Source organism: Nocardia anaemiae NBRC 100462, assembly GCF_001612725.1.
In the GTDB taxonomy this organism is placed as follows: Bacteria; Actinomycetota; Actinomycetes; order Mycobacteriales; family Mycobacteriaceae; genus Nocardia; species Nocardia anaemiae.
Genome location: NZ_BDAZ01000025.1, coordinates 114,424 through 171,755 on the forward strand (window position 1 = coordinate 114,424; position 57,332 = coordinate 171,755).

The 57,332-nt window shown below is 64.2% G+C and carries 52 protein-coding genes, 1 tRNA gene and 1 pseudogene (1 of these 54 running past the window's edge); 20 read left to right on the plus strand and 34 right to left on the minus strand.

The window, feature by feature from the left end; all coding sequences use genetic code 11:
• Positions 1-95: 95 nt before the first annotated feature.
• From NA5_RS16780 to NA5_RS16790, 3 genes are all read left to right on the plus strand, one after another.
• Entirely contained in the window at positions 96-1,439 is a 1,344-nt protein-coding gene (locus tag NA5_RS16780; RefSeq protein ID WP_062986841.1) for a sensor domain-containing diguanylate cyclase, read from the plus strand.
• 9 nt (positions 1,440-1,448) lie between these two features.
• The gene (locus NA5_RS16785; RefSeq protein WP_062986843.1) at positions 1,449-1,787 is read left to right on the plus strand and encodes an antibiotic biosynthesis monooxygenase family protein; all 339 of its coding nucleotides are present in this window, start codon (positions 1,449-1,451) and stop codon (positions 1,785-1,787) included.
• Positions 1,788-1,871: 84 nt separating this feature from the next.
• A complete protein-coding gene (locus NA5_RS16790; RefSeq protein ID WP_062987012.1) occupies positions 1,872-4,247 on the plus strand; it encodes a HelD family protein in 2,376 nt (791 codons plus the stop codon).
• A gap of 60 nt (positions 4,248-4,307) precedes the next feature.
• Here the strand turns inward: NA5_RS16790 and NA5_RS16795 are convergent, their stop codons facing one another.
• The 3 genes from NA5_RS16795 to NA5_RS16805 all read right to left on the minus strand — a co-directional run bounded on the left by NA5_RS16795 (position 4,308) and on the right by NA5_RS16805 (position 6,669).
• Positions 4,308-4,760, minus strand: a complete 453-nt coding sequence (locus NA5_RS16795; protein WP_062987014.1) for a universal stress protein — start codon at positions 4,758-4,760, stop codon at positions 4,308-4,310.
• A 539-nt stretch (positions 4,761-5,299) separates the two neighbouring features.
• Positions 5,300-5,716, minus strand: a complete 417-nt coding sequence (locus NA5_RS16800) for a DoxX family protein (RefSeq protein WP_062987016.1) — start codon at positions 5,714-5,716, stop codon at positions 5,300-5,302.
• A 71-nt stretch (positions 5,717-5,787) separates the two neighbouring features.
• Complete coding sequence (locus tag NA5_RS16805; protein ID WP_245672264.1) at positions 5,788-6,669, minus strand: helix-turn-helix domain-containing protein; 882 nt, start codon at positions 6,667-6,669, stop codon at positions 5,788-5,790.
• 53 nt (positions 6,670-6,722) lie between these two features.
• Between NA5_RS16805 and NA5_RS16810 the strand changes: the two genes are divergently transcribed.
• The gene (locus tag NA5_RS16810; RefSeq protein ID WP_062987018.1) at positions 6,723-7,202 is read left to right on the plus strand and encodes a VOC family protein; all 480 of its coding nucleotides are present in this window, start codon (positions 6,723-6,725) and stop codon (positions 7,200-7,202) included.
• Positions 7,203-7,240: 38 nt separating this feature from the next.
• Here NA5_RS16810 and uvrB read toward each other — a convergent pair whose 3' ends face one another.
• Positions 7,241-9,424, minus strand: coding sequence for an excinuclease ABC subunit UvrB (gene uvrB / locus NA5_RS16815; protein ID WP_062987020.1), 2,184 nt, complete (start codon positions 9,422-9,424; stop codon positions 7,241-7,243).
• A 262-nt stretch (positions 9,425-9,686) separates the two neighbouring features.
• Here uvrB and NA5_RS16820 point away from each other — a divergent pair, with 262 nt between their 5' ends.
• Together NA5_RS16820 and NA5_RS16825 are read left to right on the plus strand one after the other, a co-directional pair.
• Positions 9,687-10,331 (plus strand): ribonuclease FAU-1 family protein, encoded by a 645-nt coding sequence (locus NA5_RS16820; RefSeq protein ID WP_062987022.1) that lies wholly within the window; start codon positions 9,687-9,689, stop codon positions 10,329-10,331.
• A gap of 70 nt (positions 10,332-10,401) precedes the next feature.
• A complete protein-coding gene (locus NA5_RS16825; RefSeq protein ID WP_062987023.1) occupies positions 10,402-10,926 on the plus strand; it encodes a ribonuclease FAU-1 family protein in 525 nt (174 codons plus the stop codon).
• Between the two features lies 1 nt (position 10,927).
• Here the strand turns inward: NA5_RS16825 and coaE are convergent, their stop codons facing one another.
• Positions 10,928-12,139, minus strand: a complete 1,212-nt coding sequence (gene coaE / locus NA5_RS16830; RefSeq protein WP_062987025.1) for a dephospho-CoA kinase — start codon at positions 12,137-12,139, stop codon at positions 10,928-10,930.
• Between the two features lie 296 nt (positions 12,140-12,435).
• Between coaE and NA5_RS40445 the strand changes: the two genes are divergently transcribed.
• Positions 12,436-12,648 carry a hypothetical protein gene (locus tag NA5_RS40445; RefSeq protein WP_157110460.1) on the plus strand — a complete coding sequence of 71 codons (213 nt, stop codon included), beginning with the start codon at positions 12,436-12,438 and terminating at the stop codon, positions 12,646-12,648.
• Between the two features lie 85 nt (positions 12,649-12,733).
• Here the strand turns inward: NA5_RS40445 and NA5_RS16835 are convergent, their stop codons facing one another.
• The 3 genes from NA5_RS16835 to rpsA all read right to left on the minus strand — a co-directional run bounded on the left by NA5_RS16835 (position 12,734) and on the right by rpsA (position 17,536).
• Positions 12,734-14,278: a phospholipase C gene (locus NA5_RS16835; RefSeq protein WP_062987027.1), complete on the minus strand. Its 1,545-nt coding sequence runs from the start codon at positions 14,276-14,278 to the stop codon at positions 12,734-12,736.
• Between the two features lie 200 nt (positions 14,279-14,478).
• Complete coding sequence (locus NA5_RS16840; protein ID WP_062987029.1) at positions 14,479-15,912, minus strand: SPFH domain-containing protein; 1,434 nt, start codon at positions 15,910-15,912, stop codon at positions 14,479-14,481.
• 154 nt (positions 15,913-16,066) lie between these two features.
• On the minus strand, positions 16,067-17,536 hold the full coding sequence (rpsA, locus tag NA5_RS16845; RefSeq protein WP_062987216.1) for a 30S ribosomal protein S1: 1,470 nt from the start codon (positions 17,534-17,536) through the stop codon (positions 16,067-16,069).
• 291 nt (positions 17,537-17,827) lie between these two features.
• On the opposite strand from rpsA, the gene NA5_RS16850 reads away from it, so the two are divergent.
• Positions 17,828-18,682, plus strand: coding sequence for a class I SAM-dependent methyltransferase (locus tag NA5_RS16850; RefSeq protein ID WP_062987031.1), 855 nt, complete (start codon positions 17,828-17,830; stop codon positions 18,680-18,682).
• Between the two features lie 82 nt (positions 18,683-18,764).
• Here the strand turns inward: NA5_RS16850 and NA5_RS16855 are convergent, their stop codons facing one another.
• Complete coding sequence (locus tag NA5_RS16855; RefSeq protein WP_062987033.1) at positions 18,765-19,352, minus strand: TetR/AcrR family transcriptional regulator; 588 nt, start codon at positions 19,350-19,352, stop codon at positions 18,765-18,767.
• A 43-nt stretch (positions 19,353-19,395) separates the two neighbouring features.
• On the opposite strand from NA5_RS16855, the gene NA5_RS16860 reads away from it, so the two are divergent.
• Complete coding sequence (locus tag NA5_RS16860) at positions 19,396-20,292, plus strand: SDR family NAD(P)-dependent oxidoreductase (RefSeq protein WP_062987035.1); 897 nt, start codon at positions 19,396-19,398, stop codon at positions 20,290-20,292.
• 62 nt (positions 20,293-20,354) lie between these two features.
• Here the strand turns inward: NA5_RS16860 and NA5_RS40450 are convergent, their stop codons facing one another.
• The 3 genes from NA5_RS40450 to NA5_RS16870 all read right to left on the minus strand — a co-directional run bounded on the left by NA5_RS40450 (position 20,355) and on the right by NA5_RS16870 (position 22,866).
• Entirely contained in the window at positions 20,355-20,525 is a 171-nt protein-coding gene (locus tag NA5_RS40450) for a type II toxin-antitoxin system antitoxin (RefSeq protein ID WP_157110461.1), read from the minus strand.
• Between the two features lie 8 nt (positions 20,526-20,533).
• Complete coding sequence (locus NA5_RS16865) at positions 20,534-21,418, minus strand: SPFH domain-containing protein (RefSeq protein WP_062987037.1); 885 nt, start codon at positions 21,416-21,418, stop codon at positions 20,534-20,536.
• Positions 21,419-21,501: 83 nt separating this feature from the next.
• Positions 21,502-22,866 (minus strand): FAD-binding oxidoreductase, encoded by a 1,365-nt coding sequence (locus NA5_RS16870; RefSeq protein WP_062987039.1) that lies wholly within the window; start codon positions 22,864-22,866, stop codon positions 21,502-21,504.
• 71 nt (positions 22,867-22,937) lie between these two features.
• On the opposite strand from NA5_RS16870, the gene NA5_RS16875 reads away from it, so the two are divergent.
• Positions 22,938-23,831 (plus strand): LysR family transcriptional regulator, encoded by an 894-nt coding sequence (locus NA5_RS16875; protein WP_062987041.1) that lies wholly within the window; start codon positions 22,938-22,940, stop codon positions 23,829-23,831.
• A 2-nt stretch (positions 23,832-23,833) separates the two neighbouring features.
• On the opposite strand, the gene NA5_RS16880 is transcribed toward NA5_RS16875, so the two are convergent.
• The 4 genes from NA5_RS16880 to NA5_RS16895 form a co-directional block, all read right to left on the minus strand.
• Positions 23,834-24,586, minus strand: coding sequence for an amino acid ABC transporter ATP-binding protein (locus NA5_RS16880; RefSeq protein WP_157110474.1), 753 nt, complete (start codon positions 24,584-24,586; stop codon positions 23,834-23,836).
• Positions 24,587-24,627: 41 nt separating this feature from the next.
• Positions 24,628-25,590 (minus strand): amino acid ABC transporter permease, encoded by a 963-nt coding sequence (locus NA5_RS16885; RefSeq protein ID WP_157110462.1) that lies wholly within the window; start codon positions 25,588-25,590, stop codon positions 24,628-24,630.
• Between the two features lie 3 nt (positions 25,591-25,593).
• On the minus strand, positions 25,594-26,514 hold the full coding sequence (locus NA5_RS16890; protein WP_157110475.1) for an ABC transporter substrate-binding protein: 921 nt from the start codon (positions 26,512-26,514) through the stop codon (positions 25,594-25,596).
• A 201-nt stretch (positions 26,515-26,715) separates the two neighbouring features.
• Positions 26,716-27,774: an isocitrate/isopropylmalate dehydrogenase family protein gene (locus NA5_RS16895; RefSeq protein ID WP_062987220.1), complete on the minus strand. Its 1,059-nt coding sequence runs from the start codon at positions 27,772-27,774 to the stop codon at positions 26,716-26,718.
• Positions 27,775-27,878: 104 nt separating this feature from the next.
• Here NA5_RS16895 and NA5_RS16900 point away from each other — a divergent pair, with 104 nt between their 5' ends.
• Entirely contained in the window at positions 27,879-28,400 is a 522-nt protein-coding gene (locus NA5_RS16900; RefSeq protein ID WP_062987046.1) for a 2'-5' RNA ligase family protein, read from the plus strand.
• Between the two features lie 68 nt (positions 28,401-28,468).
• On the plus strand, positions 28,469-28,837 hold the full coding sequence (gene trxA, locus NA5_RS16905; protein ID WP_062987048.1) for a thioredoxin: 369 nt from the start codon (positions 28,469-28,471) through the stop codon (positions 28,835-28,837).
• 66 nt (positions 28,838-28,903) lie between these two features.
• Here the strand turns inward: trxA and NA5_RS16910 are convergent, their stop codons facing one another.
• Positions 28,904-29,338: a 2-isopropylmalate synthase gene (locus tag NA5_RS16910; protein WP_062987050.1), complete on the minus strand. Its 435-nt coding sequence runs from the start codon at positions 29,336-29,338 to the stop codon at positions 28,904-28,906.
• Positions 29,339-29,781: 443 nt separating this feature from the next.
• Here NA5_RS16910 and NA5_RS16915 point away from each other — a divergent pair, with 443 nt between their 5' ends.
• Positions 29,782-30,096 (plus strand): DUF6191 domain-containing protein, encoded by a 315-nt coding sequence (locus NA5_RS16915; RefSeq protein WP_062987052.1) that lies wholly within the window; start codon positions 29,782-29,784, stop codon positions 30,094-30,096.
• Between the two features lie 103 nt (positions 30,097-30,199).
• Here the strand turns inward: NA5_RS16915 and polA are convergent, their stop codons facing one another.
• Positions 30,200-32,944 (minus strand): DNA polymerase I, encoded by a 2,745-nt coding sequence (gene polA, locus NA5_RS16920; RefSeq protein ID WP_084484191.1) that lies wholly within the window; start codon positions 32,942-32,944, stop codon positions 30,200-30,202.
• A gap of 121 nt (positions 32,945-33,065) precedes the next feature.
• Here polA and NA5_RS16925 point away from each other — a divergent pair, with 121 nt between their 5' ends.
• Positions 33,066-33,482: a nuclear transport factor 2 family protein gene (locus NA5_RS16925; protein WP_062987056.1), complete on the plus strand. Its 417-nt coding sequence runs from the start codon at positions 33,066-33,068 to the stop codon at positions 33,480-33,482.
• Between the two features lie 13 nt (positions 33,483-33,495).
• Here NA5_RS16925 and NA5_RS16930 read toward each other — a convergent pair whose 3' ends face one another.
• The 8 genes and pseudogenes from NA5_RS16930 to NA5_RS16960 form a co-directional block, all read right to left on the minus strand.
• Complete coding sequence (locus NA5_RS16930; protein ID WP_062987058.1) at positions 33,496-34,506, minus strand: neutral zinc metallopeptidase; 1,011 nt, start codon at positions 34,504-34,506, stop codon at positions 33,496-33,498.
• Positions 34,507-34,589: 83 nt separating this feature from the next.
• On the minus strand, positions 34,590-36,266 hold the full coding sequence (locus NA5_RS16935; RefSeq protein WP_062987059.1) for a DUF885 domain-containing protein: 1,677 nt from the start codon (positions 36,264-36,266) through the stop codon (positions 34,590-34,592).
• A gap of 104 nt (positions 36,267-36,370) precedes the next feature.
• Entirely contained in the window at positions 36,371-37,066 is a 696-nt protein-coding gene (locus tag NA5_RS43485) for an ABC transporter ATP-binding protein (RefSeq protein ID WP_245672266.1), read from the minus strand.
• 141 nt (positions 37,067-37,207) lie between these two features.
• Positions 37,208-38,164, minus strand: a pseudogene (locus NA5_RS43490) (ABC transporter ATP-binding protein); the annotation flags it as partial.
• Positions 38,161-39,597 carry a branched-chain amino acid ABC transporter permease gene (locus NA5_RS16945; RefSeq protein ID WP_062987061.1) on the minus strand — a complete coding sequence of 479 codons (1,437 nt, stop codon included), beginning with the start codon at positions 39,595-39,597 and terminating at the stop codon, positions 38,161-38,163. The pseudogene NA5_RS43490 and the gene NA5_RS16945, both read right to left, overlap by 4 nt.
• A complete protein-coding gene (locus tag NA5_RS16950; protein WP_062987063.1) occupies positions 39,594-40,631 on the minus strand; it encodes a branched-chain amino acid ABC transporter permease in 1,038 nt (345 codons plus the stop codon). Before NA5_RS16950 ends, NA5_RS16945 begins: the two co-directional genes overlap by 4 nt.
• Positions 40,632-40,728: 97 nt before the next feature.
• Positions 40,729-41,940, minus strand: coding sequence for a branched-chain amino acid ABC transporter substrate-binding protein (locus NA5_RS16955; RefSeq protein ID WP_062987065.1), 1,212 nt, complete (start codon positions 41,938-41,940; stop codon positions 40,729-40,731).
• Between the two features lie 232 nt (positions 41,941-42,172).
• Positions 42,173-42,790, minus strand: coding sequence for an ANTAR domain-containing response regulator (locus tag NA5_RS16960; protein WP_040688928.1), 618 nt, complete (start codon positions 42,788-42,790; stop codon positions 42,173-42,175).
• A 224-nt stretch (positions 42,791-43,014) separates the two neighbouring features.
• Here NA5_RS16960 and NA5_RS16965 point away from each other — a divergent pair.
• From NA5_RS16965 to NA5_RS16980, 4 genes are all read left to right on the plus strand, one after another.
• Positions 43,015-43,101: transfer RNA gene (locus tag NA5_RS16965), tRNA-Leu, on the plus strand.
• A 139-nt stretch (positions 43,102-43,240) separates the two neighbouring features.
• A complete protein-coding gene (locus NA5_RS16970) occupies positions 43,241-43,753 on the plus strand; it encodes a monooxygenase family protein (RefSeq protein ID WP_062987222.1) in 513 nt (170 codons plus the stop codon).
• 245 nt (positions 43,754-43,998) lie between these two features.
• Positions 43,999-44,619 (plus strand): arsenate reductase/protein-tyrosine-phosphatase family protein, encoded by a 621-nt coding sequence (locus NA5_RS16975; RefSeq protein WP_062987067.1) that lies wholly within the window; start codon positions 43,999-44,001, stop codon positions 44,617-44,619.
• A gap of 98 nt (positions 44,620-44,717) precedes the next feature.
• Positions 44,718-45,143 carry a hypothetical protein gene (locus NA5_RS16980; RefSeq protein WP_062987069.1) on the plus strand — a complete coding sequence of 142 codons (426 nt, stop codon included), beginning with the start codon at positions 44,718-44,720 and terminating at the stop codon, positions 45,141-45,143.
• A gap of 466 nt (positions 45,144-45,609) precedes the next feature.
• Here the strand turns inward: NA5_RS16980 and NA5_RS16985 are convergent, their stop codons facing one another.
• Together NA5_RS16985 and fxsT are read right to left on the minus strand one after the other, a co-directional pair.
• Positions 45,610-46,524: a hypothetical protein gene (locus tag NA5_RS16985; RefSeq protein ID WP_062987071.1), complete on the minus strand. Its 915-nt coding sequence runs from the start codon at positions 46,522-46,524 to the stop codon at positions 45,610-45,612.
• A 688-nt stretch (positions 46,525-47,212) separates the two neighbouring features.
• Positions 47,213-49,693 (minus strand): FxSxx-COOH system tetratricopeptide repeat protein, encoded by a 2,481-nt coding sequence (gene fxsT / locus NA5_RS16990; RefSeq protein WP_084484193.1) that lies wholly within the window; start codon positions 49,691-49,693, stop codon positions 47,213-47,215.
• 167 nt (positions 49,694-49,860) lie between these two features.
• On the opposite strand from fxsT, the gene NA5_RS16995 reads away from it, so the two are divergent.
• The gene (locus NA5_RS16995) at positions 49,861-50,052 is read left to right on the plus strand and encodes a hypothetical protein (protein ID WP_062987075.1); all 192 of its coding nucleotides are present in this window, start codon (positions 49,861-49,863) and stop codon (positions 50,050-50,052) included.
• Between the two features lie 389 nt (positions 50,053-50,441).
• Complete coding sequence (locus tag NA5_RS17000) at positions 50,442-51,041, plus strand: hypothetical protein (protein WP_062987077.1); 600 nt, start codon at positions 50,442-50,444, stop codon at positions 51,039-51,041.
• A gap of 216 nt (positions 51,042-51,257) precedes the next feature.
• Here the strand turns inward: NA5_RS17000 and NA5_RS17005 are convergent, their stop codons facing one another.
• The 6 genes from NA5_RS17005 to NA5_RS17030 form a co-directional block, all read right to left on the minus strand.
• Complete coding sequence (locus NA5_RS17005) at positions 51,258-51,449, minus strand: hypothetical protein (protein WP_062987078.1); 192 nt, start codon at positions 51,447-51,449, stop codon at positions 51,258-51,260.
• A gap of 101 nt (positions 51,450-51,550) precedes the next feature.
• On the minus strand, positions 51,551-52,486 hold the full coding sequence (locus NA5_RS43570) for a DUF6615 family protein (RefSeq protein ID WP_503826375.1): 936 nt from the start codon (positions 52,484-52,486) through the stop codon (positions 51,551-51,553).
• A 21-nt stretch (positions 52,487-52,507) separates the two neighbouring features.
• A complete protein-coding gene (locus tag NA5_RS17010; RefSeq protein WP_062987080.1) occupies positions 52,508-53,722 on the minus strand; it encodes a toprim domain-containing protein in 1,215 nt (404 codons plus the stop codon).
• Between the two features lie 168 nt (positions 53,723-53,890).
• Positions 53,891-55,018 (minus strand): XRE family transcriptional regulator, encoded by a 1,128-nt coding sequence (locus NA5_RS17015; RefSeq protein WP_084484194.1) that lies wholly within the window; start codon positions 55,016-55,018, stop codon positions 53,891-53,893.
• Positions 55,015-55,665: a hypothetical protein gene (locus tag NA5_RS17020; RefSeq protein ID WP_157110464.1), complete on the minus strand. Its 651-nt coding sequence runs from the start codon at positions 55,663-55,665 to the stop codon at positions 55,015-55,017. Before NA5_RS17020 ends, NA5_RS17015 begins: the two co-directional genes overlap by 4 nt.
• Before the next feature lie 1,419 nt (positions 55,666-57,084).
• Positions 57,085-57,332: the final stretch of a site-specific integrase gene (locus tag NA5_RS17030; protein ID WP_062987088.1), read on the minus strand. It continues 1,162 nt past the right edge of the window; only the last 248 of its 1,410 coding nucleotides appear in the window; the start codon falls outside the window, past its right edge; the stop codon is at positions 57,085-57,087.

Here is a 57,332-nt window from a genome sequence, read left to right on the forward strand (position 1 = left end):
AAGCAATAGCGTCGACGATGTGATCTTGTACACGTCGAGACCAGAATAATCCCATGTTCCAATGGCCATGATCAGGTCGACGATCGGGGGTTCGAGTGGATCAGGACAAGGCAGTCGACGTCGGGGTCGACGCCGAGCAGCTGGCCCAGCGCTACCGGTCCCTGGTCGAGCACACCCCGGACGGGATCGTCGTACACGAGCGCGGCACCGTCGTCTACGCCAACCCGGCCACCGCGCGCATGCTCGCGGCCGAAAGCGCCGATCAGGTGATCGGCCAGCCGCTGACCCGATTCGTCCATCCCGACTCGGTGCCCGGCATGGTGGACCGCATCAGCCAGCTGACCACCGCGGGCGCGGCCTCCGAGCCCACCGAAATGGAGCTGATCCGGGTCGACGGCGAGATTGTCCCGGTCGAGACTGTTTCGGTGCTCACCGCATGGCACGACCATCTCGCCTACCAGGTGGTCATCCACGATCTCACCGCCCAGCGCGCCGCCGAGGCAGCGCAGCGCCGGGCCGAACAGCACTTCACCACGGTGGTCTCGCAGTTGGAGGAGGGCGTGGTGGTCATCGACCGGAACGGCCGCATCGAATCGGCCAATCCAGCGGCGGTGCGGATCTTCGGCACCGACGAACGCACCGGCGAACTCATCGGCGCCACCATCGACGAACTGCCGCTGATCTTGCTCGACGCCAATGCGCAACCGCTTCCGCCGAGTCGGCATCCGGTCGCGCGCACCCTGGCCACCGGCGAAACGATTACCGGATACATCTTCGGCGTCGACCGGCACGACGGCCAGCGGCGCTGGCTGTCCGGCAGTTCGCGGCTGCTCAATCCGGGTGATCCCGATTCACCCGCGGTGTCGTCCTTTGCTGATATCACCGAATTCCGGGCCAGTCGAAGGCAATTGGAGTTCCAGGCCACGCACGACTCGCTGACCGGACTGGCCAATCGCTCGCTGATCCTGTCCCAGCTCGCCAATGCGCTGGCCGCCAGTGAGGATCTGCCGGTCTCCACGGTGCTGTTCATCGATCTGGACGGCTTCAAGGCGATCAATGACACCCTCGGCCACGCGATCGGCGATACCGTGCTGCAGATCGTGGCCCAGCGGCTGCAACGCGCACTGCGCGGCACCGATCTGGTCGGCCGACTCGGCGGCGACGAATTCCTGGTGCTGCTGTCCGGCCGGACCCGGCGCGTCGATCTCGACTCACTGGTCCTGCGGCTGCGCTCGACCATGGCCGAACCGATCATCGCGCGCGGGCACCGGATCGAGGTGAACGCCTCGATCGGCGTGACCGAACTCGAAGAGGGCGATAACCGCACGCCCGAGGCGGTGCTGCACGATGCCGATCTGGCGATGTACCGTGCCAAGCCGACCGGCCACCGAGACGGCCCCGGCCTGGGTCGCAGACCGAATAACACGCACGCTTCCTGAGGGTTTCCGTTGATCATCGAACACGCGCTTTTGCCCGTCCGCCCCGCCGAAGCGGCGGCCTTCGAGGCGGCATTCGCCGAGGCCAGGCCGATCATCGAGAGCATGCCGGGCTTCCGGTCGCTGTCGTTGTCACGATGCGTCGAGGCGCCCGAGACCTATTTGCTGCTGGTGGGTTGGGAACACTTGAGCGACCATGTGGACGGCTTCCGCGAGTCCGCCGGATATCAGCGCTGGAAGCAACTACTGCACCACTTCTACGAACCGTTCCCCGTCGTCCAACACTTCGCGCCGGTCCTGGCCACGGACCCGCTACCTGCGGTTACAGCGAGCCCGCCGAACCGGCAGTAGACTCGAAAACTCTGTTTTCAATGGCGTTCGCGTGCACCGTGACCTGCGTGTGCACCGGCTCATCGCGGTGACAAGGAGTTCAGTTTGCCCGACCGCCTCACTCAGGACCGTGCCGCGCTCGACGGCGCCCCCGAGCGGAACCGCGAGCTCGACCAGGAGCAGGCCTACCTGTCCGTGCTCTATGAACGACTCGACGATATGCGCGAGTACGCCACGAAACGCCTGCGCACCGTGCTGCTGGAAACCGGTGGCACCCCGCAGGCCCGCACCGAACGAGAATCCTTCAGTCAGCTCTATTCCGAGGACCTGGCCAAATACGACGCCGCCGAACACGGCCTGTGTTTCGGCCGCATCGACCTCGACGGCAGTGCCATTTCGAGCGACCCGCAAGCCAGCGGCCAAGAAGGGGAATACCGCTATATCGGCAGGCTCGGCATCCTCGACGAGAAGGACGATTACGAGACGCTGCTGCTGGATTGGCGCGCGCCGCTGGCCCGTCCGTTCTATCTCGCGACTACCGCCGCACCGGACGGGGTGATCCGGCGCCGACATATCCGGTCCCGCAATCGGCGGGTCACGGCCATCAACGACGAATACCTGGACCTCGACGCGGCCCGTACCGCGGGTGTGTCCGAGGGCGAGGGCGGCGTCGGCAGCGAGAGCGCATTGCTCTCGGCGCTCAATGCGGCGCGCACCGGCCATATGAACGACATCGTCGAGACCATCCAGAGCGAGCAGGACGCGATTATTCGCTCCGAGCACAAGAGCGTGCTGGTGGTCCAGGGCGGTCCGGGCACCGGCAAGACCGCCGTCGCACTGCACCGCGCGGCGTATCTGCTCTACACCTACCGCCAGCAGTTGGCCAAGAGCGGTGTGCTGATCATCGGCCCGAACGCCACCTTCCTCGATTACATCGGCCAGGTGCTGCCATCGCTCGGTGAGACCGGTGTGCTGCTGTCCACCATCGGCGATCTGTATCCGGGGGTTAAGGCCACCCGCGAGGATTCGCTGCGCGCCGGGGAGATCAAGGGGTCCCTGGCCATGCTGGAGGTGCTCAAGCAGGCGGTGCGCGACCGTCAAGAGGTGCCCGCCGAACCGATACGCCTGGCCTTCGACGGCTACCCGGTCACACTCGATCGCAAGATCGCCACCAAGGCGCGCGGCCGGGCACGCTCCTCGCGGCGGCCGCACAACCTGGCCCGGCCGATCTTCGCCACCTCGGTCATCGACGCACTCACCGAGCAACTGGCCCAGACCATGGGCGCGGATATTTCCGGCGGCCACCGGGGGATGGCAGGAGGCGCAGCCGACGGGGCGGGTAAGGAAAGTCTGCTCAGCCGAACCGATCTCGCCGAGATCCGGGACGAAATGCGGGCCGATCCAGAGATCCAGGCCGCCATCGGCAAGCTGTGGCCGATGCTGTCGCCACAGGAGGTGCTCGCGGATCTGCTCGCCGATCCCACGCGACTCGACCGGGCCGCGAGCGGTTTGGATCCGGCCGACCGAGCCGAACTCATGCGCTCGGACAACGGCGAATTCAGCGCGCCGGACGCACCGCTGCTCGACGAACTCGCCGAACTGCTCGGCATCGACGACACCGAGGAACGCGAACGCGCCCGCCGCCGCTGGCGGGCGCAAATAGCCGAGGCCCAGGACGCACTCGACATCCTGACCGGTTCGGCGCCACAGGATCTCGAGGACGACCTCGATCCGGAGATCCTGATGGCCTACGACCTGATCGACGCCAGCCAGCTGGCTGAACGTCAGGATGTGCGCAACCGGCAGACCACCGCGGAACGCGCGGCTGGCGACCGCAATTGGACCTACGGCCACGTGATCGTCGATGAGGCGCAAGAACTTTCGGAGATGGCCTGGCGAATGGTGATGCGCCGGATACCGAACCGGTGGGTCACCGTGGTCGGCGATGTCGCGCAGACCGGCGATCCGGCGGGCGCCTCGTCCTGGCAGCGGATGCTGGAACCCTATGTGGCACAACGGTGGAAACTCACCGAGCTGACCGTGAACTACCGGACCCCAGCGGAGATCATGACGGTCGCGGCCGGTGTGCTCGCCGAGATCGATCCGGCCGCGGCGGTGCCGCGCTCGGTGCGCGAGACCGGTGTGCGGCCGCGCGCCCATGCCGTCGATGCCAGCGAATTGCGCAGTGCGGTAGCACAATTGGTAGCCGCCGAGACCGGCCCCGGTACCACGGCCGTCATCACACCGCATGAGATGGTCGCGGACTTCGCCGAGTTGGCTGGCGAATCCGTCCGGGTGCTGACGGTGCACGAGGTCAAGGGTCTGGAATTCGACGCGGTCTATCTGGTGGAGCCACAGGGCATCCTCGACGATTCACCACGTGGGATGAACGACCTGTACGTGGCACTGACTCGCGCCACTCAGCGACTCGCGGTGGTGCACACCGGCGACCTGCCACCGGTGCTCAGCGGGTTGGATTGACGAGAACGGCGACAGCCGCACATTCCGGGGAATGTGCGGCTGTCGTTTCGGCTCTGCTACTTACCTGACGGTGTGCACGATCAGCACATCGGAACGGGACTTGCGTGCCACATCCGAGGGCACCGAACCCAGCAACCGGCCCGCGAGGGTGTTCAGCCCGCGGTTACCGACGACCAGCAGATCGGCCTCGACCTCCTTGACTAGCGCGAGCAGCGATTCGACGGGCTCACCCACGATCGCACGCTCGACGATATCCTTGGCGCCCTCCGCGGTGGCACGGGCGCGGGCGGTGCGCAGGATCTCGCTGGTGGGGGCGGAGCCGCGCACCTGGTAGGCCTCGTCCTTGAGCACATCGGCGGCGGCGGCCACGTCGCGATCGTCGGTCGGGTAGTACGCGCAGGCCACGACCAGGGTCGCACCCGCGGCCGCGGCCAGCGAGGCGGCCTTGTCGACGGCGACGTACGACGAGTCCGAGCCATCGGTACCGACGACAATGGTCCGGTAGGCGGTCATGCCTCCACCTCGCTAGCGCTCGGCTCCGGCATGACCGCCTGTGGCGCTGCGCCCATGGTTCGCTCGCTTCGCTCCCTCACGGCTTTCTCCTCCAACTTGTGGTGTCGGGTGCCTGCGCGGCTACCACGTGGAGTCGTGGCACCCGCGCGGCGACTGGGGTCGACCATAGCGGCAAATCGGCCGGAAATAGCAGAAATCGCAACACATCACACTGCGGGAGTTCCGGGTTTACCGACTCGGGTTCATCCGGGGAATGCCATAGGGCCTTTGCGACCTGGGCGGACCTAATTTCCCGGTTCACTACTTGTGATCCATCACAACCGGCTCGAACCTTCTTGTCCCCGTGGGATATTCATCACATTTACCGGGGCGCAGCCGCTATACGACGGCAACGCTGCCCTGACCGCGACCGGTAAGAACGCACCCGGCCGCGTCGACGGCATCCACCCGGTTCCGCAGTTACCCCGATGGAACCCCGTCGGAACGAAAATGCGGGCCGCGGCTATACGGCTCACAATTTCGGCACAATCCGGTCGTATCTACAGACCGGTGAAAAGCGGTCCGGTGATGGTCAACCCGAGTTCGTCGACGTGCGCGAAGAAGGCGAACAACATCAGCGAGGCACCCGCTAGTGCGAGATCCTTGTTGAAATGGATCATCTCGCCCTGCTTGGCCTCCGGCTCGATCTCCTTCCAGAACTGGTGCATCAGCACTGCCGTCGGCACCAGCATGATCACCAGCAGCAGTGCCCCGAGGTCGGCCCATACGCCGAGCAATACGCTGAGGCCACCGACCGCGAGCACGACACCACCGGCCAGCACCGCGACCCTCGGCTGCGGCAGGCCGCGAATCCGCGCATACTCGGTCATCGCGTCGGTCTGCGTGAAATGTCCGACCGCGGAACTGAAGAACAACACCACGAAAAGTACCCGCCCTATCAACACCAAGACATCCATCGCCACTCCTCACTCGCCGATGCGAAGGGCCGATTCCGATTCGTGCTCGAAGCGGTCGAACGCTAGCGGTCCTACATTCTGGTCGGAACGACCTTCGAAGTCACCTCGTTACGGGAGCGTAGCGAATTCTTGGCGTATTCCAGCGGAGCCATTCCGACTTCCGCGGTGAACTCCCGGGAGAAATGCGCTTGATCGAAATAACCCAACTCGGTGGCCAGCGCCGCGAGATCTTCGATGCGCCCGCGTGCGAGTAGATCGGCGCTGTCCTGGAGTCGGTATCGGCGCAGCACCCATTTCGGTCCGGCGCCGACATAGCGCCGGAACATCCGCTGCAATGTGCGGATCGGGATATCGAACCGATCGGTGACCTGATCGACCCGGGTCAGTTCCAGATCCTGTTCCATGGCGGCGACGATGCGCAGCACCAATCGATAGTTGGGATCCGCCGCGGCCTTTCGGCCGATCAGGAAATCCTCGATTATGGTGCGGCGCTTGGTATCCGAGGATTCGGCCAATACCCGATCGGCCAGTCCGGCGGCCTCGGGCAACACATCCGTCAGCGGCACGGCGGTATCCCGGAACGCACCGACATCCAGTCCGGTGAACGCGCCGAATCCACCGGCGCGAAAACGTGCGCCGAAGGTCTCCCCCGCACCGCTGAGCTCGCGGACGAACTTCGTCGTGCAGACGCCGTTGACGAAACCACCGGTACGGGATTCGGTGCGTTCGAAGGTGACGTTCACGCACGGGAACGGCAGCACCTCGGCGTAGTACGGCGGCCGACCGGTCAGATCCCAGCGCACCGACCAATACCACTCGACGAACCGCCCGACCTCCGGTCCGGCCGACAGCCGCGCCAGCGAGCGATGTCTGGCCTGCTCGGCGGGATGCAGAATGCCCTTCACGCTGTCGGCCGCGGGGACCGGAACCGGGATGCCGGCTGATCCGGTCACGGCTGTCGCTTTCTTACAAGACCACTTCGCCGCGCTCGAGGAGGCTTATCGGTATGAGCGAAACAACCAACACCGTGCACCCCATCGCCGACGGCTACCACTCCATCACCTGCTTTCTGGCCGTGCCCGATGGCAATAAGGCAATCGAGTTCTATACCAACGTCTTCGAGGCCGAGGTGATCAGCCGCAACGATCTCCCCGACGGCCAGCCCGCGCACGCCGAACTGAAGATCGGCGACTCGACCCTGCAACTGGGCATGCCCATCCCGGACAACAATGTGCTGGCTCCCAATGGCGAATGGGTGCACACCTCGATCGTGCACTACTGCCCCGACGTCGACGCTGTCATCAAGCGGGCCATCGAGAACGGCGCTCGCAGTGCGGAAGAACCGCAGACCTTCGTCACCGGTGACCGCTTCGGCGTGGTCATCGACCCCTTCGGTCACCGCTGGGCGGTGCTGACCAAGGTCGAGAATGTTTCGCGCGAAGAGGCCGAGCGCCGCGTCAACGAATGGCTGGCCACCCAGAGCTGATCCACGCCGAGCCCGGCGGCGTCGAAAGACGCCGCCGCTCAACTCAACCCCGCGGCGTCCATCCCGCGCAGTTCCTTCTTCAGATCCGCGATTTCGTCGCGCAGGCGACCGGCCAATTCGAACTGCAACTCGCGTGCCGCATTCATCATCTGCGCGGTGAGTTCCTTGACCAGATCGGCCAATTCGGCCCGCGGCATGGACTTGACGTCGCGGCCCTCGTACACCCCCGCGCTCACCGCCCGCCCCGGCTCGCCCTGGGCGCGACGACCGCGACTCGCGTTGCGGCCGGAACCGCCGACGGCCACCTCGCTGTCGTCGGCCTCCTGATACACCTGATCCAGGATGTCGGCGATCTTCTTGCGCAGCGGCTGCGGGTCGATGCCCATCGACTCGTTGTAGGCGATCTGCTTGGCCCGGCGGCGGTCGGTCTCCTCGATCGCGTGCTGCATCGAGTCGGTGATCTTGTCCGCGTACATATGCACTTCACCGGAGACGTTGCGTGCCGCGCGACCGATGGTCTGGATGAGGCTGGTGCTGCTGCGCAGGAAGCCCTCCTTATCCGCGTCCAGGATCGCGACCAGCGACACCTCGGGCAGGTCCAGACCCTCGCGGAGCAGGTTGATGCCGACCAGCACATCGAACTCGCCGAGTCGCAGCTGTCGCAGCAGCTCGACCCGACGCAACGTATCGATCTCCGAATGCAGGTACCGCACCCGGACACCGAGTCCGAGCAGATAGTCGGTGAGATCCTCGGCCATCTTCTTGGTCAGCGTGGTGACGAGCACCCGTTCGTCGCGTTCGGTCCGCAGCCGGATCTCGTGCACCAGATCATCGATCTGGCCCTTGGTCGGCTTGACGACGACCTGCGGGTCGACCAGACCGGTCGGCCGAATCACCTGCTCGACCACCTCACCACCGGCCTGGCCGAGTTCGTACGGCCCCGGGGTGGCCGACAGATAGACCGCCTGCCCGATCCGTTCGGCGAATTCCTCCCAGGTGAGCGGTCGATTGTCGATCGCCGACGGCAGCCGGAACCCGTACTCGACCAGATTGCGCTTACGCGACATATCGCCCTCGTACATGCCGCCGATCTGCGGAACGGTGACATGCGACTCGTCGATGACGAGCAGGAAATCCTCCGGGAAGTAATCCAGCAGCGTCGCGGGCGCCGATCCCGGCGCACGCCCGTCGATATGGCGCGAGTAGTTCTCGATGCCCGAGCAGAATCCGACCTGGCGGATCATCTCCAGGTCGTACTGGGTGCGCATGCGCAGCCGCTGCGCCTCCAGCAGTTTGCCCTGGCGATCGAGCTCGGCCAGCCGCTGCTCGAGTTCGGCTTCGATATCGCGGACCGCGCGCTCCATCCGCTCCGGCCCTGCGACATAGTGCGTGGCCGGGAAGATCCGGACGGTATCGACCTGTCGCACCACATCGCCGGTGAGCGGATGCAGGTAGTACAGCGCCTCGATCTCGTCGCCGAAGAATTCGATGCGCACCGCGAGTTCCTCGTAGGACGGGATGATCTCGACGGTGTCACCGCGCACCCGGAACGAACCGCGGGTGAAGGACATGTCGTTGCGGGTGTACTGCACATCGACCAGCAGCCGCAGGAATGCGTCGCGATCTATTTCGGTGCCGACATCCAGCTGCACCGAGCGATCCAGATACGACTGCGGCGTGCCGAGACCGTAGATGCACGACACCGACGCGACCACCACGACATCGCGGCGCGAGAGCAGACTCGAGGTGGCCGAATGGCGCAGCCGCTCGACATCGTCGTTGATCGAGCTGTCCTTCTCGATATAGGTATCGGTCTGCGCGATATAGGCCTCGGGCTGGTAGTAGTCGTAGTACGAGACGAAGTACTCGACGGCGTTGTTGGGCAACATCTCTCGCAGCTCATTGGCCAGCTGCGCGGCGAGGGTCTTGTTCGGCGCCATCACCAGCGTCGGCCGCTGCAGCCGCTCGATCAGCCAGGCGGTGGTGGCCGATTTGCCGGTGCCGGTCGCGCCGAGCAGCACCACGTCACGCTCGCCCGCTTTGATGCGGCGCTCGAGTTCGGCGATGGCCGCGGGCTGATCACCGGCGGGCTGGTGTTCGCTGACGACCTGGAACTGCCCATCGGCCCGCTCGATCTCCCCGACCGGCCGGAACTCCGAATGCGCCAGCGGGGTGCCCCGGTCCTCATAGCCTTCCGCCGGGATTTCGGTTGCGAATGCCATGGTGACCAGCCTAGGCGCAGGCACCGACAGATTCCTCGGCCCGGCGGATCCGCCGCCGAGCGGACCGGCTCCGGATTACGATCGGAGTACGGCCTCGCGGTCCGAAGCACCGCCGCTGACGCACAATCCGTTACCTGTCCTATAGGGCAGGTAAACGGACGTTAATGTCTTTTGCCGCAACGTAATTCGTCTCTTTTCAGCATCGGCGAAGCGGCTACGGCAGGTGTAGCCTGATTTAGTTGTCGGACTTGAGGATGAGGCCATGAGCGCTCTGATTCCATTGCTTGCCGCCGCGCCCGCTGTGACCGGTATCGCCGGTTTCGTCGCGCGTGATTTGCGGGGGGTCACCCCCCTGATCCAGCCCACCACCACTGCCGCCGCACCGGGATCGCCGATGACCACCACCCAGCTAAGACCGAAGATCGAGCATTTCAATATCGCCGAGCTGACCATGACCGACCCCAAGGGTTTCGTGCGCCCGATCGACCGCGTGCACGTCGAGCCGTGGGGCCTGTACGTGGCGCGCACCGTCGGCGGTCCACGGATCCAATACATGGAGACCTGGTTGCTGCCCGAACTCTGGTTGCGCGTGACGATCGTGCACTACCAGCCCGGACATCACCGCGACCTGGACTACTGCCTGCATATCGGCGAGTACACCAGGATCGAGCCCAAGCGCTGGAAGTCCATGGACCAGTACCTCGAGATCGCGGTGCGCCACTCCCGCGCGGCCGAACTGCGCGGTGTGGAGGATCTGCTGGCCGCTCATTCGGCCGGTCTGATCGATACGACGCATGCGCACCACGCGCTGGACCGGGCGACCAAGGCCATGGAAGGCCTGGCCGCGCATGGGCACGAGGTCGAGCGTTGGCTTGCCGCCAAGGAGATCACACTGACCTGGATGTAGCTCAGATCCGGCCGGACCGACTGCTGCCGTACCACTCGACGGCGCGGCAGCGGCGGTAGATTCTATTTGCATGACACAGGCACCATCAGTGGACGTGCACAGGCCCAAGGTCGAGTACTTCAACCTCGCGGACCTGACCAACACGGACCCGAAGGGCTTCGTCCGGCCGGTGGAACGGTACTGGACCGAGCCGTGGGGCCTGTACATGGCGCGCACCTCCGATCACCCGCAGTTCCACTACATCGAATCCTGGCTGCTGCCCGGACTGTCCATTCGGGTGACGATCTTCCACTATCACCCCGGGCACCAGCGCGATCAGGACTACTACCTCGATCTGGGCCAATTCACCAAGGTCGGTCCGAAGAAGTGGAAGTCGGTGGACCACTACCTCGATATCGTGGTGCGCTCGGGGCGCGAGATCGAACTGCTCGACGTGGACGAGTTACTGGCCGCGCACACCGCGGGATTCATCACCCTCGCCGAGGCCCAAGCCGCCATCGAACACGCGTCCATCGCCATCGATGGCATCGCCGCCAACGGCTATTCTCTCGACGGCTGGCTCGAGACTTTCGACATCACCCTGACCTGGCTGTAGCTCAGCGTTCGACGCTGTCACCCCAGGCCACGGCCCGCGCGTAGGCGGCGGCGAACCACGGTTCCTTCACGTCCAGATACGCCAGCGTCGCCGCCTCGCCGGTCAGTCCGGCCGCCTTGGCCTCACCCTCGCGCTTTACTTCCAGATACTCCGCACGCACGGTCGCATCGGCAATCAGCCAGTCCCGGAACAGCAATGCGAACTCCTGCCCGGGCGAACCCGCCGCTCGGATATGCACGTTCGCCAACCGCCCCGGATCGGCACTCTGGTGAAACCGCTTGGCCCACAGTGCCGTATCGCTGCCCGCCGGATCCGCCGCCGTCGGCTTCGGATTATCGCCGGTGATATCGGGCCGCACCGGAAAACCCGCCGCCCCCAACGCATCTCGCAGTCCATCGGCGGCCGCCAGGTCCGCGACGGTGATCTGCACGTCGATCACATCCTTGGCGGGCAATCCCGGCACCGCGGTGGAGCCGATATGGTCGATCCGCGATGCCGCCGCACCACATGCCACCCACAGCCGGGCGATGAGCCGCTGCGCCTGCGTCGCCCACTCCGGGTTCGCTGGAACCACCCGCAGTTCCTTGCGCCGCGCCGGTGTCGCGGTGCGCAGGTTCTGCTCGAACGGCACCAGCCGTTGCGCCCACAACTGTCGGACAACCGAATCAAGAGCACCCGGCTCCCCACTATTGTCCAACAGCACATCCGCGACAGCCCGGCGCTGCTCATCGGTGGCCTGTGCCGAAATGCGCGCCCGGGCATCCGTTTCGGAAACGCCGCGGAATTCCACCAATCGCCGTATCCGAGTTTCCGCGGGAACATCGACGATCAATACGAGATTCATCAGCGGCGCGAGACCGTTTTCCACCAGAAGTGGAATATCTTGAACAAGAATGGAATCCGACGGCGCGGCGGAAATCAATTCCGTGGTTCGTTTACCGACCAACGGATGGACAATGGCATTCAACGTGGCGCGGTCTTCGTCGTTTCCGAATGCCTTGGCCGCCAGCGTCGGCCGATCGAGGCTGCCGTCGGCGGCGAGGATGTCAGGGCCGAACGCCGCGACCAACGCCGTGAGGCCCTCGGTACCCGGCTCGACGACCTCCCTGGCGATCACATCGGAATCGACGATCACCGCGCCGAGATCGGCGAGAATTCGCGCCACCGTCGACTTGCCAGCTCCCATGCCTCCGGTGAGGCCGATCCGTAACATTCGACCAGTCTCGCATCCGCGCTGTCACGCCGAACGCAACCCCCCTGCGCGCGCAATCCACCCAATCGGCCGGAATACCCACTCGCGCCGCCCATTCCACCGTCTGAAACGCCATTTGCCCGATCCGTGACTGGGCCGAGACCATTTCGCAACATTTCCGCTGGATTCCCGCCGCCGAACCACAACTTCCGACACGCCGAGGCAATTACTCGTGCAAAATACTGTGCCGAACACTTTCGTTCGACTAATCTTCGCCGTGGCGATCCAGGCCAATACCAGCAAGCAAAGGAACACCATTGGGCACCAAAATCAACCAGGCGGGTCGCCACCGCCTGGGTAAGGCGGGAGGCATGCACTGCATCAAGCACCCCGCCGTCGCGGCAGCGCTCGCCGAGCACCGCCGCTCATGGTTCACCGCTTTGATCAGCCCCGCTCGGCACAGCTTCGCGGCCATGCGAAAACGCTCCGCCGCCGCGACCGCGTACTGGGTGCCTGCGACCGCCAGCTGACTTCTGCCGCCCATCTGGTCATAAACCTCCGGTGACCCAGCCCTCTCCAGGCTGGGTCACTTCGTGCTGCACCGGCTTCCGCGGCCTAGCCCCGCACGATGCCGCTCGGACGGCGTCGCGAACCGGGTTGCTGGGTCGGCATCTGGTTGGGCGGCACGGGATACGGGGCACCCGAGTTCGTGGTGCCCTGTGCGATATTCGGGCCGCATTGGGCGATCGCGGCATCCATCTTCGGCTTCGGATCACTCAGCACCGGCCTGGCCGGATCCGGGGTCGAGCCGAAGTCGAAGGCCGAGGTCATATCGCCGGTGACGCTGCGCCGCCACCGCGTCAGATTCGGCACCTCCACACCGAAACGCGTCTCCAGCAGCCGCAGCTGCGAAGTGTGATCGAAGGTCTCCGATGCGACAAGCCCGCCGCGGCTGTACGGCGAAAGCACCAGGCCGGGAACGCGATACCCCAAACCGATCGGGCCCGCGATACCTTTGGCGGCCTTCACCCGATCCAGCGGGACGGTGACGAATTCACCCGGTGTGCCCGCTGGCGCGGTCGGCGGGGTGACGTGGTCGAAGAAGCCGCCGTTCTCGTCATAGCTGATGATCAGCGCGGTCTTCTCCCACACCTTCGGATTGGAGGTGAGGATATCGAGTAGCTGCACGATGCCGTACGCGCCGAACGCCGCGGGCAGCGCGGGATGTTCGCAGTTGATCAATGACGGAATCACCCAGGACACGGCGGGCAGCGTGTCGTTGGCGACATCGGCTTGAAAGTCGTTCGGGTACACGGGTGCGAGACCGCGCCGGGCCAATTCGGAATTCGGATCCGCGGATTGGGTGAAACAGCCGAGCATGCCGTCCAGGATCACCGAGGACAGCGGGCCCACATCCCGGTTGTTGTAGATCTTCCAGCTGACGCCCGCCTCGGAGAGGTTCTCCGGGTAGGTCCGCCAGCTGTAGACGTGCTGCGGGATCAGTGTGGGCGTCTCGAGCAGCGGTCCACCCGCCACACCGTCCGGGTCGATGGTGGCGCTGATCCAGTACAGCCGGTTCGGATCCGTCGGGCCGAGGACCGAGCAGTGGTAGTTGTCGCAGATGGTGAACGCGTCGGCGAGTTCGTGGTGGATCGGAATGTCCTCGCGCAGGTAGTAACCCATGGCCGCGGGCGCGTTGGCCGGGCCGACGCTGGCAATGGACATCGGCATCCACTGATCGTTGGCGCCGCCGTTCCAGGCCTGGTGCATGCCACCCCAGCTGTGGTCCGGATCGTTGATGCATTCGCCGTCGAGGGTCGCGCCGCGGGTGGTGTCGAGGCGGAACGGGTTCACGAAACCGTCCGGGGTCGGACCGACACCGGGCGTCCAGCCGTACTGCTGCCAGGCTTTGGATGCATCGCCGAAGCCGCGCACGCCGGGCATGGTGCCGAAATAGTGGTCGAAGGAACGGTTTTCCTGCATGAGCAGCACGAAATGCTCGATATCGCCGAGGCCGCCGGTCCCGGCCGGATCGGCGGCGTAGGCGCGTTCGATGATCGGATCGGCCCAGGACGCCAGTGCGCCCACCGCTCCGGCCGCAGCGGCCTTCGCCAGGAACTGCCTACGGTTGAGACCGCTGAACGGACTCGCTGCGCACATGCGTGGTGTTCCCTTCCCTTGTGGCCAGGTCCGAATGGGCTCGGTCGAGCCGGGTCTCGCCCATTCGCCTGCACCTTGCCATCTATGGCATCGACGCCAGAGCCTACGCGAACCGACGTAGCGCGAAGCGATTCCGGTCGACTTGGCGCACGCCGCCTGCGCCGGGACCGCGGACAGTCGAGATGATCTGCGGCGCAGTCCTACTCGTCGAGCGGGGGCCTGCTGGACTCAGCGGCGGGTCGAGCCGTCGACCAAGCGTCGAGCACGCGAATCAACTGGCCGATGAGCGTTGACAGCCCGGACAAGTCGCCGCCCAGCTGATAGGTCTTCAGCTCGGCGGGCGTTGGCAACTGCGCGACGATCTGCGGGAGCGAATCCACCAATTGCGCCTGCGTAGCCGCGGCCGAGCGGTGATTCGTATTGTCGATCCGAATTCGATCCCGTTCCAGATCGAGCAGCGCGTCATCATGCGCGGCCCGCGCGCGCCGGGCCGCGACGGCGATCTCACCGTCGAGTTCCAGCTCCCGCAATTCCAGCTTCCTGCGCAGGTTTTCGGCCTCTTCGCCGTGTTGCTCGCGCTCCAGCCGCAGCGCGTGCAGTGCGGTCTCCTTGGCGAGCTCGGCCACCGCGCGCTGATCGTCATGGGTACGGGTGGTGCGCCGCAACTGTTCCGCGGTCTCCCGGTCGAATCGCGCGGCCTCGTTGCGCGCCCGCAGTTCGGCCAATTCCCGCTCGTTCTCGATCCTGCGTTCCTCGGCGAGGCGATTCGCCTCGGTCTCGCGGGCCGAAAGTACTTCCTGCGCAGCGAGTTCGGCGAGGCGCGCGATCTGGTTCTGTTCGCTGCGGTAGGGCTTCTGCAGGTTCTCCCACAGCGTCGAGGAGCTGACCACCGCCTCTTTGATCTGCACCGTGACAATGCGCAGACCGAGCCCACGATCGCTGTCCGCCTTGGTGTTTCGATCGGCGCTGCCCTCGGCGACCGCCCGTAGCCGCGCCGTCAATTCCTCGATGATCGGCTGCTTATCGCTGAGCACATCGCGCACGCCCATCGTGGAGACCTTGTCCTTGATGGCCGCCTCGGCCTGCTCGCGCAGCTGAATATTGACCAGCCGCATGGGATCTTCGGCATCGGAGAAGTCCAGCTTGCGATAGGCGGTGGCGAAATCCTCGATGATCCACTGCACGTAGCCCTGTACCAGCACGCCCTGCAGTTCACTGCAGATGCAGTAGGCGTTGATGAGAATCGTCTGCATCGCGCCCGGCACAACGAGATACGAATCCGTCGCGGGGTTGAACCGGAACGACACCCCGAGACCGATATGCAGCGGTTCGCCACGGCCGCGGCGGGTGTGCACGACGAAGGCATTGGGCGGCACCAAAACTGTTTGCCAGCGCCAGAATCCGGTGACCCGAACCTCCACCGGTCCGGGGCCGCTGCCCTGTGGCGTCGGTCCGACTCGATCGGCTCGCTTGGCGATCGCGCCGCGCGGTGCGGGACCGCCCGGTGCCGCCGGTGCCCCGGCGAACGCTTGCGCGGGTGCGACCGGTTTGCGTGTGCGCAGATCCCCCTCCAGCGCCGCCTGCTGTGCCACCACTTGGTCGAGATAATCGTTCTTACCCGGATTGCTCCCCATATCCGGGCACACTACCGGCGAATCCGGTGCAGTACCCGGCGAATTCAGCTGACGCACAACCAACGTGCTCGCTCCCACGAACAACACAAAGGCCCCGGTCCGATCGGACCGGGGCCTTCGCTACTGCGCTGGTGAATCAGGTGTTGCCGGGAAATCAGGCGTTGCCGGAGAGCTTCTCGCGCAGGGCCGCGAGCTGGGCGTCACTGGCGAGCGAACCGCCAGCGGGCTCGGCCTGGCCGGAGGATGCCTGCGCACCGCTCTCGGAGGAGTAGTTGCCCGACGCACCGCCGCCGTTGGCGGCCTCGGCCGCGGCGTCGGCCGCCATCTTCTCCATCTGCGCGGTGTGCATCTTGTGGCGACGCTCCGCCTCGGCGTAGCGGCCTTCCCACTCTTCGCGCTGCTTGTCGAAGCCCTCGAGCCACTCGTTGGTGTCGGGATCGAAGCCCTCGGGGAAGATGTAGTTGCCCTGGTCGTCGTAGCTGTCGGCCATGCCGTACTTCGACGGGTCGAACTCGGCGTGGTAGTCCTCGTTCGCCTGCTTCAGCGACAGCGAGATCCGGCGACGCTCGAGGTCGATGTCGATGACCTTGACCATCGCATCGTCGCCGACCGCGACGACCTGGTCCGGGACCTCCACGTGGCGCTCGGCCAGCTCGGAGATGTGCACCAGGCCCTCGATGCCCTCTTCGACGCGCACGAAGGCGCCGAACGGAACCAGCTTGGTGACCTTGCCCGGCACGATCTGGCCGATCGCGTGGGTGCGGGCGAACTGACGCCACGGGTCTTCCTGGGTCGCCTTGAGCGACAGCGAAACCCGCTCGCGGTCCAGATCGACGTCGAGGACCTCGACGGTGACCTCGTTGCCGACCTCGACAACCTCGGACGGGTGGTCGATGTGCTTCCAGGACAGCTCGGAGACGTGCACCAGACCGTCGACGCCGCCGAGATCGACGAACGCGCCGAAGTTGACGATCGAGGAGACCACACCCTTGCGGACCTGGCCCTTCTGCAGCTGGTGCAGGAACTCGCTGCGGACCTCGGACTGGGTCTGCTCGAGCCAGGCGCGGCGGGACAGGACCACATTGTTGCGGTTCTTGTCCAGCTCGATGATCTTGGCCTCGATCTCCTTGCCGACGTAAGGCTGGAGGTCGCGGACCCGGCGCATCTCGACCAGGGAGGCCGGGAGGAAGCCGCGCAGACCGATGTCGAGGATCAGACCGCCCTTGACGACCTCGATGACGGTGCCCTTGACGGCCTCGTCCTTCTCCTTGAGCTCCTCGATGGTGCCCCACGCCCGCTCGTACTGCGCCCGCTTCTTCGACAGGATCAGGCGGCCTTCCTTGTCCTCCTTGGTGAGAACAAGAGCCTCGACCTCATCGCCCACGGAAACGACCTCGTTCGGGTCGACATCGTGCTTGATGGAGAGTTCGCGAGAGGGGATGACGCCTTCGGTCTTGTAACCGATGTCGAGCAGGACCTCGTCGCGATCGACCTTGACGATGGTTCCTTCGACGATGTCGCCGTCGTTGAAGTACTTGATCGTGGCGTCGATGGCGGCGAGGAAGTCCTCGGCGGAGCCGATGTCGTTGACGGCTACCTGCGGCGAGGTGACGGTGGTGGGCATGTGTCGGTTTGCTCCGGACGGATTGTGGTCGGTTGCGGACATTGGAACTTTCGGTACGCTGCGATCTCACCGCGATGACGCGACGTGACGGACATAATGAACGTACCGCACGCAAACGCTTGTGAAACTCAGCACGGGTGTCGGTGTTACTTCTGTACAGTTGCCCCCGCAGATTGTTACTGCAATGACATCGGTACGGGCAGTACCCAAGACACTCGCGCGTTCAGCGTACGCGACCTTGGTCCAGCCGGGCAAACCGGTCCCGACGCCACGCCGGGATAGTCTGACGACGTGTCGGAAGATCGTCATACGCAGGCGAACGCACTGCTCGGGACCACCGCGACCGCGCGGACCAGAATCGGTTCGGCCGCCAGTCAGCAGGCCAGTCGGCGCTGGTGGGACGCCGATGCCGACCAGTATCACGAAACCCACGCCGACTTTCTCGGCGTCGACTCCCCCGAGGGGGAGTTCATCTGGTGCCCGGAGGGCCTGCACGAGGGCGATATGCATTTCCTCGGCGAGGTCGCTGGCAAGCGGATCCTGGAGATCGGATGCGGATCCGCGCCGTGTTCGCGCTGGTTGGCCGGGCAGGGCGCGCATGCGGTAGGACTCGATCTGTCCATGGGGATGCTCGCGCGCGGACTCGCGGCGATGGCGCGCGGCGGGCCGCGGGTGCCCTTGGTGCAGGCGGGGGCGGAGGCACTGCCGTTCGCCGATGAATCCTTCGACCTGGCGTGTTCGTCCTTCGGCGCGGTCCCGTTCGTGGCGGACTCCGAACAGGTGATGCGCGAGGTTGCGCGGGTGTTGCGGCCGGGCGGTCGCTGGGTGTTCTCGGTGAACCATCCGATGCGCTGGATATTTCCGGACGACCCCGGCCCCGCCGGTTTGACCGCCTCGATCCCCTATTTCGACCGCACGCCGTATGTAGAGGTCGACAGTGCGGGCAGACCGACCTACGTCGAACATCACCGCACCATCGGCGATCGAGTGCGCGAGATCGTTGCCGCCGGGCTGCTGCTCGACGACATCGTCGAACCGGACTGGCCGGAATGGCTGGAGCGGGAGTGGGGTCAGTGGAGTCCACTGCGTGGCGAGTTGTTCCCTGGCACCGCCATCTTCGTCACCCACAAACCGCCCACCGCCTAGTTCTCAGCACGCCGGGAGTGCCGCGAAGTTCGGATCGAGCCGGGCGGCGGGGCAGGTATATGCCGCCCAGCGGGTGTCCGAATCAGCTACGGACCGAGCTGAATTCGTCGAGTAGTGCGGCTCGCGCATCGCCGATATGCGAGCCGAGGTCCCCGCCGGTGCGCAACCAGATCTCGTAGCCCGCGAAGAAACAGGCCATGCCGACCTTGGCCCAGAGCAGCGGCCGCACATCGGTGCCCGCCGCCACTCGCAATCGGCGCGCAAGGTGTTCGGCGACAAGGGATTCCACCGCATTGCGTTTGGCCAGCTCGCGGGCCTGCAGGGCCGGGTTGGCCGCGATCAGCGCATCGCGGGCGCGCGCGTCGGCGAGGCGGGCGGCGAAGCGTTCGACCAGGGGGCCGATGACGGCGGCCATGGTCTGCTCCGGGGATTCGTCGGCCGGGCGGTCGGCCAGCAGCCGGGCCAGTTCCGCGCGATGCTCGTCGTCCTCGGCGAAGAGCAATTCGTCCTTGCTCGCGTAGTAGCGGTGCAGGGTGCGCGTCCCGACCTCGGCCTCGGCGGCGATATCCGCCACAGTCACGGCGTCGTACCCGCGCTCGACGAACAACCGCAGCGCGGCATCGGCGATGGCCCGCCGGGTCCGCTCCTTCTTTCGATCCCGCAACGACATCCGAATATTGTCGCACAGCGCGCCATGTGGCACACTCTGCCATATGACAACAAGTGACAGAACTGTCGTGATCACCGGCGGCACCAGCGGACTCGGCCGTGAATGCGCCAGGTCACTTGCCGCCGATCCGCGGTGGACGGTCGTCGTGACCGGACGCGACGCCGACCGGGCCCGAGCGGAAGCCGTCGCAATCGGCGCGCAAGCAGTAACGCTCGACCTCGGCGCCCTGGCCTCCGTCGCCCATTTCGCCGACGAATTCCGCAGAAGCGGACTGCCCCCGTTGCGCGCACTGGTGTGCAATGCCGGACTGCAGTTCACCCGGCGCAGCTATACCGAGGACGGCGTGGAGGCCACCTTCGGCGTCAACCATCTGGGGCACGTCGCTCTGGTCCAAGCACTGCTCGACGACCTGATCGCGCCCGCGCGCATCGTCTTCGTCACCTCGGGCACACACGATCCGGATCAGTTCACCGGCATGCCCGATCCGCTGAATACCGATGTTCGCGAACTCGCCTATCCACCCGATCCGACCGAATCCGCGCAACGCGACGGCCGTCGCCGCTACAGCACGTCGAAGTTGGCCAATCTGCAGACCACCTACGAACTGGCGCGCCGGTTCGAGACGCGCGGCATCACGGTGAATGCCTTCGATCCGGGACTGATGCCGGGCACCGGACTCGCCAGGGACGCCGGGGCGGCGGCAAAACTGTTGTGGCGCACGGTCGCTCGGGGTCTGGTGCTATTGCCCGGTGTGAATACGCCGCGCCGATCGGGTGCGGATCTTGCCTGGCTGGTCACCGATCCGTCGCTCGACAAGGTGACCGGCCAGCATTTCGTGGGCCGTACCGCGAAACCGTCATCGAAGGCGTCCTATGATCGCGACGCCCAACACGCGCTGTACGCCGACAGTCTCGTCCTCCTCGGCGAGCTCGCACACTGAGTCGGACGACGATGCCGAACCCCCGTAGGCATTCGGCATCGTTGCGGCAGAGTCTATTCCGGCTACTCCTCGAGCGGTTTCGCCTTCGGCCCGCGCCCCGCCTGTTTCAACGCGAGGCGCAGTGCGTACTCGATCTGGGCATTGATACTGCGCAGGTCGTCGGCGGCCCATTGGGCAATGGCCTCGTGTATCGCCGGGTCCAGGCGTAGCAGGATCTTCTTGCGCTCGGCCATGAGGCGACTCAGGAGTAGAGCGAGCCGGTATTGACGACGGGTTGGGTGGCACGGTCACCGCAGAGCACGACCAGCAGGTTGGAGACCATGGCGGCCTTGCGTTCCTCGTCGAGTTCGACGACGCCCTGCTCGGCCAGCCGGTCCAGCGCGAGCCCGACCATACCGACCGCGCCCTCGACAATGCGGGTGCGCGCGGCGACTACCTGGGCCGCCTGCTGCCGCACGAGCATGGCCTGGGCGATCTCGGGCGCGTAGGCGAGGTGGGTGATCCTGGCCTCGATGACCTCGATGCCAGCCAGTTCGGTGCGGTCGCGCAGTTCGACGGTCAGCTCCTCGGCCACCTCGGCGCCGTCGCGCAGACTGGTGGCGTTCTGGTCGTGCGCGTCATATGGGTGGGTCGTGGCCAGGTGTCGCACGGCCGCCTCGGATTGGGTCGCCACGTACTCCTCGTAATCGTCGACCGAGAATGCGGCCTTGAAACTGTCGACCACTCGATAGACCACGACGGCGGCGATCTCCACCGGATTGCCGTCGGCATCGTTGACCTTGAGCTTCTGGGTCTCGAAGTTGCGCACCTTCAGCGAGATGCCGCGGCGGTCGGTGAGCGGCACGACGGAGTAGAAGCCGGGTTCACTCAGCGAGCCGATGTACCGGCCGAAGAACTGAACGACCTTGGCCTCGTTGGGATTCACCACGGTCAGCCCGGTGGCCAGCAGCAGCAGCACGACCACGAGCACGGTCGCGATGATCGCGCCGACCAGGGCGGGCACATTGTCGTTGTGCGCGGCCACCGCGTATCCGGCGATGGCGCCGCCACCGATCAGGAGCGTGAGGACGAACCACGAACCCAACACGAGAAAGCCGTTGACGTGGAAGGCCGACCGAAGCTTCATGACATCCTCCGAGTATCAAAGTGATATCACGAAGATAGCACCAGATCGCCCCGGGCAACAGGTGCCCGGGGCGGTCGCGACGGTTAGTTCGCGGGTGTGATGTTGCGGTTGAAGCGGAACATATTGCGCGGGTCGTACTTCGCCTTCAGCGCGGCCAGCCGGGCGTAGGTGTCCGGTGCATAGCCGCCTCGGGTCTGTGCCTCGTCGGCGGCCGCACCCGCGCCGTACAGGAAGTTCAGACTGTGGCCAACGGTCCACGGCGCGAGCGCCGCGCGGACCACCGCATGATCCTCGGGCGCGGCGTCACCCGCATCGGGTCCGGGCATGGTGATGACGCGAACGATGTACTCGGCCTCCCGGTTGTCCACGGAAATACCCGCTGGACCACGCCTGCCCAACGCACCGCCGAGGTGCCGAATATCGACCACGGCCTGGATCGGCGACTCGGGTTCGGTGGCCTCGAGCAAGGCCGACAACGTTTCTCCGGTGAGCTCACCGAGCAGTGCATTGGTGGCGGCGTAGGCATGCGGGTGGTCGGGATCGCTGTGGATGGTGTGCGATTCGGTGTACGGCATGACCCGCAGGTCATCCTTCAGACGGTCCCCGACCGCGCGCAACGGCGCGACCAGACGCTCCCCCTCCTCGGCGGATCCGTTGTAGGCGATTCGAATCGATGCGACATAGCGACCGCGCAGTGGTTCCGGAATCTGCGGAATGGGCGGGAAGGTCATGACGGCGACCGTCGAGGTCAGCTCGTCGGGCAGCGTTGCGGTCCAATCCTTCCAGGCTTGCAGGGCCAGCTCGACCAGTGGTGTATCGAAGACCAACTGGCCGCCGTAGACGGCGGCGACCGGAACCAACTCCAGTTCCAGCGCGGTCACCACGCCGAAGTTGCCACCGCTGCCGAGCACCGCGCCGAAGAGCTCGTCGCCCGGGGTCAGCGTGCGGACCCGACCGTCCGCCGTGACGATCTCGATGACGCGCACATGTTCGGCGGCGTAGCCGAATTGCCGTGCCAGCAGGCCCAATCCGCCGCCGAGGCTGTAGCCGACCACCCCGACCGACGGCGAGGATCCGTTCAACGGCGCCAGTCCGTACGGTGCGGCGGCCTCGACCAGCGCGCCCGCCCGCACACCGGCGCCGACGCGGGCGGTGCGCGTCTGCGGGTCGATTCGGATATCGGTCATCCGGCGGGTGCTGATCAGCACACCGCCGTCGGCCGCGACCGACAGTCCGTGCCCGGTGGCCTGGACAGCGACCGGAAGTCCCTGACGCGCCGCGTATTCCACCGCACTGCGCACATCCTCGGCGTGCACCGCGCCGACGACCAGTGCGGGGCGGTGGTGGTATGCGGCCTGAAAGCCTGCGATCTCTTCGCCGTATCCGGTATCGCCGGGGCGGAAGACCGGGCCGGTGAAGGTGTCGATGATCTCTGCGATGTTTCCCATGCCTTCGACAATGCCGCGCGCCGAGCCAGAAGGATAACAGATAGTTCTGCTCGCTACTATAATCGACAGTTATGGAACTGCGTCAGCTCCGCTACTTCGTCACCGTGGTCGAGGAAGCCAACTTCACCCGCGCCGCGGCCCGATTGCATCTGGCCCAACCCGGACTCAGCGCACAGATTCGCCAGCTCGAACACGAACTGGGACAACCACTGCTGGATCGCGGCGGCCGCTCGGTGAGCTTGACCGAGGTCGGCGCGGCGGTGCTACCGCATGCGAGGGCCGCGCTGGCGGCGACCGAGCGGATCACCGCGACGGTGGACGAATTCACCGGACTGCTGCGCGGACACGTCCGCCTCGGTTGCATATCCGGCGCGGGCGACGAGGAATTCGACATCTCCTCGGTGCTCGCGGATTTCCACGACGACCACCCACAGGTCGGCATCAGCCTGACCGAGGACACCTCCGAGCGGATGCTCGCGGCGGTGCGCAGCGGTGCGCTGGATATCGCCCTGGTCGGGTTGACCGGCGCGGAGATCGGCGCCGAGATCGGCATCGACGTCGTACTCGATACGCCGGTGGTCGCAGCGGTCGCGCCGGGCGCGAAGAAGCGTGCCTCGATCACGCTCGAGCAGTTGCGCGGGCAACCGCTGATCTGTCTACCGCGCGGCACCGGCATCCGCGGCGTCTTCGATCGCGCCTGTGCCGCAGCGGGATTCGAACCCGATATCGCATTCGAGGCCGCCGCCCCACCGCTCTTGCTCCGGCTCGCCGCCCGCGGCCTCGGCATCGCGGTGGTGCCCGCGCTGACGACCGAGGAGGCCGCGGCATTCGGTGTGCGGGTGCTGCCGATCACCGAACCGGAGCTGCGCGGACAACTCGCGCTGGCGTGGCGGCGCGACCGTCCCGGCAGTCCGGCGGCGAAAGTCCTACTGGGACAACTCCGTATCGGCTTGGGCGGGCGCTGAATTCAGAGCAGTCGCGACAGGAATGCCTTGGTGCGTTCGTGTTTCGGGTCGGCGAGCATTTCGCGCGGATTACCCGCCTCCACGACCACACCGCCGTCCATGAACACCAATTGGTCGGCAACCTCACGGGCGAAACCCATTTCGTGGGTCACGACCACCATCGTCATGCCGTCGGCGGCGAGTTCGCGCATGACCCCGAGCACCTCGCCGACCAACTCCGGATCCAGCGCCGAGGTCGGCTCGTCGAAGAGCATCAGCTTGGGATCCATGGCCAGCGCGCGAGCAATGGCGACGCGCTGCTGCTGACCGCCGGAGAGCTGGGCCGGATAGGCATTCGCCTTGTCCCCCATACCGACTCGGTCCAGCAGTTCATGCGCACGCGCCGTCGCGTCCGCCTTGCGGATGCCCTTCACCTGAATGGGCGCCTCGACAATGTTCTCCAGCGCGGTCCGATGCGGGAACAGGTTGAAATGCTGGAACACCATGCCGATATCGCGGCGCTGCTTGGCCGCATCGCGCGGGTGCAATTCGTAGAGTTTGCCGCCCTTTTCGCGATAGCCGATGAGATCGCCGTCGACGTAGAGTCGACCCGCATTCACCTGCTCGAGGTGGTTGATACAGCGCAGGAAGGTCGATTTACCCGACCCGGAAGGCCCGATCAGGCACAGCACATCGCCACGGCCCACCTCGAGCGAAATGCCCTTGAGCACTTGCAGCGCACCGAAGTTCTTGCACACCCGATCCGCGCGGATCATCGGCTGTGCGTCGGTCGGCTCCACCTTGTCTGTCGTAGCGCTCATTTCGCCTTCACAATCGTCTGAGCGTCGGCCAATTCCTGCAGCTGCTTGGCGGTCAGCTGCCGTGAGGCGCCGCGCGAGTAGTAGCGCTCCAGGTAATACTGACCGATCATCAGCACGCTGGTGACCGCGAGATACCAAGTGGCAGTGACCAATAGCAATGGAATCGGCTGGAAGTTCACGCCGTAGATATCGCGGGCCCGCCCGTACAGGTCGGTGCTCAACGGGATCGCGGTGACCAGCGCGGTGGTTTTCAGCATGCCGATGAGTTCATTGCCGGTCGGCGGGATGATCACCCGCATGGCCTGCGGCAGCACGGTCCTGCGCATGGTCTGCGACCACGACATGCCGAGCGCGGTCGAGGCCTCGCGCTGCCCCTCGCCGACGGAATTGATTCCGGCACGCACGATCTCGGCCATATACGCGGCCTCGTTCAGGGCGAGGCCGATCACCGCGAAGGCGAAGGCAGCCTGCAAACCCTGCACGTCGATCCGCACGAACTCGGGCCCGAACGGCACACCGAGCTGGATCGACTTGTACAGCGACGGGAACAGACCCCAGAAGACCAACTGCACGAAAACCGGTGTGCCACGAAAGACCCAGAGATACACCCAGGCCACCGCGCGCAATACCGGATTCGGCGATAGGCGCATCACCGCGAGTAAAGCGCCGAGCACGATGGCGATCGCCATCGCGAGCACGGTCAGCTCGAGGGTGACCACCGCGCCGGAGGCGATCCGGCTGTCGAACAAGTACTTTCGATAGGTGCCCCATCCGTACGCGGGATTGGTGGCCGCGCCGTAGATGAAGAGCCCGAGCAGGGCCAGGATGATCGCCGCGGCGATCCAGCGGCCGGGCCTGCGTAGTGGAACGGCCTTGATCGGCTCCGGTTCTGCCGCGTCGATCGGCCCGCCGGGCCCGGTGTTGTCGCCGGGCACCGACGTGGTTTCGGATGACGACATCGATCAGCTCGCGGCGCCGTTGATGACCGACTTGGTGATCGCGCCTTCCTGCACACCCCAGTTCTTGGTGATCTCCAGATACTTGCCGTTGTCGATCAGGTGCTGGACGGCGGCCTGCAGCGCCTTGCCGAGCGCCGAACCCTTGGGAATGGCCCAGCCGTAGGGTGCGGAGTCGAAGACCTTGCCCGCCGCCTCGATCTTGCCGTCGCTCTTCTTGATCGCGTACGCGGTCACCGGCGAATCCGCCGACATCGCATCGACCTGGCCGAGCACCAGCGCGTTGGTCGCGGCGCTCTGCTCGTCGAACGGCTTCTTATCGATGGCGGGCTTGCCCTCCGCCTCGCACTTCTTGCTGCGCGCCGGAATCTCGTCGGTGTCCTGAACCGTGGTGGCCTGCACCGCGACCCGCTTACCGCAGGCGTTGTCCGGGTCGATCGGCTTACCCGTCTGCTGCGCCCACTGGCTGCCCGCGTTGAAGTAGGTGGTGAAGTCGACGCTCTGTTCGCGTTCCTTCGAGTCGGTGATGGAGGACATGCCGACGTCGTAGGTGCCCGCCTGGATCGCGGGAATGATCTTCTCGAAGGAGGATTCGACGTATTCGGCCTTCAGGCCGAGGGTCGTGGCGACCGCGTCCATCAGGTCGACATCGAAACCGACGATCTTGCCGCTCGGATCCTTGTACTCATTGGGCTGATAGGGGACATTGACTCCGACGACGAGCTTCCCCGACTGCTTGATCTTGTCCGGGAGCAGCGCGGCGGCCGTATCGAATTTGTCGATCCCCTGTACCTTCGCCACCGCGGGCGAATCGTCCTCGGAGTTGCTACAGCCCGTCAACACCAGTGCACCACCGGCGAGTACGCACATCACTTGCAGGGCGCGCCTGCCAAGAACCGATCGAACAGACACAGCAGCCCTCCACATTTCGGATTCGAGAAACCCGGGTGTCACCACCCGTTTGGCAATCTAAGCGATCGTGGCGTTTCGTGCTGGACAGTAACGGAAGATTATCCGTTCCGTGCGGAACACTCCGAGCACAGCAAACACTCAGGCACCGGCGGTGGACCCTACCGGACGGTCCGATGTTCGAATGAATCGGGTTCCTGGTCGCCGCGCCGGTCCGGGTCAGCGCCGGTGCACCCTGGCGCCGACCTGCTCGGTGAATTCACTGGTCGAGGCGAGACCGCCCAGGTCGGCGGTGGCGATGCCCGCGGCGAAGGTGGCCGCGACGGCGCGTTCGATGCGTTCACCCGCACTCGACAGCGTCCGGTTGTTGTCGCGAATTCCCAGCCAGTGCAACAACATTGCCGCCGAGAGTTGGAGCGCCGCCGGATTTGCGCGATTGTGTCCGGCCAGCGTCGGCGCGGCGCCGTGTACCGCCTGGGCCATCGCCTTGGTCGCCGAGCAGTTGAGCGATGCGGCGATGCCGAGCGAGCCACTCAGCTCGCCCGCGAGATCGGAGAGGATGTCGCCGAAGAGGTTCTCGGTGACCAGCACGTCGTAGTCGCTGGCCGCACGGACCAGATGGGCGGCGGTCGCGTCGACATGTTCGTCGTCGACCTCGACGCCCGGATAGGCGTGGGCAACCTCATAACAGACGTCACGGAACAGTCCCATGGTCATCGGCAGCACATTGGCCTTGTGCACGATCGTGACACGCTTGCGTCGCGCGGCCGCGAGCCGGAAGGCCTCGTGCGCGATCCGCTCACAGGCCTGCCTGGTGATCAGGCCGACCGCCATCGCCACGTCCGGGGTCGGCCGGAACTCGCCCGACCCGGCGAACATATTGCGGTCGGCGTAGAAACCCTCGCTGTTCTCCCGGACGATCACCAGGTCGATATCGGGAGCGCTCGCCTTGATTCCGGCGAAGGCACGGGCGGGGCGGATATTCGCGTAGAGGCCGAAGCGTTTGCGGATGGCGCCACCTGGTGCGATGCGAAGTTCGGGCGGGTAGGCGGCATTGTCGTGTGGGCCGAGGATCCAGGCGTCGAGCTCATCGAGAGTCGCGAGCGTCCGCTCCGGCAGCGGATCGCCGAATTCCTCGATGGCGCGCTGCCCCATCGGCAACCGAACCCAGTCGACCGAGGGCGCGCCTTCCGCGGCGAGCGCTTCGTCGACCACCGCGCTGGTGGCACGGACCACCTCGGGGCCGATGCCGTCACCTTCGATGAGGCCGAGACGCATACGGTTCACCGGGCCATCCTCCCGCGCCACGGTTCGTGCGCCGACAACTGGGCCGCGTGTTCGCCGCCCATCCAGCCGCGCGGGCGGCTAACCTCTCGTGAACTATGGTGCAGTCGGTCGAATTGTTATTGGACGATGTGGCCGATGCGGAAATCCGGCGGCAGTGGCAGTTGCTCGCGGATGCGGGCATCCCGAGTCTGGCCGGTAAGCATGTCGAAACCAATCGCCCGCATATCACCATCGCGGTGGCCAGACAGATCTGGCCGCGCATCGATCACGCGCTGGATGAGCTGAGCTTCCGACCGATTCCGATACGACTCGGCGGCGTGCTGGTCTTCGGCGCGCGCCATCCGATCCTGGTTCGGTCGGTGGTGCCCTCGGAACAATTGCTCGCCCTGCAACGTCGTATTTTCTCGGTCCTGTCGCCGTGTCCCGGCATACCGTCGAATGTGCGACCCGACGAGTGGACCCCGCATATCACGCTGGCAAGACGGGTGCCGCCGCACCATTTGGGCGAGGCGGTCCACGCCGTCGCCATGGACCGTGATTTCCCGGCATCCGTGGTGGGTATCCGCCGTTGGGACGGCGATCAACGGCGCGAGTGGCCGGTCGCCCGAGGAAAATAGAGGCACCGCCGGAAGATATGTACCGCGCCGGACGTTATAGCTGGCGACATACGACACGAGAGGACGTCATGGCCACCCAGACGCTGAACCAACAGAATTTCGATGAGATCGTCACCGGAAACGACGTGGTACTCGTCGATTTCTGGGCCGACTGGTGCGGTCCGTGCAAGAGTTTCGCACCCACCTTCGAGGCCTCCTCGGACAAGCATCCCGATGTCGTGCACGGCAAGGTCGACACCGAGGCCGAACAGGGCCTGGCCGCCGCCGCCAATATCCGCTCGATTCCCACCATCATGGCTTTCCGCGAGGGCGTACTGGTCTTCGCGCAGCCCGGCGCCCTGCCGCCCGCCGCGCTGGAGGATCTGGTCACCCAGGTGAAGGCGCTGGATATGGACGAGGTGCGCAAGCAGCTCGCCGAGCAGCAGGCAGATCAGTAAGGTCCAACTCGCACGGGCCGTTCACATTCGGTGGAATGTGAACGGCCCGTTGCGTTTTCGCTTCGCTCAGGCGCCGAGCTTGTTGACGCCCGCGATCATGGCGCGCACCGTCGATTCGGCACCGTCGTCGGCCAGGGCCGCGCCCCAGCCGCGCCTGCCGTTGCATTCGCACTGCACGAACGTCGCGGTACCGACAGCGGTGCGGCGCTGGTGGAATTGCAGGATTTCGACCGGATAGCCCTCGTCGTAGAGGGCCGAGGTCATTGCGGCCACCGGGTTGCCGGTGGCGATCACCGTGCGCAGGTGGTCGGCGAATTCGAGGGTGGCCGTGAACTCCGCGCTCCGCTTGCCCGCGGGCGACCAGTCGCCGACGCGAATCGGGCCGGTGTGCTCGCAATAGCGGTATTGGAACTGGGCAGGTGTCAGATCGGCGCATTCGGCGCGCAGCGCCTTGGGGGCTGCGGCGATGAACATGTTGGCATCAAGAGTCAGGATGGTCATTGTGCGGAGGTCTTCCCGAGGATTGTCTTCTCAATTGACAGAGGGGACCAGCGGTAAGTAGTCAGTAGCCCGCAGCGAGGGGGCCGGTCCGAATCAGACCCCGCTACGGCGGGCTACTACGAGAAGTCGCCGGGTTGCCACCATCGCGGTAAGCGGAATTAGCCCGGCGCGAGCCTCAGGCCCGGAGGCGGTAGCCTGCGTAACCACGGAGGGCCCGGAGAGCGCCGCATTCAACACTGCGCTGTCGCGGTCTGCGACATGGAGCGCGGCGCTGTGGCGGTCGGCGGGATTCGGCACGCGGACCAGAATAGGGCGATCTGCACTCGATGGCAACCACATTTGTCGCCTCGTCGCGCCTACTCGCGAGTATCATCGTCGCAGCTCAGGGGGTGTAGTACCAAGGACGGATGGCAAGGCGGCATCGCGGCGGTACTTTCGATCACATGGGTGCCCTTGTCGCCATGACCATTCCCGGCTTGGCCATGCTGCTGATCGGACTCGCATTCGTCGAGGTGCTGTGGAATCGGCTCACCGGAAGTCGGATCCTGCCGTGGTTCAAACACCGCAAGCACACACCGGTCTCCGCGACCGGATTCGAACTGGTCGCCGCGGCCTTCCAAGGTTCGAAGCATTACGAATTCGAACAGCGGCACACGGCATTGATGCATAAAGAAGATAAGTCGGATGGTGCCCCGCCGCGCGATGAGATCGATCTGCGCGCCGGATCGGCGAAGCTGGTGCGACATCATTCGGAGTGAACGATCCGGCGGTCTGACGTAGTATCCGCGCAGTCGCCAGAGCTGCTTCCGGGCACTGAAATACGATGCGGCACACCGGAATTCGGTGTGCCGCAACCATCGATCAGTGCGCTGCGGAATCCCAGCTGCGGCCGGTGCCGACGGAGACGTCCAACGGGACCGACAGCGTGATCGCCGAGGACATCTGTTCGCGGGCCAGTGCGTCCAGGGTGTCCCGCTCCCCGTCGGCGACCTCGAAGACCAGTTCGTCGTGGATTTGCAGCAGCATGCGCGAGCGCAGGCCCGCCTCCTTGATCGCCTTGTGCACGTTGATCATCGCGACCTTGATGATGTCGGCGGCGGTGCCCTGGATGGGCGCGTTGAGGGCCATGCGTTCGGCGGCCTCGCGGCGCTGGCGGTTGCTGGAGTCCAGATCGGGCAGATAGCGGCGGCGACCGAAGAGGGTTTCGGTGTAGCCGACCTTGCGCGCCTGTTCGACCACCTCGTAGAGGTAGTCGCGAATACCGCCGAAGCGGTCGAAGTAGACCTCCATCTGCTCCTTGGCCTCCTGCGTGCTGATCTTCAGCTGCGTCGAAAGGCCGTAGGAGCTCAGGCCGTACGCGAGACCGTAGGACATCGCCTTGATCCGGCGCCGCATTTCCGGCGTCACCTCCGACAGCGGGATATCGAAGGCCTTGGAGGCGACGAAGGTGTGCAGATCCTCACCGGAGTTGAAGGCCTCGATCAGGCCTTCGTCACCGGAAAGGTGGGCCATGATGCGCATTTCGATCTGGCTGTAGTCGGCGGTCATCAGCGACTGGTAGCCGGGGCCGACGACGAAGGTATCGCGGATCTGGCGACCGGTATCGGTGCGAATCGGGATGTTCTGCAGATTCGGCTCGGTGGAGGACAGGCGGCCGGTGGCGGCGATGGTCTGGTTGAAGGTGGTGTGGATGCGGCCGTCGTCGGCGACGGATTTCAACAGACCGTCCACCGTGACCTTGAGCCGGGTGGCGTCGCGATGTTCGAGCAGATGCCGCAGGAACGGATGTTCGGTCTTCTCGAACAGCGATTCCAGCGCGTCGGCGTCGGTGGTGTAGCCGGTCTTGGTGCGCTTGGTCTTCGGCATATCGAGTTCATCGAAGAGGACCACTTGCAGCTGCTTGGGTGAGCCGAGGTTGATCTGTTTGCCGATCACGCCATAGGCGGCATTGGCCGCATCGGTGACCTTATCGGCGAATTGTCGCTGCAGGGCCTCGAGCTGGTCGGTATCGACCGCGATGCCCGCATTCTCCAATTCGGCGAGCACACCGAGCAGTGGCAATTCCATATCGTCGAGCAGTGCGCTGGATTCGATCTGGCGCAGTTCGCCGTCGAGTGCCTCGGCCAGGTCGAGAACCGCCCTGGCACGCAGCATTTCGGTCTGTGCCAGCTCGGCGTCCACGGTGTCGGCATCGTCGAGCAGCGACAGCTGCGGGGTTTCCGCGGTTTCGGCGCGCAGTTCGCGGTGCAGATAGCGCAGCGAGAGATCGTCGAGATTGAAGCTGCGTTGGCCGGGTCGGACCAGATAGGCGGCCAGGGCGGTATCACTGGTCAGACCGGCGAGGGTCCAGCCGCGCCCACGCAACGCGTGCATCGCGGCCTTGGCCTCGTGCAGCGCCTTCGGCACGGCCGGATCGGCCAGCCAAGCGGCGAGTGCGGCTTCGTCTTCCGGCGTCAGCACGGAGACATCGATGTAGCCGCTCTCGCCGTCCGCGGCGGCGATGGCGAGCGCGCGCGTGTCACCATTGCCGGGCGTGCTGCTGCCGACAACCGAAATACCATGGCGGACACCGACTTTCGCATGTTCGGCGAGCCATGCGGCGACCGCGCCGACCTCTAGCGCGCCGCCGCTGATCTCGAAGCCGGATTCGGCCTCGGGCTCCGGCGGGGCGAGGGTTTCGAAGAGCCGGTCGCGCAGTACCCGGAACTCCAGATCGTCGAAGAGCTGGTGGATCTTATTGCGGTCCCACGGCTGCTGGGCCAGCTGATCGGGGGTGTAGGGCAGCGGGACGTCGCGGACCATCTCGGTGAGCTGGCGGTTGAGCACCACATTGCTGAGGTTGGCGCGCAGTGCGTCGCCGACCTTGCCCTTCACCTCGTCTACCTTGTCGACCAGGGTGGTCAGATCGCCGTATTCGCGGATCCACTTCGCGGCGGTCTTCTCCCCGACGCCCGGAATGCCGGGCAGATTGTCGCTCGGGTCGCCGCGCAGGGCTGCATAGTCCGGGTACTGAGCCGGGGTGAGCTGGTATTTGGCCATCACCTCATCCGGGGTGAACCGGGTGAGATCGGATACGCCCTTGCGCGGGTAGAGCAGCGTCACCGCATCGCTGACCAACTGGATGGCATCGCGGTCACCGGAGACGATCAGCACCCGGAAGCCCTCGGCGACGGCCTGAGTCGCGATGGTGGCGATCAGATCGTCGGCCTCGAAACCCTCGATCGCCATAACGGGAATGCCCATGGCGCCGAGCACATCCTTGGTCAGTTCGACTTGACCGCGGAACTCATCGGGCGTGGCATTGCGCCCCGCCTTGTACTCCGGATACGCCTCGGTGCGGAAGGTCTTGCGATTGACATCGAAGGCCGCCGCGATATGCGTCGGCTTCTCGTCGCGTAACAGGTTGATCAGCATCGCGGTGAATCCATAGACCGCATTCGTGGTCTGTCCGGTGACCGTCTTGAAGTTCTCCGCGGGCAGCGCGAAGAATGCGCGGTAGGCGATCGAATGCCCATCCAACAGCAACAACGTCGGCCGCTCACCACCCGCATCACTGGCTGCCACGGGTACGACGCGGGAACGCTGATCAGTAGTCGCTGGGGTCACGCCTGAGAGTCTAGGTAGCCCCACCGACAATCCACAGCCGCGGCACCCTCTTCTTGTGCGGGTCCAGTGAGCCGTCCGATTTCCGCCAGAAGCGGTTCGCCTCGGCGGCCATGATTTCCCGGTGACCACAACCCGCGCAGCACTGCAGAACTTCTTCGCCGCCGAAGCCGCCTACATCACCGAGGGCGCGAACTTCGATGCGATGGCCGCCTGCCTGGCCCCCGATGTCGTCATGTATCAGGCCGCGCACCTGCCCTACGGCGGCGAATGGCACGGCCCCGACGGCATCGAGAAATTCATGGCGGCGATGAGCCGGACCTGGGCATCGTTGGAGTTCCTCGAACAGCGGTTCGTGGTGGACGGCGACGCGGTGGTCATCTACAACCGCGGCCGCATGCTGGCCCGCGCCACCGGCCGGATGCTGGAGACCTCGGTAATGCAGCTGATGACCTTCCGCGACGGCCTGATCGCCGAGATCCGGCCCTTCTATCTGGACACCGCGGCCGTGCTCGAAGTGCTGACCGAAGCGCACCGCTAACCGCGGCACGCCCTCATTCCACGTGCGCCGGGGAGCTGTACCAGGTGTTGCACTCCCAGGTGTCGCCCTTGTCGGAACCCCATTTCCACCAGCCCCACACGTTCTCTTCGGTGCCCTGCATCCGTGCATCGCGGGTGGCCTGGCCGCCGTGGACGGTGTGGGAGGCTTCGGTCCAGGTCTGTTCATCGATATCGGCGCGGCCGAAGTTGGTGCCGAGGAACATGCCGGAGAAGCAGCGGGCCTGCAACTCCATGCGGCGGCTCTGTTCGCGACCGGCGGTGCTGTCCTTGCCGAGGGTCGAACGCTTTTCGTTGTAGGCCTGCATGACGCCGATCAGGTTCTGCACGTGGTGGCCGTATTCGGTACTGAGAACGGCCAATTGGGCGCCGCGGCGCGAACCGCTGGACAGCGGCCGCATGGCGTCGTACGGCAGCACCAGGGTTTCGTCGGGGGCGCAGTAGAACGTGGTCGGGCCGTTGCGCAGCCGCTGCACGCATTGGCTTGCCACATCACCGGATTCGGTGGGGGCGAGTAGCCGCGGCGGATGGAACGGCAGTCCGGCGCCGCGCAGTGTCGGTTCCCAGGACGCGTCCAGGCAGGCGATCGCAGCCCGGTAGAAGGCCCGCGCCGCCTCCGGATCGTCGTGCCAGGCGGGCAGTTTGCAATCGACCCTGCCGAGTCCCACGTGCTGGGCGAAGAGCGGATGGTCGGCCAGCGCCTGCACCGCGCGGCTGGACACCACCGACATCCCGGCCTGCGCTACCCCGGCCAACGGCGCGAAGGCGACCGGGGGTGCGGCATCGCCGATCGGATTCGCCGAATCGGGCAGGGCACCGGTGAATCCCGGTGTCGTGGAATGATCGGAAATCCTACGCGCGGCACTCATTTCACCCGTGTCCGCGGACTTTCCGGTCATCAGCAGAACCGTCGCGGTGAGCGCACCGACCACACCGAGCACCGCCCAGATCAGCACCATACGATTGCCGCGCAACGGACCGAGCCGAGAGCCGAACGTGCTGTTCATGACCTACCTAGAGAGCTCGATCACCGCACATTCATTGGACTCCGGCCCGGACCGCCCCGCAACTCGGGGAACCGCTCAGCGGGTCACAGTGTGGACACGAGTTCGCGCAGCACCGGCAGGCTGACCGAGCCGGAGCCGAGCACCACATCGTGGAATGCCTTGATGTCGAAGGCGGCGCCGAGTCGTTCGGCCGCCTGCCGACGTTGCCGACGAATCTCGAGCTGACCGACCTTATAGGCCACGGCCTGACCGGGAATCGCGATATAGCGGTCGATCTCGACCTCGATCTCGGCCAGCCCGACCGGCGCATTGGCCACCATGAAGTCGATGGCCTGCTGGCGACTCCAGCCCTTGGCATGGATTCCGGTATCGACGACGAGTCGGCACGAGCGCCAGGAATCGGCGGCCAGCATGCCGATGCGCGCCAAATCGTCGTCGTACAAACCCATTTCGTCGGCAAGGCGTTCGGTATAGAGCGCCCACCCCTCGACAAAGGCGGTATTCGCGAACGACTGCCGTTGGAAGCGCGGCAGCTGATCGAGTTCATTGGCGATGGTGAGCTGCAGATGATGTCCAGGAATCGCCTCGTGGTAGGCCACCGCCGCCGTTTCGTAGCGGCTGCGGCCGGTGGGTTCGTGCTGGTTGACGAAGTAGGTGCCCGGCCGGGAGCCGTCCGCGGCGGGCGGGAAGTAGTACGCCGCGGGCGCATCCGCGGCCAGGAAGTCCGGCACGGGGGCGATATCGCAGGTTTCCTTGGGCAGGCGGCCGAACCAGTTGCCCATCTCCGCGACCGCCGCACCGAGCGCGCGTTGCGCATCGGTCATGATCTCCTCGCCACCGACGTATCGCAGCTCGGGATCCTGGCGCAGGCGGGTGAAGATTTCGGTGCTATCGCTGGTGCCGAACAATCGGGTGCCGATCGCGGCGTATTCCGCACGCAGCAGCGCCAATTCGGAAAGGCCGAGTTCGTGGATCTCGTCCGCGCCGAGATCGGGCAGGGTGGTGTGGCGGCGCAGCTGCCGCCGGTAGATGTCCTCGCCGTCGGCACCGAGCCAGCACAGGCCGCATTTGTCGTCGGGACGGGCGGCGGGCAGCAATTCGTCGGCCAGGACGTCCCGATAGCGCTGGAAGGCAGGGCGAATCACCGCACGCGCGACCTCGGTGAGTTCGGCGCGCCATGCGGCCGCACCATCCCAGTCCGCCGGTCCGGCGAAAGTGGTGAACGGATCGGTGGCGATATCGGAGGCCAGGTAGCCGTCGAGTTGGTTGAGTGAGCGTTCGATGGTGATGCGCGCGGGTGCGCGGCCCGCCGCCAAACCGTTGCGGAACTGCTGGACCGCCTGGTCGAGCAGGGTGTCGAACTGACGATGGCGTTGCACCAGGGCAAGCGCGTGTTCGGGCTCCGGCGCCTTGATCTGGGGCGCCATCATCAGCAATCTGGCGTGCACGCCGTCCATCTGATCCGAGGTCAGTTCGGTCGGCCGCCACGCCAGATTGTCGATGGCCGAATCCAATTCGGTGCGCAGCAGGCTGCGGGTGACCCGGTCGGTTCCGTTCAGTTTCTCGGCGTCGAGACCGTCGAGCTGATCGCGCAACTCGCGCAGGGTCGCCAGCAGCCGCCGCTCGGCCTCGGGCGAGAGATCCTCCACGCGGTCATCGAAGCGGTGGTCACCAAGCAGGGTGGCCATGCTCGGCGCGGCCGCCAACACACTGTCCCAGTAGCGGTCGGCCAGATTCGTCAGTTCGTCGTGCCCGTCCACAGCGCCATTCCTCTAGTAGGGGTCATTGGGCGCGCCAGCGCCCAACGCGGGCCGGCGTCCGTGGCCGCCATCTTGCCTCGAGGCGACCACGGACGGTCCGACTTCTAACCCACGCCCAGGTAGGCGGATTTCACCGCGGGGTCGGTGAGCAGATCCCCGCCGATACCGCTCTTGGTGACCTCACCGGTCTCCAGGATGTAGGCGCGGTCGCTGCGGGTCAGCGCCTGCTGGGCATTCTGCTCGACCAACAGCACCGTGGTGCCCTGCTGGTTGATCTCGCTGATGATCCGGAAGATCTGCTGAATCACCATGGGCGCCAAGCCCATCGACGGTTCATCGAGCAGCAGCAGGCGCGGACGGGCCATGAGCGAGCGGCCGATGGCGAGCATCTGCTGCTCACCGCCGGACAGCGTGCCACCGACCTGCTTGCGTCGCTCGGACAGCCGCGGGAAGAGCTCGAAGACCCACTCCAGTGTCTGCCTGTATTCCGCCTTCTGCTTGAAAGCCCTTCCGTAGCAACCCATATCGAGGTTTTCCTGGACCGTCATGCCGGGGAAGACACCTCGACCCTCCGGCGCCTGGATCAACCCGTGCGTCACTCGCTCGTGCGCTTTCATCTGGGTGATGTCGCGGCCCTCGAACCTGATTTTGCCGCGGGTCAGCGGCAGCAGGCCGGACAGCGCGCGCATGGTGGTGGTCTTACCCGCGCCATTGGCACCGAGCAGGGTCACCAGCTCACCCTCGGCGACCCGGAGCGAAACACCGTGCAGCGCTTGGATTCTGCCGTAGTTGACGACCATATCGTCGACCTCGAGCAGCGGCGGTGCTTCGCTGAAGTCGCGCGGCTGCGGCTTGCGATGCTCGCCGACGGCCGGAGTCGGTTCGTCGGCGGGCGGTTCCGGCTCGACCACTTCGGTTACGGCGGTGGCCTTTTCGGCCGCCGCGGCCTCGGCATCGGGCACACCCAGATACGCGGCGATCACATCCGGGTTGTCGCGGATCTCCCCGGGTAGCCCATCGGCGATCTTGCGACCGAACTCCAGTACCACGATCCGGTCCGTGACCCCCATGACCAGGCGCATGTCGTGCTCGATCAGCAGCACGGTGAACCCGTCATCGCGGATCTTGCGGATCAGATCCATCAGCGCCGACTTCTCGCTCGGATTGAACCCGGCGGCGGGTTCGTCCAGGCAGAGCAGTTTCGGCTCGGTGGCCAGCGCGCGGGCGATCTCCAATCGGCGCTGATCGCCATAGGAGAGATTGCGCGCCTTCTCCACCGCACGCGGTGCGATGCCGACGAATTCGAGCAGGGCCATGCCGCGCTCGATCGCATCCTTCTCCTCGCTGCGGTGCCGCGGGGTGCGGAAGATGGCGCCAGGCACCGAGGTCTTATGCCTGGCGTCGGTGCCGACCACCACATTCTCCAGCGCGGTCATCTCGCCGAAGAGCCGCACATTCTGGAAGGTACGGGCGATACCGAGCCGGGTGATCTCGTTGCGCTTGGTCTTCGTCAGCGGTTTGCCGTCGAAATACACCAGACCCGAGGCCGGTTTGTAGACACCGGTAATGGCGTTGAAGCAGGTCGTCTTGCCCGCGCCATTCGGCCCGATCAGTCCGAGGATTTCACCGCGGCGGATCTCGAAGCTGACCTTGTCCAATGCGGTCAGACCGCCGAACTGCACCGTGAGCTCATCGGTGCGCAGCAGCGGCGCACCCACCGCGGTCTCGATATCACGGTGCGGGGCAACCACATCCGCGACGACCTCGGCATCGGCGAGCACCGGGATCACGGCGGTGACATCGACCTCGCCCGCACTCTCGACCTCGGGCGGCGCCGCATAACCTGCCGCCATATCCTCGTTGTCGAACAGCGCGTCACCCGCGCCAGGCCCGGTCATCGTCCCGCTCCGATCAATTCGCGCTCACCCGGTTTGCGCACGGCCTGATAAACCTGCCTACCGAAGGTCAGTAACTTCTGCCGCACCGGGAACAGACCCTGTGGCCGCAGAATCATCATGACCACCAAGGTAATTCCGAAGTACATGTACTTGAGGTCGCCGAGGGACTGCGCACCGCCGACGCGGAAGAGCAGCACGCTGCCGAGCAGCAATGCACCCATGACGCCGGTGACCACCATGCCGGTAATGCAGCCGCGCCGCGGCCACGCACCCAGACTGTCGCTCTTGTATTTCCACACGAGGACCAGCCCGACGAAGACCAGCACGTCGATGGCCAACAGGATGTATCCGGTCGACTCATTGCTCACCAATTTCACCGACTGCAGCCGCGCGGGCAGATAGGCGATGATGAACGCGCCGAAGATGACTCCGAGCTTATTGCCCTGACCGCCGATGACGACCGCGCACAGGAACAGCATCGAATTGATGATGTTGAACCCGGTCGGATTGATGAACTGCACCTGACCGGCATAGATGGCACCGGACATGCCGCCGACCGCAGCGCCGATCAGGAAGGCCCACAGCTTGAATTTGAAGGTCGGCACGCCCATGATCTCGGCGGCGTCCTCGTCCTCGCGAATGGCGACCCAGGCGCGGCCGACCCGGCTGCGTTCCAGATTGCCGACGATCAGCAGCACGATGATCACCAGCACCATCGCGAACCAATACCACCAGGTGCCGTAACTGGCCCGGTCGAGCAGATTCGCGCTGTCGGCATTGCCGCTATTGCCGCCGGAGAACACACCCTCCGGCTTGCTGGCGGATTCGCCGACGTGTGGGAAGGCGACACCGGAAAGACCAAGGCTGCCATTGGTGATATCGGAGAGATTGTCGGCGAGCAGTCGGACGATCTCACCGAAGCCGAGGGTGACGATCGCCAGATAGTCACCGCGCAGCCGCAGGGTCGGGGTACCGAGAATGATGCCGGAAATGGCCGTCACCGCGACCGCGATCGGCAGGCAGGCCATCCAGGCCCAGGTCGGATTCAGCCAGCCGCCGTCGGTCTGATTCCACGGACTGTTCGGACTGGTGAGCAGGCCGACCGTATACGCGCCGATGGCGTAGAAGCCGACATATCCGAGGTCGAGCAGCCCCGCCTGTCCGACAACGACATTCAGGCCGATGGCGATCAGTGCGTACATCGCGACCTGGGCCATGACCAGACCGAAGTTGTAGCCGGGGGTATCCAGCAGCGGCGGCGGAAACAGCGGAAGCAGTGCGAGCAGAATGAGGATCGGCACGCCGACACCCCATTGCGCTGGGCGGCTCAGGCCGTCCCACCAGGTCCGAATCGAATCTCCGACACCATGTCTCGGCGTGGCCGCCTTGGGTGTCTCGGGTACGGAATCAGGGGTTTTGGTCGAGTCGGTCATGCGCGGGCCCTCCCGAGACTCTCACCGAGGATGCCGGTCGGGCGCACCATCAGCACCAGCACCAGCACGACGAACGCGACGACATCGCGCCACTCCGAACCGAGCAGCGATTGGCCGTACTGTTCGACCACGCCGAGCAGAATGCCGCCGAGCAATGCGCCGCGCAGATTGCCGATGCCGCCGAGCACTGCGGCGCTGAATGCCTTGATGCCGAGGATGAATCCGCCGGAGTAGATGATGCCCTGCGGGATCTTGATCGCGTACAGCAGCGCGGCCGCACCGGCCAGCACACCGCCGATGAAGAAGGTCAACATGATGACCCGTTCCCGCGAAACGCCCATCAGCGTCGCGGTATCGGGGTCCTGAGCGACGGCGCGGATGCCGCGGCCGAATTTGGTCCGGTTGATCAGTACCTCGGTCACGATCGCCAGCGCGATCGCCGCGAGCACGATCAGCAGTTTGATGTTGTCGACCTCGGCTCCGAAGAAGCTGAACTGCACGCTGGGCTCGACCAGTTTGATCGGCTGCTGCGCATTGGTGCCACCGAGTTTGGGATTGATCTTCGGCAGGATGAAGTGCACGAATTCCTGGATCACGAACGACATGCCGATCGCGGTGATGAGGAAGCTGAGCGGTTTGGCCCCGCGTTTGCGCAATGGCCGATAGGCCACGCGCTCCAATCCGACCGCGGCGCCACCGGATACCAGCATGCCGATGATCATCGCCAATGCGAGATAGGTGACGGTCAGGATGATGCCCTGGGTATATACATCGGGATTCGCCACGAATCCGAACAGCATGAGCCCGACCAATTGACCGAACATGCCGAGCATGAATATTTCCGAATGGGCGAAATTGATCAGCCGCAATACGCCGTAGACCAGGGTATAGCCCACGGCGACCAAGGCATAGATTGAGCCGTAGGTCACCCCGTCGACGGTCAGTCGCCAGAAGTTATCGATCACTCCGTGGTAATTGAAGTCGATCGAACCGCCGGCGAGTTGTACTACACCGGCCAATGCCGTTGATGTCATTCGTCTTTTGCCCTCATTCATTCGCCCATCCGACACGGCGACACGTACGGGGATTCCCACGAACCCCCGTACGTGCCGCCGTGCGGATTGTCTAGGGCTACTTGACCTCGTAGATCCAGATCAGTGCGTTGGACAGTTCACCGGTCGGGTTCCACTTGTACTGGCGCGCAAGACCGGGGCCGTCGTAGGACCGCACGAATTCCAGCAGGTCCGGACGGGTCAGCTTGCCGCCATCGATGCCCTTGGCCAAGATCGTGGTCAAATCGTAGCCCTCGACCGAGTACACGCCCGGCTCCGCGCCGTTGAGCGCCTTGTAATCCGCCGTGAACTTATCCGGCGCGGGACCACACGGGCAGGACAGTACCGCGCCCTTGGACGAGCTACCGGCCTGGGCGACGAACTGCGGATCGTTGGTGCCGTCGGCCGAGACGAAGACCGCCTTGACGCCACCGGACTTCAACTGCTGGGCCAGCGGCGCGCCCTCGGAGTAGTAGCCGGAGTAGAAGACGGCGTCCGGCGCGGCACTGGCAATCTTGGTGACCGTGGCGGAGAAGTCCTTGTCACCCTTCTTGATGGCGGCATTGCAGGATGCGTCGTTGGCCGAGCCGAGGCCCTCGATAATCGTCTTGGCCAGACCGGTGCCGTAGTCGGTGTTGTCCTGGATGACACAGACCTTCTTGTAGCCCGCGGTGTTCACCAGGTACTTGCCGACCGAGGGACCCTGCACGCCGTCATTGGCCAGACCGCGGAAGAAGCTGGTCCAGCCGTTCTGGGTGAGCGTCTCATTGGTGGCCGAGGCGGTCGTCGAAACCAGTCCGGCGTCGCTGAGGATCTTGCCGGTTGCCTTGGTCTCACCGGAGAACGCCGGACCCACCAGGCCGATGATCGACTTGTCATTGACGATCTGCGGGATGACCTGGGTGGCCTTCTGCGGGTCGCCCTCGGTGTCGAACTGCTTGAGCTCGATCTTGCAGCCCGGGTTGGCCTTGTTGTGCTTGTCCAGCGCGAGCTTCACGCCGTCGACGATATTGATGCCGAGGGCCGCGTCCGGGCCGGTGAGCGCGCCCGCCATGGCGATCGAGGTGCCCGCCGGGCAGGTGGCCTTGCCGTCGCCCGCCGGGTCGGCGGCCGAGGCGCTGTCCGACTTCGGCACCTGCTTACCGTTGGCGTCGATCTGCATGACCGGCTGGATCTTCAGGCCGCCCGCGCCGCTGGTCCCGGAGGCGCCCGAACCACCGTCGGTCGATTTATCGCTACACCCCGTCAGCACGAGTGCGGCGGCGGCACCGATGGCCAATGCACCCCGCATCGAACGACTGCGCCATGTCGAACTAAGCACGTTTCACCTCTACGTCCTGTGCTCCCCCGGGCTCTCCTCCGAGGAGGCCGACCACGTCAGCCCGGTCAGAACATAGCGTTGGTGCGTTAGCGGCGCATCACATTCGGATCATCCGATCGACTTCGTTTCGAATTTTTCATCGCGATCAGGTTTCCGGAAAGTAAAATTTCCGGCCTTGAACGGCCGGGGCGCACGGACGGGTCTACTTCGGGGCCAGATTTTCCAGCACCACCTCGGCTACCGCCTTCATGGTAGTGCGGCGGTCCATCGCCGTACGTTGAATCCACTTGAATGCCTGCGGCTCCGACAATCCCTGGGTCTGCATGAGCACGCCCTTGGCCCGCTCGACCAGTTTGCGCGTCTCGAGGCGGTCGGCCAGATTGGCGACCTCGCTCTCCAGCGCGGTGATTTCATGGAAGCGGCTGGCCGCCAATTCGATGGCGGGCACCAGATCCGATTTCGTGAACGGCTTGACCAGATACGCCATCGCACCGGCGTCGCGCGCTCGCTCGACCAGATCGCGCTGACTGAATGCGGTCAAAATCACAACCGGCGCAACGCGTTTCGATGCGATCTCGGCGGCGGCATCGATACCGTCGCGGCGCGGCATCTTGACATCCATGATGACCAGATCCGGCCGATGCTCCACCGCCAGATCCACCGCCTGCTGGCCGTCGCCGGCCTCACCGACAACCTGATAGCCCTCTTCGGTCAGCATCTCCACCAGATCCATGCGGATGAGCGCTTCGTCTTCCGCGACGACGACCCGCTTCGCCCCGGCGTCCCGCTTCGTGCCGGCGCCCCCTGCTGTGTTGCTCATAGGTAGACCCCTCTGGTTCCGATGCCGTGTCCCCGACACGCGAATGAGTGGCCGTGGTCCGGGCACCGGTCCATCGCCCCACACTGTCGCCGTCGAGTGATGTAAAGAGTACCTTTCAGTTCCGCATACAACCCATATACCCTGCGCAAACCGGGCGTCTATCACTTCGGACCCTGCCCATTCGTGATTTTCGACAGTGACCCGCTATGCTTTCCCACCGGTGCGCCGATTTGGCGGAACTGGCAGACGCGACGGTCTCAAAAACCGTTGTCCGAAAGGACGTGTGGGTTCGAGTCCCACAATCGGCACCAGATAGGCGGCCCGTGCTCTCGAGGAGCACGGGCCGTTCTCGCGCGAGGCCCGCTCGGGCGGCGATCGAACTACGGCGCGGACTGTCTCGTATTTCGGGCGTAGGGTTGCGTGTGGGCAGCCGGATACGGAGGTGCCTCGATGCGGGTTAACAGGACCACTGTCGATCTGTCCGGGTATCCGGATCTGGTCGTCATCTATATCGGGATGCGGGTGCGCAAGCCGCGCGGATTCCTGCGATTGCTCGGTCTCGGCCCGAAACTGTATCGGTCGCACAAGGATCGGCCGGATGGGCTGTTGTCGCACGAGGACGTGATCTGGTCGCTGTTTCCGCCGCATTGGGGAGCGCGGCAGTATTGGCGGGATCTGGATTCGCTGGAACGGTGGACACGCTCTACGCCGCATCGGGATTGGTGGCAGAGGTTCCTGCGCGACTCCGGCGGAACCGGGTTCTGGCATGAGGCCTACTTCATGCGCGGCGGTATCGATGCCATGTACGACGATATGGGGGCGAGCTCCGGACTGCCGCGGTTCGCACCGGTCGTGGCCTCGCGCGGCCGGATGTTCACGACACGGGAGCGGGTGTACGGCGAGGCGCCCGAGGTGGCACCCGTGGTCGCCGAATCCGCGTACTACCGTGGGGAGTCCGAGTAAATCCGATCCCCAACCGTGGCAATACTCGGCATGGTCGAAACCGCTCGCGCCGGGTACCTTCAGCACGACGCCCAGACCTCGATTACCGATCGACCGCCTAGCGGCAACACGTATCGAGCGTTTCTCCGAATACCGGGGCGTACTTCGTGTACGGCACTTGACCAGCAGATGAATATGTATTTCGCGGGCTGTGATTCGATGCCGATGGCCTTCTGGTCGGTCCGTGCGCGGCCTACCGTGTCCGCATGCACGTCCTGTTCGTCTGCAACGGCAATGTCTGCCGTTCGGTAATCGCCGAGCGGCTGACCCGCGCCGTAGCGGTCGAATACAACCTGTCCGGACTCACCGCGGAAAGCGCGGGAACCCGTGCGCTGGTTGGCTTTCCGATCGAACCGCTCGCCGCGCGGACCATCGAGGGACTCGGCGCCGACGCCGACCATTTCCGGGCACGCAAGCTGAAGCCGGAACTGATCGACCGCGCTGATCTGGTGCTCGCCATGACCGAGCAGATCCGGGACCAGGCGGCACGGATGGCATTCGGGGCCGGATCACGCACCTTCACCCTGCTGGAAGCACATCGCATCGCCAAGGTCACCGGCGCCGAGACGATCGCCGATCTGCACCGCGCCCGCCACGATCTCGCCCTTGTCGGGCGGGAAAATATCGCCGACCCCGTCGGCCTGTCGGAGGCCGCGTTCTGCGAGGTCGGTGACCGCATCGCCGAGGCATTGGTACCGCTGCTGCTGGCCTTGGCGCCGCACGAACAGCAAAGGCCCGTCGACGACGACCGCAACGGCCTCGTAGTGGCCCCTGGGGCGCGTCCCGCGCCGCTGGCCGCCTTCCTTGCCGCCCAGCGGATCCGGTGACACGCAGGGCCCGGTGTCCAGTTAGCGGGTAAAGGGATTACACTCGCGCGCGGAATAACTTCCGCCGTTGATGGTTCGACACACGACAGGAACCAGACATGCCGAAACGAATCTCGGATGTTTCGCTCCATGTTTATGTCACACCGGAAACCCTCGATCGCGTCGTCGATTCGGTGCGCGAGGTGGTGGACGACCACCTCCAGGACCGCGATGTCTTCGCGTGGCGCTTCACATTGCCCGTCGAACCCGACGCACCGGAGCACCTACTACTCGAAACCCAATGGCGCGTAGAGCATCCCGGCCAAGAGCACGGGGCACGACGCACCTATGAGATCGCACTCAGCCTGGTCGGTGCGCCGCGCGATCTGACCGCACCGAGCCTGGGCGCGCTGGAGAAGCGCCTGATGTTGGAAACCGCCAGTTGCCCAATGGATCTGGCGATCCCGCGAACCATCCGCGTGCAGCGCCGCGACAGCTTCGACTTCGAAACCGAGCGCGAACGATTCCGCCTCCCCGGACCTTAGGCCCCGCGCCTCTTGCCGGTCGTAGGTGGTCGGCTGGGTCGCATCGAGGGCGGCCGGTTCGACCGAATCCAGTTCTGGGTGTACCCGATGAGTTACCAGTGTGCTCTCTAAACGGGTCACCGCTGGTCATGGTGCCGACAGTACCGTGTGTTCTGGGGCCAATTGCCATCTAGTCGTCAAGAATTCGGCCGACGTGTGTCTAGCGTGGTGCTGAATGACGCGGTGTGTCGGTGTGGCCTGGTTGGGCGGGGGGCCAGCGAGGAGGCGGGGCGCAGGGGAAGACGTAGCGCCGGATGCGGTGAGAGCCGCACGTCCGGTCGGCGGGCGGCCACGAGAGACGGACCGTCGGGACATGCAATGATTCGACAAACTCGCTGGTCGCTACCTCACCACCCCCATCAACCAATGGCTACGACACGAATGAGGGAGGGCGCACACCCCGCCCTCACCACCTTCAAAACACAGGCTAATCGTTGCCGTAGTCGGGCTCCATGTGGTCCATTGCATCGTCCGTGACACCGAACTCGTCATCGATGCCCGCAGCAACGATGACCTCCCAGCCGTCGATCACCAGTTTGCAGGTTTCGCAGCTGAAGTAGTCGGAGCCGACCGTGAGTTCTGCCCACACGTCGTAGTCGTCTTCGCCGATTTGCTCGTGCTTGATCTGTGTATCGTTGACGTTCTCGCCTTCGACAACCCCTGTGGAGCCGCACGCTGGACACTTGGCGTCAGCGTGATATGAAAGACCGAGGCTGATATCCCGAGGTTTCTCCCATTCTGTGGCGATCCGCCTCGGCAGGTCCCCAGATCGCGATTGGGCAAATCGCTGCTTGGCTCGCTCGACAAGCATTTGAGCCCGGTGCTCGATGTTCTTCTTATTTCGGGTCAGATACTTTTCCACGAGGTCGGTGCGAGCAGCACCGACGAGGTCTTCGACATCCTTATCCAGCGCATTCACAAGGATCACGGCTTGCGCCCAGTATCGGGGCCACCATGCCTCGGAGGGAATCCGAGTGAACGTTGCTGCACCGCCGTGCAGGTAGTTGTTGCGCGCACCAGTAATTGCACCTGCCTCCTTTTCGCTGAACGGCGGAAATGCTTTGCTACATCGCGATATCAGCGTCGTAGCGGTCACCGATGTGAATCGGGCCTGACCTTGGGTGAGACCGCTGGCAACCAAGAGGTTGCCGCCGTCTTCAGTCGGACTGGCTATCAGTAGTGGAGAATGCCGCGACAGTGCTGCCTTCGCAAGCAGTTCGAGGGCAAGTGCGGCCCAAAGCGCCTGCTCGTCGAAGTCTCTCACCACGTCATCGTCCATTGCGTGACTGATGAACAGCTTGGCTTTGAGCCACAGCGCGTGTGCGTCATAACTGTCTGTCATCGCGTGTTTCCGATCCGGTACGAAATCCTGGTCAAGGTGCGATCCTCATCACCATCTTGGACTGCTGCGCGAGCATGCAGAGCTCTACGGTTGTCAATGAGTAGGAATTGCCCTGCTGTCGTCCAGGGATGGGTGGAAGCACTGCTTTGCGAGTCTGCAAAGTATTTGACTGCATCCCGCGCTCTTTGGTTACCCGCTCGCATGCAGCCCGGATCGTATCGGAGCCGTGCAGTATCGTTGTCGTACGCTGTCGCGAGGAATGATTCACTCCCTGTGTCGACTACGAAGACGGCATCAACAAGCCATCGTGGCCTGTTTTGTGGACGCCAAAGCATCGTTGGTGTGGTGTTCGGCACCTCGGCGAACAGAATGATCAGATCAGGCGTCTGCCGGAGATGTGCACCATCAGTGTGTAGCGGTTGCGGCCCTAACCCGTAGATTGCGCTGAGGGACCGCGGTGGTGCGTTTTCAGGCGTGGTCGGACGCAGGTTGGTCACCGCAGGTTCACCAGGTCGAATGGCGACCTGCTCCCATCCGAGGTCCTTTATCGCCCATTCGATCTGGAACATGGACGCAGGCTCTGTACTGCTGGTCCAGCCGGTACGAGCAGCCTCGTTCTGCATCTCGGTCAATCGCTCGGTCATCGACACGTGTGTAGCCCCTTTTCAAACGAGGTAGAACGAATCGCTCATCGCTCGCGGTCGGCAAGGTTTCGTTCGAACAACGGGATTGCCTCGGCCACGCGTCCCACATCTCGGTAGGCGAGGGCAAGGTTGTGGCGGGTTGTCAAGGTGTCGGGGTGGCCGGGGGCCAGGATGCGTTCGCGATCACTGAGGACCCGCTCGTGCAGTTCGATCGCCTCGGCCAATCGCCCCGCCGACCAGTAGACGTTTGCGACGTTGTGGCGGGAGGTGAGGGTGTCGGGGTGGTCGGGGCCGAGGACACGTTCACGGTCAGCGAGATTCCGCTCGTACAGGTCAATCGCTTCGGATAGCCGCCCCGCTGATCTGTATGTGCCAGCGAGGCTGTTGCGCGAGTACAGGGTATAGGGGTGTTCAGCACCCAGGATGCGTTCGCGATCACTGAGGACCTGCTCGTGCAGTTCGATCGCCTCGGTCAATCGCCGCGCTGACCTGTAGGCGTTTGCGACGTTGTGGCGGGAGGTGAGGGTGTCGGGGTGGTCGGGGCCGAGGACACGTTCACGGTCAGCGAGATTCCGCTCGTACAGGTCGATCGCTTCGGATAGCCGCCCCGCTGATCTGTAGGTGTTGGCGAGGTTGTTGCGGGAGTGCAGGGTGTCGGGGTGGTCGAGGCCGAGGACGCGTTCGCGGTCGGTGAGGTTCCGCTCGTACAGGTCGATCGCTTCGGATAACCGCCCCGCTGACTCGTAGGTGTTGGCGACGTTGTGGCGGGCTGTGAGGGTGTCGGGGTGATCAGGGCCGAGGACACGTTCGCGGTCAATGAAAACCTGCTCGTGCAGGGTGATCGCCTCCGGCAGCCGCTCCGCCCAGTGGTAGGCGTAGGCGAGAGTGTGGCGGGCTGTCAGGGCATCGGGGTGATCGGAACCGAGAAACTGTTCGTGTTCGACGACAGTTCGGCGAGCTAGGTCGATGGCGCGGGTGAGATCAGAGGATTCGATGAGCTGATGGGTAGCCCACCGGCGCATGGCCAACACGATGGCGAGGGTGTCGAGGTCGGGGATGTGGTTGATGGCTTCCCAGAGTGCTTCTATGTGGTCGACCAATCGGGAGCCTTCCTCCCGCCGTTGAAACGCTTGGGCTTCATCGAACAATTGCGGTGCGAGTATCACAACCGCGTCGGCGGCGATACTGGTGATGGTGTGGGTGGTTTGGGCGCGTTGTCGCAGAACCCGACCCAGCAGTCGGTGCATCACGATGGTGTTCCCGGTGGTCGACCACGACAGCAGCGACCCCTCCACGCACCGCTGCAATGCTGCGGCTAGATGGCAATCGGAGTCGGGCAGCATCGTGTAGTCGACGCCATCGGGGGCGAGCATCGCCATCACACCCAGCAACCAGCGCACTTTCTCGTCGAGTTCTGGGGCGCCGGTGGGGGTTTCGGTGGTTTGGATCGACAACAGTAGCGCCTGATCCACAGCCAGGGGGTGGTCGCTTCCTCTACGGCGCGGCAGCACCGCGGGCAGTGGTTGAGCCGCGAGGAGTTGTCGGTAGCGGCTGTAGTCCAGGCGACGGCCGGTGATGGTGGCCGCTGCGGCCGACAACGCCAACGGCAGATCCCCGAGATCCTTCGCCACCTGCGCGGCACCGATGTCGTCGTTCAAGCCGGTCGACTCTCGCAGATAGGTGATCGATTCATCGCGGGCGAATCCCTCACCGGCGTCGATGATCTCGCCGAGTTGAGTGAACGAGCGGTCGATAGTGGTCACCACCACCCGGGTCACGCCGCCGGTCGGCAGAAATCGATCTACCAGGTCGGGGTCGGTGGCGTTGTCCAACACCAGTAGCGCTGGGTCCTGGCGTCCCGACAAGTGATCACGCAGCCTCCGGGCCGAGACTGCGGAATCGCCATCGGGGCCGGCTACCCCGACGCGGGTCGCGATATCGGCAAGACCGGCCAGCAGGGTGTCGGCGGTTTCGGCGTTGACCCAGCCCACCACCCCCTCCCCTGCACCGACGGCCTCCCGGGCATAGGCAGCCGCCACTTGTGTCTTGCCCGCGCCCCGCATCCCGGTCACCACTACCGCCACCGATGCACGTTGCAGCGTCTCCCGCAGTTCCTCCACCTGCGCACGAACCACGAAATACGGTGCGCGTCGAGGGATCCTGCCCACCACCACACACCCGGCATCAGGTGAATCCGGGCCGGGTCGGGATCGCGGTGGTTTGCGTTGCGCGTTGCCGCGCAGGGTCTGCCAGTAGGTGATTGTGCGCTTATCCGGGATCCTCGCCGCAGGGGTCTTCCCGGACTTGGCGTACAACACCCGCAGTACCTTCTCGAATTTGCCCGCATCACGCGGGATTACCACTGCGGCGTCATCGGAGTCGAACCACCCTGCGACAGTACTGATCGATACCATGCCGCCGATTTCGCTGGCGATAGCCGTCGGCGAGGGCTTACCAGCCGCCGCGTACAGCGCCCGCCACTGTGCAAGGTACTCCTCTCGCGGCGAAGCAGGCCTAGCGGACATCACTACGCCTTCCTCGACTCGTGACGACCCGGCACGAGTCGTAGACCCGTGAAACCCCTCCCGACATGCACATATCCGCACAATAACTGACTCCGGGATTCGTACACCGTCGAATCCAACGGCTCACTGGAAGGCGACCGCTTCACCCCACGTCGATCGGAAACCTCATGTCACACACCGACAAAGCCCTCCTGCTCACCGTCGCCGGTCTCACCGCGCTCATCGTCGGGATCACCGCGGGCATACTCGCCCGCATCGACGGCGCCACCCTCGCCACCACCATCACAGCTGGCGGGATCGGCTTCGCCAGCACCCTCACCCTGATCTTGGCCTGCATCACCACATACACCCTGCTCTAGCAATTCCTCCGACACCGACCGACGCCAAAGACCCGCAGCTGGTTGGTGAATGATGTTGGGGTGTCCGCTGATTCGCGTCCTTCCCATGGAGTCAACGGCCCTGGTCGGGGCGCTGCCGGAGCACCAACCACCCACACTCGCAGCACAAGAACCCAAAAACTCAGCCCTACCAGAGCGGTTGGTCGTCGGTGAGGTGTGCGGGGTTCCATTCGTCGGCGGACACAGTTGTGGGGTCGGTATCGATCGGTTCCGGCGAACGGGCCCGCCTCGGTGCGGGTTTCCAGAACACCGGGAAGGTGTTGCTGGGAAGCTGGGACCGTCTACAGTCCAGCGCAGCTGGCGCAGCGCAGCGATCACCCACTCACACATCGCAAACGATCGGAGACACCATGACCGGCGACTCGGATGCCGACATGCGGTTGCTCACTCTCGCCTTGATGGGTGAGTTTGCCAAGGTGCAGGATGTCATCGACGCGCTGGTGGGAATGTATTTCGAGCGTCGAACTCCCGGCCTGCAATGGTATTTGAAGCAGAAGGGCGTGCCTGCCCGGATAAGCGACACCGATCGCCCGCGGTTGGTGTCCTCGATTGCGGAAGACCTCGGTACCACAGGTGACCTCACGAACTTCCGGACGACGTTCGAGCGAGTGAAGCGTGTTCGAGACTACGCGGGTCACTCGGTGCGGATAGAGATGCTGGACAGCGACACGATTCTGCTGAAGAAGCAGTTCGTTGAGTCGGCAGAGGCCAAGCTGGACCCACCTGTGACGGTGACGCGAGCGGAGTTGGCCTCCCACCACCGGGACGTGTTGTGGATGTTGAACCATGTGCAGTACATCATCGGTTCGAGCGATCTGACGGTGAAGACCTACCTCGGTGATCGAGAGATCCAAGCGCTGGCTCCTCCCGCAAACCCGGAAGACTGGAACGAGATCGGATACGTCTTCGTCGACGAACAGACGGTCACGAGCACGTCTGCCGAGCGCTGATCGGGAGCACCCGGTCCAGGTCCGACGTGATTGGGAACTCCTGCCGGTATCGAGTCGGTGTGACTTCGCGAGGAGAGGCCGACGAGGTGGATCAATCCTCTCGTACGACCGGTCCGCGAAACCAACAGTAGGGCAGGTGGCCGTCGGGGGAGTCAACATACAGGTTGTAGGCGGCGCGGATGCAGTCGCCGACCTCGGCGGTGTGACCGGGTTCGATCAGATATTCCACAGCGAACCGGGTGATAGCCAGGTGGTGAGCAGTTCGTCTTCTTTGTCGTAGATGTCGAGCCATGAGGTCGTGGCTTCGGGTAGTGGGGTGTCGGTGATTTCGAAGCATCGGATGAATGCGGCGCAGCGGGTGAGAAGGATCGTGTACCGGACAGGTCGGTATCCGAGGTAGTCGACCATAGTGGGCTCCTGACGGAGCCAAGCGCCGGTTCACAGGCGCCCGGCCCGTTGCGATGCGCGATCGATGATTCGTACGTCAAGCCTCGATAGTCTGCGGCCGACTAGACATAGACCACTACGATTCCCCTGGCTGTTTGAACGATTGCGTCTGGCACATTTCCGGATTCGATGAACATGCTCACATACTCGGGAGGGCTTGACCGAAGGCCGTCTAGAACGTGCGGCATATATGGGACAGAGAAGTGCCCGCGGTCCTCGGGGTACTCATGAAACACTGCATTGGCTCGCGCATCGACTCCATCCCCAGTAATTGCAGATGCGTGCCCCATACGCATTCGCAGCACCTGTTCAAGAATGGACTTCGCAATTCCTCTCGCACCCGATTGCGGTCTAGTCAGAAAAGATTTCAACGCGGGATCGGTAACGTCTGCCCACGCAAGATACAGTCGGCGACCCTTCGGGGCTGGTTCGCCTATGCTCTCCAACGGGCTCGCAAATTGGTATGCGATTCTTGCGGTCTTGGAACGATCGTATTCCATTGTCTTGTGTGCGATAATCCCGGGCAGCACAGCGACCGACTTTCTCTCGCACTCGTCGCATATTAGAGGCTGTTCACACTGCGGCGTACAACCGAGGCTGCTCCGGTATGTTACGTCACCGCAGTAGAGTACGTAAACCGGTGGAACACCAAGCAGTTTTGCATTGTCGCAGAGTCGTGTGATTTGCTCGGATTTACGGTAGCCGAAGTTTATTCGATAATTCCGGCCGTTTGTAGTGCTAAGCGTTTTGGCCTGGACCAGCATTCCGAAACATTCGTTGCTGCGGTCTATGAACCACCAGATCCAGTCCGCACCTACCTCTCGCTCTTCCGGCTGGGTGAATTCAGCGTATCGAATCTGACCGACTTCGTGCGCTTCGGCCAGAAGTAGGTGCGTGACCGTGCGTTCGTCCCACATGCCGCCGTGTTCAACGCGGGTACGCATATGTCGTTGTGCGACTATTCGTGCGCCACGAAGTCCGGCGAGTGATGTTGTCATTAATGCTCACCTACTCCGATGCTAGACGAAAGCTTCCAGGATTGTTTCCACTATTGCCTCGACCCCACTCCAATCCTGCGTCATACGTGCATCCGGATCTTCCAATGCCTTCTTCACTTTTTCTCGAAAATCCTTTTGAACTCGTTTCTTGTCAGCACTTGGAAGTGAGCCTTGATATGCGCTCTGCCCTGGGATGTACCCGTACCACTGCACGGGAACCAAATGGCCGTCGACCGACAATAGCTCTTTACCTAGGTACATTTCCAACGAACCTGCGAGGCCGTTGATATCCATCGGAATCGGCGTAGGATTCTGAGGTCCTAGCGTCGGATAGTCCTTGAGAAGTGGTATTGGTGGATAATGACAAAGTCGATAGTTCTCGGGTAGAATTTCCTTCGCGAGTTTGGAGAGACCATCACGACCCGCGGTGTCATTGTCTGCCAATGCCAGGACCCTGTTGGCGATACCTGATCCCATGAATGATCGTACGAGCTTCGCTAGATTGTCGACACCACCGGCAGCACCGCCACTGAAGTCCATGAATCTCAGATAATGGCTGAGGTGTGGATGTGTCACCTCGATTGCAGCTGACAGCAATTGAGAGTCGCTGGAACCTTCTGTCAGGACGACAATGGGCGCGTCGGCGACAATGACGCGCCGTCTCGATTCTCTGGCATTATCCGTAATGGGCACGTTTACCGTATCGACGTCGGCGTAGTGCCGTAGCCAATAGATCACCGGTGTCATAGGGTCATCGACCTGATCCAACAGAAGACGAAGAAAGGAACGCCGTGTCATTTGGCCGACTATCGATTGCGGAAAACCGAACTGAGGAGCCTGGAAGTTGAACGGCGTCCTGCGGCCGAGCGCCCTACTGTCGCTCCAGTTCACCGACATCCTAAACTTACCCAGCAGGTCATCTGCGTCGTATGCGGGGGTCCCGAAGATGGTGATTCCTGCATCGTCGTTCGCTTTATTGACAGCCGCATAGAACTCGCTCAGCGATTTTTCTCCGGTGAATCCTTGAAGCTCCAGCCGATCCCGTAGCGCGAGGACGGTTGCGCTGTACTCAGACCTCGTCTTCGTGTAATTTCGTTCGGCTTCTGTGAACAGTATGGCAAGATCGGAGCGATATCCACGCTTACGGCCCAGGTATGGGAATTCGCAATATTTGTCGTACCTAAAATCGCGAACTATTACGAGATCACTGGAACGTACATGGTTGTCGGTGGCCATGACCCTTCTCCTGATGAGTTTGTCCGGAGCAGCGTGGACGGCACGATAATGTGATCTGACCGCCCTCGCGGATTCGTGTGTCGCAGAGCAGTGCCTGTCGCAACTCCTCAGAGCGCTGGACACTGTCGTGCCGCGGGCTTCGGCGGGTTTGTTCGCTCGGGTTGTTGGCTATAGACGCGCATTCTCGGGCACGAGCGAAAGCTTGGGACGCGCTGCATCTTTCAGCGATGACCGTGCTCCGTCGCCGGAGTGGGACGTCATCGCCAAACCGAACATGAACTCGGTGAACCCGTCGGTGGTGAGCCCGAATTCCGCCGCGATCTGCCGGGTCGTCAGCCCTTGTCCTCGGAGGGCAGCGAGAACTTTGCTCAGCACCTGCGATGACTCTTTGGTGACCGTCGAGCCGGGTTCGGCCGACCTGAATCCGCGCTTGCTCAGTTCGACCAGGGTGGACCGGTATTGCCAATCGGTTATCAGTCCGAGGTCGTGGAGTCGGTGAGCAAGCGCCGTCGCCGACACACTCCACCGAGTCTTGGCTCGGATGATTTGCGACACTGTGGGATTGCGCAATCCCGACGCCAGAACGTCATTGCGGGGCATCAGCAAAGCACTCGCGAATTGGTTGGCTTCCCGCTCGGCTTCTCTTCCGTGCGGTATGGCGTGCTCACAGTGAACGCACAAATGTCCCAACTCGTGCGCTGCGTCGAACCGGAGTCGCTCGGCGGACTTGCTGGTGTCGAGGAAGACGAACGGCGTGCTTCGGTGATAGAAGCTGAAGGCATCGACGTCCCGGAAGTCGGATGCGATGCTCAGCAGACGGACACCGTGAAGTTCCATCGTGGCGAGAATGTGGCGCAGCGGTCCAGTGCCGAGTTCCCATCGTGCGCGCAGTGTCTCGGCCGCGACTTCGGGGTCCCAGTCCGGGAAGGTAGGCACATCGTTGGCCGGTAGGGTGAAACGACTTTCGATCCACTCCATGATTTCGACGCCGAGCTTGCCTGCCGATCTGGCGCGATCACGCTCACGGGCGGTCATTTTGCTGAGGGCACGGAAGCTGATGGCGTCGGCTTCGAGGGGATCGATCTCGCTGAGACTGAAGAACTCGGGCAGTACGTTCAGTGCGCGTGCGAGTTCGACTCGTCTCTCGGGAGAGGGTTCTTCGGTTCCTTTCTCCCATCGTTGAATCGTCTTGTCGGAGACACCGAGTGTCGATGCCAGATGGGTGCGCGCCTGACCGGCTCGCCGTCGTGCGAAGGCGAGCCGGGAGGGGGCGAATTCATCTGTTGGCATGGTCATTTGGGAAGAACCGGAACCTCGGGGCCGTCGTCGGGTTCGTCAGTATCGGGATAGATGTCGACCTCGGGATTCAGCTGGAGCGGGTTGAGGATGATTCGTTCTCGCCAGCCTGAGGGGTAGTCGCGCTTGTCGAGATAGCTCGGGTTGCTGATCTCGACGCGAACTTCCCCGTCGACGATCCGATGGATCAGGTACCAGATGTCCCAGCAACCTTCGACTTTGGGCGAGCTCGGGAAGCTGGAGTCGATCGAGTCGAAGCCCTCGGCGACGTAGCGGACACTGTTGAGCGCGCATGACCCCTTGGGCCACTTCGTGGTGAAGCGATCGTCGGTTCCGGGCAGGCCGGTGAATTCGTTGCCCGCAGCGGCGATGATCGCGATGCAGCGCTCAACGGCGACTGTCCGGGCGACTCCGTCGGTTTGGTCGATCTTCCACTTGCGCGGGATCAGAAGCTCACGCAAGTAGGCGACGGTGGCCTGGTGCATACGCTGCCCCGCGGTCCCTGGCGGAGACAGCGGGTGCGCTCCCTCAGCGTCGTTGAGTGCGCGCCGGATAATGTCCTCAAGGACTTCCGATTCGGACAGATCGAAGCGCTGGAGGGGGTCGGGGTCGGGTTGAGCAAGGTGCTGCCTGTACAGGAGGGCCACCGCACCTGCCTTTCGTGAGAGCCGCTGAGCAATGTCCGGAAAATCTACCACACATGAGGTCGCATATCTGGACATGCTTCTCCCGTCGAGGCGCGTGTGACGAAGCGCCGTACCTTTCATCGACCGTCAAGGCTGAGCTGGTAGTTGTCAGCGGGCGAGGCTGTGCGTTTGTCACTGGATCGACAGGCTAGTTGGCACTAGCCTCCGTGCTCGACCGGTTGCGACGAGGGGACGACGGCAGGCGGCCAATCCTGCGGGACAAGGGACCCGCAGGGGTCCCCACGCCTTCTCCAGTTCCACGCAGAAGCCGCGGATCGGGCTCACATCGCCTGAATGCCGGACACCACCTGGCCAGTCAACAGGCTCCCGCCAGACTCATCCCGAAACACCTGTGAAGCTTCGGTTTTGATGTCTTATTCGTCAATTTCGACACGTCATCAGCGATTCGCTCACGCTCGTCTTCCCGATCCCCACCTGACACCTCTTGCGGCGCCTTTTCCTCATCGTTCACCACGACGGTCTTCAACCAACGCAGCATGAGGCGGTTTGGAGCCTCCCCCTGCAGGGCGACTCCGAAGGGCCAACCTCCATCGCCCACGCAGCACCGCTCCAGATCGGTTGCCTACACTCCTCTTTCGCGTTCAGGACACAACACAGGAATTGACAATTGCTCTTCGGGCAGCTGGTGAAGGGGCAAGGGTAGCGCGGCATGATCTCTTTCTCGCCGACGAAAGCTGCTGTGCGGCGATGATCTAGGTGGCCACTGACAACGAGGATCGCGTAATCGCCCTGAGCGGTAGTGCTTCGTGTGCACGGTCAGCGAGAGTGCCTGTTGTCTGTCGACGGGTTTCGGTTTCACTTGCTTCGCCTTGTGGTGGCGGTCAGAACCGCGCGAGCATCTGCGCGGCGGCTTTTATCTGGATGGAAGACGGCGACGAATCCCGCGCATAGGCGTGCGGGGCGGTCGGTGTGCAGCCACCAGAGCGCCGCGCTTAGGATGGCGGCGCCGGCGCCCGGCCCGCGACCTTCGCGTACATGCAGTACTTCGTGTGGCCGCGTCTTCGGTTCGGCAGTGCTTCGACTCCATTGCGCCGCATCGGAGTTGCCGCAATTCCGCCTGTCGCGGTGGCAGCCGGTTGTCAATCCCTGGCCTGGCGTACTCCGCGCGGACACACCCAAACTGACACCTACTGGTGCGGCTTCAAAATGAGGCTTTCCGGGTCGCGTTCAGCCGCTTCCTCGATGCGGTCGGTTCTATCGCCGGTTAGATCTGTTGCGCTTCAACCTGATTGAGATCGGTCTTTGCGCGTCAGATCGTGCCGTATCGGTGGCTGGCATGCCACAGCCCAGATTGCGCTCACAGTGCAAAAATGGGAGGGAGAGGTGGCACCGCTTGGCGGTGCCACCCTCATTTCAGTTCTAGCTGGAGCGGCGGCGTGCGACCTCGTTGAGTGCGGGACCGAGCTTGTCGCCGATGAGTGCGGTCACGTCGGCGTGTGGCTGGTGCCGTCGCACGTACGATTTGCGCAGTACACGGGAGGTATTGCCTAGCTGGTCGGCGACCTTGGTCACGTCGAGTCCGGCCGAGATGCCCTCGGTACCAAGGTGTTTGCGCAAGCTGTGGAGCGTGACCGCGTCGGGCAGCCCAAGCGCTGCGGCTATTCGCC

What these genes read in the sequence shown, in the direction of transcription:
- NA5_RS16795 (WP_062987014.1), bottom strand. Translation starts at nt 4,760, where the DNA reads ATGACCGCCTACCGGACCATTGTCGTCGGTACCGATGGCTCGGACTCG.
- NA5_RS16800 (WP_062987016.1), bottom strand. Translation starts at nt 5,716, where the DNA reads ATGGATGTCTTGGTGTTGATAGGGCGGGTACTTTTCGTGGTGTTGTTC.
- NA5_RS16810 (WP_062987018.1), top strand. Translation starts at nt 6,723, where the DNA reads ATGAGCGAAACAACCAACACCGTGCACCCCATCGCCGACGGCTACCAC.
- uvrB (WP_062987020.1), bottom strand. Translation starts at nt 9,424, where the DNA reads ATGGCATTCGCAACCGAAATCCCGGCGGAAGGCTATGAGGACCGGGGC.
- NA5_RS16820 (WP_062987022.1), top strand. Translation starts at nt 9,687, where the DNA reads ATGAGCGCTCTGATTCCATTGCTTGCCGCCGCGCCCGCTGTGACCGGT.
- NA5_RS16825 (WP_062987023.1), top strand. Translation starts at nt 10,402, where the DNA reads ATGACACAGGCACCATCAGTGGACGTGCACAGGCCCAAGGTCGAGTAC.
- coaE (WP_062987025.1), bottom strand. Translation starts at nt 12,139, where the DNA reads ATGTTACGGATCGGCCTCACCGGAGGCATGGGAGCTGGCAAGTCGACG.
- NA5_RS16835 (WP_062987027.1), bottom strand. Translation starts at nt 14,278, where the DNA reads ATGTGCGCAGCGAGTCCGTTCAGCGGTCTCAACCGTAGGCAGTTCCTG.
- NA5_RS16840 (WP_062987029.1), bottom strand. Translation starts at nt 15,912, where the DNA reads ATGGGGAGCAATCCGGGTAAGAACGATTATCTCGACCAAGTGGTGGCA.
- rpsA (WP_062987216.1), bottom strand. Translation starts at nt 17,536, where the DNA reads ATGCCCACCACCGTCACCTCGCCGCAGGTAGCCGTCAACGACATCGGC.
- NA5_RS16855 (WP_062987033.1), bottom strand. Translation starts at nt 19,352, where the DNA reads ATGTCGTTGCGGGATCGAAAGAAGGAGCGGACCCGGCGGGCCATCGCC.
- NA5_RS16860 (WP_062987035.1), top strand. Translation starts at nt 19,396, where the DNA reads ATGACAACAAGTGACAGAACTGTCGTGATCACCGGCGGCACCAGCGGA.
- NA5_RS40450 (WP_157110461.1), bottom strand. Translation starts at nt 20,525, where the DNA reads ATGGCCGAGCGCAAGAAGATCCTGCTACGCCTGGACCCGGCGATACAC.
- NA5_RS16865 (WP_062987037.1), bottom strand. Translation starts at nt 21,418, where the DNA reads ATGAAGCTTCGGTCGGCCTTCCACGTCAACGGCTTTCTCGTGTTGGGT.
- NA5_RS16870 (WP_062987039.1), bottom strand. Translation starts at nt 22,866, where the DNA reads ATGGGAAACATCGCAGAGATCATCGACACCTTCACCGGCCCGGTCTTC.
- NA5_RS16875 (WP_062987041.1), top strand. Translation starts at nt 22,938, where the DNA reads ATGGAACTGCGTCAGCTCCGCTACTTCGTCACCGTGGTCGAGGAAGCC.
- NA5_RS16880 (WP_157110474.1), bottom strand. Translation starts at nt 24,586, where the DNA reads ATGATCCGCGCGGATCGGGTGTGCAAGAACTTCGGTGCGCTGCAAGTG.
- NA5_RS16885 (WP_157110462.1), bottom strand. Translation starts at nt 25,590, where the DNA reads ATGTCGTCATCCGAAACCACGTCGGTGCCCGGCGACAACACCGGGCCC.
- NA5_RS16890 (WP_157110475.1), bottom strand. Translation starts at nt 26,514, where the DNA reads ATGTGGAGGGCTGCTGTGTCTGTTCGATCGGTTCTTGGCAGGCGCGCC.
- NA5_RS16895 (WP_062987220.1), bottom strand. Translation starts at nt 27,774, where the DNA reads ATGCGTCTCGGCCTCATCGAAGGTGACGGCATCGGCCCCGAGGTGGTC.
- NA5_RS16900 (WP_062987046.1), top strand. Translation starts at nt 27,879, where the DNA reads ATGGTGCAGTCGGTCGAATTGTTATTGGACGATGTGGCCGATGCGGAA.
- trxA (WP_062987048.1), top strand. Translation starts at nt 28,469, where the DNA reads ATGGCCACCCAGACGCTGAACCAACAGAATTTCGATGAGATCGTCACC.
- NA5_RS16910 (WP_062987050.1), bottom strand. Translation starts at nt 29,338, where the DNA reads ATGACCATCCTGACTCTTGATGCCAACATGTTCATCGCCGCAGCCCCC.
- NA5_RS16915 (WP_062987052.1), top strand. Translation starts at nt 29,782, where the DNA reads ATGGGTGCCCTTGTCGCCATGACCATTCCCGGCTTGGCCATGCTGCTG.
- NA5_RS16930 (WP_062987058.1), bottom strand. Translation starts at nt 34,506, where the DNA reads ATGAACAGCACGTTCGGCTCTCGGCTCGGTCCGTTGCGCGGCAATCGT.
- NA5_RS43485 (WP_245672266.1), bottom strand. Translation starts at nt 37,066, where the DNA reads ATGGTCGTCAACTACGGCAGAATCCAAGCGCTGCACGGTGTTTCGCTC.
- NA5_RS16945 (WP_062987061.1), bottom strand. Translation starts at nt 39,597, where the DNA reads ATGACCGACTCGACCAAAACCCCTGATTCCGTACCCGAGACACCCAAG.
- NA5_RS16950 (WP_062987063.1), bottom strand. Translation starts at nt 40,631, where the DNA reads ATGACATCAACGGCATTGGCCGGTGTAGTACAACTCGCCGGCGGTTCG.
- NA5_RS16955 (WP_062987065.1), bottom strand. Translation starts at nt 41,940, where the DNA reads ATGCGGGGTGCATTGGCCATCGGTGCCGCCGCCGCACTCGTGCTGACG.
- NA5_RS16960 (WP_040688928.1), bottom strand. Translation starts at nt 42,790, where the DNA reads ATGAGCAACACAGCAGGGGGCGCCGGCACGAAGCGGGACGCCGGGGCG.
- NA5_RS16970 (WP_062987222.1), top strand. Translation starts at nt 43,241, where the DNA reads ATGCGGGTTAACAGGACCACTGTCGATCTGTCCGGGTATCCGGATCTG.
- NA5_RS16975 (WP_062987067.1), top strand. Translation starts at nt 43,999, where the DNA reads ATGCACGTCCTGTTCGTCTGCAACGGCAATGTCTGCCGTTCGGTAATC.
- NA5_RS16980 (WP_062987069.1), top strand. Translation starts at nt 44,718, where the DNA reads ATGCCGAAACGAATCTCGGATGTTTCGCTCCATGTTTATGTCACACCG.
- NA5_RS16985 (WP_062987071.1), bottom strand. Translation starts at nt 46,524, where the DNA reads ATGACAGACAGTTATGACGCACACGCGCTGTGGCTCAAAGCCAAGCTG.
- fxsT (WP_084484193.1), bottom strand. Translation starts at nt 49,693, where the DNA reads ATGTCCGCTAGGCCTGCTTCGCCGCGAGAGGAGTACCTTGCACAGTGG.
- NA5_RS16995 (WP_062987075.1), top strand. Translation starts at nt 49,861, where the DNA reads ATGTCACACACCGACAAAGCCCTCCTGCTCACCGTCGCCGGTCTCACC.
- NA5_RS17000 (WP_062987077.1), top strand. Translation starts at nt 50,442, where the DNA reads ATGACCGGCGACTCGGATGCCGACATGCGGTTGCTCACTCTCGCCTTG.
- NA5_RS17005 (WP_062987078.1), bottom strand. Translation starts at nt 51,449, where the DNA reads ATGGTCGACTACCTCGGATACCGACCTGTCCGGTACACGATCCTTCTC.
- NA5_RS43570 (WP_503826375.1), bottom strand. Translation starts at nt 52,486, where the DNA reads ATGACAACATCACTCGCCGGACTTCGTGGCGCACGAATAGTCGCACAA.
- NA5_RS17010 (WP_062987080.1), bottom strand. Translation starts at nt 53,722, where the DNA reads ATGGCCACCGACAACCATGTACGTTCCAGTGATCTCGTAATAGTTCGC.
- NA5_RS17015 (WP_084484194.1), bottom strand. Translation starts at nt 55,018, where the DNA reads ATGACCATGCCAACAGATGAATTCGCCCCCTCCCGGCTCGCCTTCGCA.